The organism is Alkalidesulfovibrio alkalitolerans DSM 16529 (assembly GCF_000422245.1).
Classification (GTDB): Bacteria; Desulfobacterota; Desulfovibrionia; order Desulfovibrionales; family Desulfovibrionaceae; genus Alkalidesulfovibrio; species Alkalidesulfovibrio alkalitolerans.
In genome coordinates this window covers 1-55,362 of sequence record NZ_ATHI01000002.1, presented here as the reverse complement: position 1 = coordinate 55,362, position 55,362 = coordinate 1, and the positions used below count along the sequence as shown (strand labels likewise).

The window sequence follows — 55,362 nt, the reverse complement described above, 5'->3', positions numbered from 1 at the left end:
GCTCTTGTGCGGACTTTTCCTGGGCGAGGGCGGCGCGGACGTGATCGTCACGGGGAGGCGGGACGCCGAGGACACGCGGCTGTTGCTCGATGTCGCGCGGCAGGTCTACGCGCCCGAGGCCACCTTTGTCTTCCGCGACGCGGACGATCCCAAGCCAGCCGAGGAACTGTGCCCCCTGGCGCGGGGCCGGGCCATGCAGGACGGCAGGGCCACGGCATACGTCTGCCGCGCCAAGCGGCATTGCGAGGAACCCGCGACCGATCCGGAAGTTTTCGCACGGCTTTTGGCCGCGACGTGATCCTGGCCGTCGCTCTCCCTTGACAAAGAAGCCAGGGCTGTATATCTGACTGTTCCTCTTTGTGGCGGACGTAGCTCAGTTGGCAGAGCACAAGGTTGTGGCCCTTGGGGTCGTGGGTTCAAGCCCCATCGTTCGCCCCACACGAAGATGTGCCCCGTTCGGAAGAACGGGGCTTTTTCGTTTTCGCGGGATGCCGCCCCGCTTACGGGGCGAGGCCGTGCTTGCGCAGGATGGATTCGTAGCGACCATCGGCCTTGATGATCCGAAGCCCCCGGTTGAAGGCGCGCATCGTTGCATCGGCATCCGGGTAGGTCTTGGAGACGAGCAGGCAGTTCTCGTTCACGCTGAAGGGTTGTCCGGCCACGGCGACCATGTCTTCCCGGCCGGGCAGGAGTTCGGCCACGATGGCCCGTCCCGCCATCTCTTCCTCCAGTACCACGTCCACCCGTCCCGCCAGCAGCTTCCTGAACGAGGCCAGGGAGGTGCTGGCGTATTCCACATGCAGGCCCGCCTCCGCGAGCCTGGCCTCGTAGTGGTAGCCGATGGCCCCGCCGATGAGCATGGGGCGCAGGTCGTCAAGGGTTTGGAATTCGAATCCGGGAAAGCGCTCTTCGAGAAAGAAGAACTTGTCCTGAAGAACCAGGAAGGTGTCTGAGAAATCGAAGACCTTGGCGCGTTCGCCGGTCCTGGCGTAGGGGAACGAGGCAAAGGCTTCGCCGTTTCGCACCGTCGCCTCACAGCGCTTCCAGGGCATGAACTCGATATGCGCCGAAATTCCGGCGGCCGCGAAGGCCTCGGTGACGATCTCGGCCGCGAAGCCGTGGCCGGGCAGGTCCTTCGAGACGAAGGGCGGCCATTCGTCCACCACGAGACGCACTTCGGCGCAATGGCCCCGTGCGGCGGGTAGGGCGAGGAAAAGCACGCTGCAGATAAGGAGCGTAATTCGTTTCATGGACGTCTCGATGCGGTTCGCCTTGCGTCGTTCGAGAATGAAGCCGTAGAACTTCAGCGCCTCACCGTTTGCGCAGAAGGCGCTTGTCGCCCACGCGGACGGTGATCTTCTCCTTGTCCAGCCACTCCAGAACCGGGATCGCGTACTTGCGCGAAAGGCCCGTCAGGTCGCGCAGCGAGGCTGGCGTGAGGTCGTCGTTCGTGGCGAACCACTCGGTGATGCGGGCCACGAGCGACTCGACGGCCCCGGCGGCGAAGAACATGTCCTCCTTGACCTTGACCAGTTCTCCCTGCTCCACGAGCATCTTGAACAGGGAGGCCGCGGCCTTGGCGTCCAGGCCCAGGGGGTCGAGCACGTCCTTCAGGTTGGGCGGCGTGATGCCTCCCTTTACGTAGGCCGCCATCACGGCCTCGCGCGCCTTGGCCTGGTCCGAGGCCAGCGAGACCTTGTGGCCAGGCAGGCGCAGGATTTCCTGCTCTTGGACGATCTCGTTTTTGCGCACGAGCCGTTCCACCAAGAAGTGTACGAGCTTTTGCGGCAGGGTCTTGGAGAATCCCGAGGCCAGTTCGCCCCGCGTGAGCCCCTGGCGCAGCGGCTCGCGGCGGTGAAATGCGGCCAGGTGGTCCAGGATGCCGCGCCGAAGTTCGTCCACGACGCTTCCGGCCACGTAGGCCCGCTCCTCGCGGTCGAACATCAGCGCCTGCTGTCGCCCTCCGAGGTCGGAGAGCACCTTTTCCAGCGTTTTACTCTCCAGATTCGTGGCCACGAGCAGCCGGGCGAAGGAGAGGCCCGCAGTACCCGCCATTTCGAGTTGGAAGAGGGTCAGTTCCTCGGGCGTGGCCTGGGGCAGGGAGGACAGCCGCGCAGCCTGCACCGAACGGCGCTTGAACTTGCGCTGGTAGGGGCCGAGCACCACGCCGCCGCCGATGGTCCGGAGCGGCGAGTGCGAGCGCATCACGAAATGGTCGCCGAAAACTCCGGTCAGGGGCTCCTCGAAGCGGATCTGGGCCGGGGCGCTCTCGCCCGGGGCCAGTTCGTCTCGGTCCAAAAGATAAACCCTGGCCATGACCTCGCGGCTGCCGTGGTGGAAATGAACCTGCTTTCGGTGCTTGAAGGGCTTTTGCATGGACGACAGGAGCGTGACGCGCGCGTCCCAGACCTGGGAAGGGAAGAGCGCGCCCTGCGGGGCCAAAACGTCGCCGCGCGAGATGTCCTCGACCTCCGCGCCGGAGACGTTCACGGCCGTGCGGCGGCCCGCCTCCACGCGCTGCACGCTCGCCCCGTGCGATTGCAGGGAGCGGACCTTCACCGGGATGCCAGTGGGATAGACGACCAGATCGTCGCCCACGTCCACTGCCCCGGACGTCAGGGTGCCGGTGATGACCGTGCCGTAGCCCTTCATGGTAAAGACGCGGTCCACGGGCAGCCGCGTGAGATCGGAGCGCCGCCGGGCCTTGTGGGCCTTGACGATGTCCATGATCTCCTGGCGCAGCCGGGCGACGCCCTCGCCGTTCACCGAGGAGACCGGGACCAGGGGCGCGCCTTCGAGGAAGGTGCCGCGTAGAAACTCGCGCACGTCCTCGCTGACCAGTTCGCGCCACTCCTCGTCCACGGCGTCGATCTTGGTCAGGGCCACGAGGCCGGTGGCGGTGCCGAGCAGGGAGCATATCTCCAGGTGCTCGCGGGTCTGTGGCATTACGCCCTCGTCCGCCGCGATGACCAGCATCACGAAATCTATCCCGGCCGCGCCCGCGACCATGTTCTTCACGAAGCGCTCGTGGCCCGGAACGTCCACCACGCCCACGCGCTGCCCATCGGGCAGGTCGAGATAGGCGAAGCCGAGTTCGATGGTGATGCCACGTCGCTTCTCCTCGGCCAGCCGGTCGCAGTCGATGCCCGTGAGCGCGCGCACGAGCGATGTCTTGCCGTGATCGATGTGTCCGGCCGTGCCCATGATGACCGCCATGGCTCCTCCTTGTCCCTTGCGAGCGTAATCGCTTTGTCTACTCCCATCGCCCGTTCGCGGCAAGCCGCGCGATCCGGGCACGGGGGCCTACGCGGCCAGACGTATGAGCGCCAGCGCCGCCATGGCGTAGATTCCGGCCAGAACGTCGTCGAGCATGATCCCGAAGCCGCCGGGCAGCCAGTTCTCGGAACGCCGGATGGGCCAGGGCTTGGCGATGTCGAAGACGCGGAACAAGACGAAGCCCGCGATCAATTGCCAGGTCGGCAACAGGAAGAAGGGCAGGAAGGTCAGCCATTGGCCGAGCACTTCGTCGATGACCACCACGGAAGGGTCTTTGCGGCCGAGGACCGCCTCGGCGCGGCTCGCCGCCAGTCCGCCCAGCACGAAGAGCGCGGCCAGCGCGAGCAGGCGGCCATAAAGGTCCAGATGCAGGAAGAGGACGGGTGCGAGCAGCACGGCGGCAAGCGATCCGGCCGTGCCGGGGGCTTTGCCCACGCGGCCGATGAAGCCAAGCGTGGAGAAGGAGAGGCACAGGGCGTCCAGCCCTGTCGGGCGGCGCGGCTCGCGGTCTTCGGTGGAATCGTCGTTCATGGTGGGCTTTGTTCCCGTTGTCGTGGCGCGGTGTCGTTATAGTAACAGGGTGCGCGGCCCCGGCGCAAGACACAACGTCTGCGCTGCCCGGCCCTGGGGATAAGGAGCGGCGCGCAGGGTGACGCTGCGGGGCAAAGCTGGTAGCTTTTCCCAGAGCGATCAACCGGGAGGAATACGCATGAAAGGCATGAAGATAGGCTGGATCGGCGTGGGCGTGATGGGGCGCTCCATGTGCGGGCATCTGATGGAAGCGGGCTGCGCCGCGCGGGTCTACAACCGCACGGCCGAAAAGTGCGCGCCGCTGGCCGGAAAGGGCGCGGTGGTCTGCAAGACCCCGGCCGAGGTCGCGGCCGAGAGCGACGTGATCTTTTCCATCGTGGGCTTTCCCTGCGACGTGGAGCAGGTGCTGCTCGGCGAGGACGGGGTTTTGGCCCACGCCAAGCCCGGCAGCGTGGTCGTGGACATGACCACCTCCGAGCCCTCGCTTGCGGTGCGCGTCTACGAGGCGGCCAAGGCGCGCGGCATCGCGGCCCTGGACGCGCCCGTTTCGGGCGGTGATCTGGGCGCGCGCGAGGCCACGCTCGCGATCATGGTCGGCGGCGAGGCCGAAGCCTTTGAGCGCGTCAGGCCGCTTCTCGAAACAATGGGCAGGAACGTGCGCCTCATGGGCGGGCCTGGTGCGGGCCAGCACACCAAGATGTGCAACCAGATCCTGATCGCGGGCACCATGATCGGCGTGGTGGAGTCGCTGCTCTACGCGCAGCGCGCGGGCATGGACCTGGACGCGGTCATCGACGTCATCGGCAGCGGCGCGGCCGGATCGTGGTCCATCAACAACCTGGGCCGCCGCATCGCCAAGGGCGACTTCAACCCCGGCTTCTTCATCAAGCACTTCGTCAAGGACATGGGTATCGCCCTGGCCGAGGCCAAGGCCATGAACCTGGCCCTGCCGGGTCTGGCCCTGGCCAACCAGTTCTACGTGGCCGCGCAGGCCATGGGGCTGGAGAACCTGGGCACACAGGGGCTTTACCAGGTGCTCGAACGGCTGAACGGGATTGCGCGGTAGCATCACGGCTTGAGAGCCGGGCGGCCAGAACCGTCCGGCTTTCCCGCATATGAAAAGATCGCCCCTCGTTTCCGTCCTCATGCCCTGCTTCAACGCGGCGGCGACGCTTGCGGCCGCGCTCGAAAGCATCCTGGCCCAGACCCTCGGCGACTTCGAGGTCGTGGCCGTGGACGACGGCTCCACGGACGCCACGGCCGAGGTGCTGCGGGCTTTCGCCGCGCGCGATACGCGCATCCGGCCCGTCTTCGCTCCGCACGGCGGCATCGTGGCCGCCTTGAACGCCGGGCTCGGAGTCTGCCGGGGCGAACTCGTCGCGCGCATGGACGCCGACGACCTCTGTCTGCCCGAGCGCCTTGCGCGGCAGGCGCGGATGTTTACGGACGACCCGTTGCTCGGCGTGGCCTCGTGCCGGGTGCGTTTTGGCGGCTGCGAGAACGCCTGCGCGGGTTACGCCGCCTATGTGGAGTGGATCAACGGGCTGCTCGGCCACGAGGAGATGGCGCTCTCGCGCTTCGTGGAATCGCCCCTGGCGCACCCTTCGGCCATGCTGCGCCGCGACGTCCTCGCGCGTTACGGTGGATATGCGGCGGGCCGCTTTCCCGAGGACTACGAATTGTGGCTGCGGCTCTTCGCGGCCGGGGTCCGCTTCGCCAAGCATCCGGACGAACTGCTCGTTTGGAACGACCCGCCAAACCGCCTTTCGCGCACCCACGAGAACTACGGGGTGGACGCCTTCTATGCGCTCAAGAGCGAACATCTCGCGGCCTGGCTGCGCGCAAACGCCGCCTCCTGGCCCGAGGTCGTTGTCTGGGGCGCTGGCCGCGTCTCGCGCAAGCGGGCGGAACTGCTGGCTGCCCTGGGCGCGCGGGTGAGCGCGTACGTGGACATCGACCCGAGGAAGATCGGGCAGCGGCCGGGCGGGGTGCGGGTGATCGCGCCCGACATGCTGCCCGCGCCCGGAGCCGGGCCGTTTCTGTTGACCTACGTGGCCAGCCGCGGCGCGCGCGGCGAGATCGCGGCGCACCTCGCGGCGCGCGGCTATCTCGAAGGCGCGCACTACCTGCACGCGGCCTGAGTTTGGTGACAAGCAAAGAGGCCGCCCCGTGAGAGGCGGCCTCTTTGTCTAACCCAAAGTGTGAACGGGGCGGGTTACTGGCCCAGCCACTGCTTCACCAACTCGGGGTTCTCGTCGATGAACCTCTTGGCGTTGGCGTAGCGGTCGGAGCCGGGCTCCTCGTTCCAGGCCATGACCATCTGCAACTGCTCCGGGTTTTCCCAGTGGAAGCGGTCGAGGAAGGCGTAGACCTCGGGCATGTCGTCCTTCAGGCCCTTGCGCACGATGGTCGCGATGTGCTCCTCGTCGCCGAGCACGCCCTTGGGGTCGTCGAGGTACTTCAGGTCCCACTTGCCGAACATCCAGTGGGGCGACCAGGCAGTGACCACCACCCAGCGGTTGTTGCGGATGGCGTCGCCCAGCGCGGCAGTCATGGTCGCGCCGCTGCCTTCCATGAGCTCCATCTTGTTCATGCCGTATTCCTTCACGGCGTCCTCGGAGAGGCGCATCAGGCCCGCGCCGGGGTCGATGCCGATGATCCGGCCGCCGAACTTGTCGGCGTTGGCGTTGACCTCGTCCAGGGAGGAGATGGTCACGTACTTGGGCACGGCCCAGCCGAGCTTGGCGCCGCCCACGATGGGGCCGAGGTTTTCGACCCGGTTCTCCACGGACTTGAGGTAGTCGGCGTGGGTCACGGGCAGCCAGGCTGTGACCATGCCGTCCACGTCGCCGGTGCCCACGGCCTGCCACATGGCGGCGGCTGCAACGGGCAGGATCTCGACCTCGTAGCCCATTTTTTCCTGGAGCACGGCTTGGGCCACGGCGGTGCTGGTGGCGGCGCAGTCCCATTCGACATAGGCTAGCCGGACCTTCTTAGCCATGGCGGGCATGGTCAGCCCAAGACAAAGGGCAAGTGTGAACATCACGGTAAGGAGTTTTTTCATACGCATGTGAACCTCCCGGTTAGGGTTACTGTTGTTTCTTTTCGCCGAAGCGCTGCAAAACGCGGTCGAGGATGATGGCCACGATGACGATGCCGATGCCCGCCTCGAAGCCTGCGCCCATCTGCAGGCGCTGGATGGCCCGCCAGACTTCGCCACCCAGGCCCTTGGCGCCGATCATGGCCGCGATGACCACCATGGACAGGGCCAGCATGACCGTCTGGTTCACGCCCGCCATGATCGTGGGCGTGGACAGGGGCAGTTCGAGCTTGACCAGCCGCTGCCAGCGGGTGGACCCGAAGGCATCGGCGCATTCCTTGAGTTCGCGCGGCACCTGCTGGATGCCCAGGCAGGTCAGGCGGATGGAAGGCGGCATGGAGAAGACCACGGTGGCAAAGACCGCCGCGACCTTGCCCAGGCCGAAGAAGGGGATGGCCGGGATCAGATAGACGAAGGCCGGCATGGTCTGCATCACGTCGAGCACGGGCATGACCACGCGCCTGATAGGCGTGCTGACCGCCGCCAGGATGCCCAGGGGAATGCCAAGGGCGATGGCCGTGAGCGTGGAAATGAGCACCAGGGCGATGGTTGAGACCGTGGCCGCCCAAAGGCCCATGTTCCAGATCAGACCAAGGCCCAAAAGAGTGAAGGCCGCGACGCCGGATTTCCGGGTCAGCCTGAAGGCCAGGGCAGTGGCCAGGATGATGAACAGCCACGGCGGCAGATACAGAAGACCGCCTTCCAGGGCGGAAAGCCCCGTATCCATGATCGCGGAGAAGCCCTTGGTCAGCCAGGAGAAGTTGTCCACCAGAAAATTGATGAAGCCTTCGATGGTGCTTCCAATGGGAATTCTAGGAATCATCCGCATTCCTCCCCCGCTCGGCGATGGCTCCGAGCAGTGCGCCGCGAACGATGACGCCCACGATGCGGCCTTTCTGGTTGGTCACTGCAAGGGGATAGGGCAGATCGTGCATGATCTGGATCAGTTCCTGGGCGGGCGTGTCCGGGCTCGCGGTGGTCAGGTCCGTGCGCATGATGGCGGAAAGATCGCGCTCTCCCGCCTCGATCTGGCGTACGCAATCCTCGGCTGAAACGATGCCTGTGAGGCGGTGGTCCGCGTCGAGCACGAAGAGGCTGGAGATGCTCTCCTTCTTCATCTTGCGAAGAGCCGCCCGAGGCCCGTCGTGCTCCAGGTAGGCTACCGCGGCCGGTTTGCGCATCACGCTCTCCGCCACGAGCACCTTGGTGATGTCCACCTCGGCCACGAAGCGCGAGACGTAGTCGTCGGCCGGGTTGGTCAGGATGTCTTCGGGAGTGCCTATCTGCACGATGGCCCCGTCTTTCATGAGCACGATGCGGTCGCCGAGCTTGAGTGCCTCGTCGAGGTCGTGACTGATGAAGACGATGGTCTTTCTCATCTCCTCCTGCAGCGAGAGCAGTTCGTCCTGCATGTCGCGGCGGATGAGCGGATCGAGCGCGGAAAATGCCTCGTCCATGAGCAGGATCTCCGGATCCAGGGCCAGGGCGCGGGCCAAGCCCACGCGCTGCTGCATGCCTCCGGAAAGTTGCGAGGGGTAGGAGTCCTCCCAGCCCGCGAGACCGACCTTTGCCAGGGCTTCGATCGCCTTTTCACGACGCGAGGCCGGGTCCTCGCCCTTGACTTCGAGGCCGTAGGCGGCGTTCTCGGCCACGGTGCGGTGCGGGAAGAGGGCGAAGTTCTGGAAGACCATGCCGAGCTTTTCGAGCCTGAGGTTGCGCAGTTCGTCGGGAGAAAGCGCGGTCACGTCGCGGCCGTCGATGAGCACGCGGCCGCGGGTGGGCTCGATGAGGCGGTTCAGGCAGCGGACGAGCGTGGACTTGCCGGAGCCCGAAAGCCCCATGACGACCACGATCTCGCCCTTCTTGACCTCGAAGGAGGCGTTGTTGACACCCACGCCCAGGCCAGTCTTTTCGAGGATTTCCTGTTTGTCCACTCCTTGTTCCAGGAGCGGAAAGGCTCGTTCCGGATTCGAGCCGAAGATCTTGAATAGGTTTTCGACGACAATGCTGCTCATTCGTCTCCCTGTGTTTCGCGATTTGATTCGTTGTCTATGGAGGCGTGTTATCATACATGCTGAAGATCATCTGTCAACCCCACATGTCTTTCATGGTATTTGAATGCATGATTATGCATTAATGCAGCTGGCCATTGAATAGTATATGGTGTTATGGATGGAATTTAATGGTAAATGTAGAGTCATTTCTTTAGCCAGCAATGGCTACGGTGGCTGTGCGACGTATCTTTCATTCATGTCCGAGAAGTGGAATGCAGTTTTCCTTGGATTATGTAAATTTTGCCTTTCCCAGGGCAGTGGGAAAGGGGCAAGGGCATGTAAAGCGGGGCGGCTGGGAAAAAGGGCTGCAAACGGGGAGGGAAGGCAAAAAAAGATACGTCGGCGTTTGCGGCCAGAAGGGGATGGCTCGTGCGCCGGAGTGTTCGGTCTGGTGCGGGTCGGTTTCCGGCCCCGTGTTGCACCGCGCTGGACGATGCCAGGCGGAGGCGGCTAACGGCGGTTCAGGATGTATCGCCGCACGGCCCGGTTGTGTTCTTCCAGGTTGGTGCTGAAATGATGCGTGCCGTCCATGCGCGAGACGAAATAGAGGTAGCGGTGTTCCTCGGGGTCCACGGCCGCCGCGAGCGCCGCGAAGCCAGGCGAGCAGATCGGGCCGGGGGGGAGGCCGCCGCGCTGATAGGTGTTGTAGGGGTTGTTGCGGTCGTCGAGGTGCCTGCGCCTGAGCCTGCCCTCGAAGCCCGGCCCCAGGCCGTAGATGATCGTGGGATCGGCCTGCAGGAGCATGCCGATGCGCAGCCTGTTGGCGTAGACCCCGGCCACGCGCCGACGTTCGTGCGGCTGGCCCGTCTCGCGCTCCACGATGCTGGCCAGGATGACCAGCCGGGCAAGCTCGTCGGAGCCGGGTCGCCCTTCGGGCCAGATCAGGGAGGCGGCTCGGCCGAACTCGCGCAGCATGGCTTCGACCACGGGCCTTGCGTCGTCGTCGTGGGGGCGGGGGAGGAAGTACGTCTCGGGGAAGAGGAAGCCCTCGGCCGAATCGAAGGGGATGTTGTGCGCGTCGAGCAGGGCGCGATCGTGCACGGCCCGCTCGAAGCTCTCGAAGCTGCCGAGCCCCGCCTCTTCCACGAGGCGGCCGGTCTCCCACCAGGTCAGCCCCTCGCGAACTTGCAGGCGGTGCAGGATGGGCTGGCCGCGCGTGAGGCCCGCGAGCACGGTCAGCGGGCTTTTACCGCGCGGCAGGAGGAACTCCCCGGCCTTGAGGCTGCCGCCCGTCTCTGTGAGGCGCACGAGCAGGAGGAAGGCCCGGGCGTCGCGGATCAATCCCTGCCCTTCCAGGCGCTGCGCGATGCCGTGAAAGCTGCTGCCCGGGGGAACCAGGAAGACGACCTCGTCGGCATCGGGGGCGGGAGCCTTGGCGGCGTCGATTTCGGCGTGCTCCGGCCGAGCGGCTTCCCCGCTTAAGTCCTCGGTCTCGCCCGCCATGCCGTGCTGCGCTGCGCCGTGGTCCGCATTCGGGGCCGCGTCGTCGGCGATTTCGGAAGCAGGGGCTGGCGTGATCGGGGGCGTGGTTTCGAAACTCGCCTTCATCGCTGTGGGAGGCGGCGCGAGCAGGAAGACGCCCGCGCCAACGCTAGCCAAGCCGAGCGCGGCCATGAGCGCGAGCGACGTGCAAAGGAGCACGGGCAGGGAGAAGACGCGCCGCAAGAGCTTCACGAAGCCGGCTCCGTGGCGTCCGTCGGGGCTGCCGTTCGGCGCTCGGCCAGAAAGCTTTCCAGGATCACTGCGGCGGCCTCGGCGTCGAGCCTCGCCTTGGTCTTCTTGGCGCGTGCGCCCGATTCGCGCAGCCTCGCCTTGGCCTCGCTGCTGGTCAGCCGCTCGTCCACGAAGTGCACGGCCAGGCCCGTGCGGGCCGCAAGCTTGCGGCCGAAATCGAGCGCTCGGCGCGACGAGGGGGTTTCCTCGCCGCCAAGCGACAAGGGGAGGCCCACGACCAGGGCCGCGACACCCTCCTCGGCCACGAGCCGGGCAAGCTCGGCCAGGTCGCGTTCCTCGCTCGAGCGAGGCATGACGCCGCGCGGCAGGGCCATGCGTCCCAAAGGATCGGAGAGGGCGAGTCCGAGCTTCTTGGTCCCGAAATCGACCGCCAGCACGCGCACCGCTACAACTCCACCGCCAGCCCCTGAACGAGCCTCAGGCCGTCGTGGGCGATCGCTCCGCCGATCGCCGTCAGGAGTTCCTTGCGCCAGTTCTCGCCGCACTCCAGGCGGGCCAGAAGCTCGACCGTGTGCAGCACTTCGCGTCCGGCCAGAGCCTCTGGACCCATCTCGATCAGGCAGCGCATGAGCCCCACCTTGCACGAGGGGCAGCCCACGACCACGGGCGCTTCGCGGCCCGCGCGCATCAGGTCGATGGCCAGGCGCTCCTTCTTGCGCTCGCGCAGCCGGTTGTAGATGGCCGGCGAGGTCAGCGCGCCAAGCCCGGATTCGCCGCAGCAGCCGGGCGTGTGCAGCACCTGGGCTCCGGTCAGCCCGGCCAGGACCTTCTGATATATCCCGGCGGCCTTGTTCGGGTGCTGGCCGGTCCATTCGGCATGACAGGCCGCGTGGTAGATGATGCGTTCGGGACCGCCCTCGGCGCGCTCCATGCGTTCGGAGAGGAACTGCGCCGCGTCCAGGTGGCGGGCCTTGGGACCGAAGGTGGCCTCGATGCCGTGGCGCGAGAGCGACTCGCGGCAGGTGCCGCAGGAGGTCAGCACGCTCGTGACCTTGAAGCCCTTGCGCGCGGCCTTGTCCAGCACCATGCGGATGCGGGCCACGTTGGCCCCGTAGTTGTTCAGGTAGGCCTCCTCCAGGCCTTGGGCCAGGAGGGGATAGCCGCAGCACAGGTGGCGGTCGGGCAGAATCACGCTCACGCCCCGGCGCAGGAGCAGCGCCAGGACCGCGAGGCCGATGTCGCGGTAGAACAGCCCCGCGCCGCAGCCCGGGAAGTAGAAGACGGTCTCGGGCACGTCGCGGGCGTCCTCGATCTCGCGCGGAGCGATGAGGAAGGCGTCGTCCAGGCCGATGGCCTCGGCCAGGTTGGCGAATCCGGGCGCAGGGCCCTTTTCGCGGAAGACCGGACTCTCCAGGCGGCTGCGCCAGGCCTTGGGGATCAGCCCCAGGCCGACGTTCTGCATCTGCTGGGCCAGCGAAAGGGCCTTGGCCGCCGTGGGCACGCGCTTTTCCGGCGCCTGGGCCAGGAAGTGCAGAATGCGGCTCTTGAGCGGATGGCCGCCCGCCTTTTTCTCCTCCAGGAAGGCGCGCATGTGCAGGGCCACGTTGGAGGAGTCGATCTTCACGGGGCAAATGCCCGCGCATTTGCCGCAGGCCGTGCAGTGCTCCATGATGCGCCGCAGTTCGCCCATCAGCCGTTTGTCCGGGCGGCCGGTGTGCAGGAGCGAATAGTAGATGGCCTCGATGAGCGCGCCCAGGGCGATGTTCTTGTTGCGCGGATGATAGAGGAACCCTGCGCGCGGGTGATACATGGGGCAGACCTGCTTGCACTTGCCGCAGCGGGTGCAGGTCTGGATGCCCGAGAGCAGGGTGATGAGCCGCTCCTTGTCGGGCAGGGCGGTGGTGGAGAGATCCTGGATCAAGCGGTTGAAGGAGAAGGTGTAGGGCTCCACGGTCAGTTCGCGGCTCACGAGCTTGCCGGGGTTGATGATGCCCTTCGGGTCCACCTCCTGCTTGTAGGCGCGCAGCGCGTCGATCTTCTCCTGCTCCAGGTGGCCGATCTTGGTGATGCCGATGCCGTGTTCGCCCGAGACCGCGCCGCCCAGCGCCATGACCTTGCGGAAGAGCTTTTCCACGGCCTCATGCACCAGGCCGAGCATTTCCGGGTCGTTGGAGTTGACCGGGAAGTTGACGTGGCAGTTGCCGTCGCCCGCGTGCATGTGGTTGGCCACGATGACGCGGGTGGCCTGCATGTCGCTCAGGATGGCGTCCAGGGCCTCGCGTTCGGCCGGATAGCGGCTGCGCAGGTCGTGGAAAAAGTAGGAGGCCTGCACCTCCAATTCCTGATCCGAAAGGTCTTTGACCGTGACCACGCCCTTGAAAATGTCCTTCACGAAGGCGAATTCCTGGTCGATGAAGGGGTCGGCCGGGTCCACGCCCGCAAGGTCCGTGACCTTCTTCAGGGCCTTTCTGTAGGCCACGGCCATGTAGTGCAGATTCATGTTCTCCAGGAAGTCGGAGAACTCCGGGATGACCTCCAGGGGAATGACGATATCCTCGTTGACCTTGAAGCCCGAGGTGCGCTTGGCGATGGCCGAGAGTTTGTGGCGGTCTTCCCAGAAAATCTCGGCCTGACGGTCGTCCTCGGCGGAGAAGACGTCCACGTTGTCGAAACGTCCGGAAATGGTCACGATGTCGGAAACGGCCTGGGCCAGGGCCTCCTCGTTGTCGGAGTCGAGCTGCACGAGCAGGACCGAGATGGGCTCGCCCTCGTAGGCGCCGGATTTCTTGGCGTAGCCGATGGCCTGCACGTATTTGGGGCCGAACTCTTCCAGGGACGATATCTTGACCAAGTCGCCCGCGTCGCGGATGCGGTCGCGCAGCGCCACGATGTCCTTGATGACCAGCATGGCGTTGTGCATGCTGCGTCCGAAGAATTCCAGGCACAGTGTGCGCGAAAGGGCGGGCTTTTCGTGGAGCACGAAACAGCCCTCGACGATGACGCCGTCCACGCCTTCTTTTTGCACGCCGGGCAGGCCGCCCAGGAACTTGTTGGAGACGTCCTTGCCCAGGTTCTTGCCCCGGATGTCGTCGCCCGAAAGGGTGATGGTCCGCGTGGTCTCGCCCTGCTCGTTCCTGATCTCGAAGACGGCCGCCTCCCCCGGCATGATCTTGTGGCGGGGGTGGTTCATGCGCACGACCTCGATGAGCTCGCCCGAGGGCATGACCATGGAGTAGGAGAGGATGTTGTCCAGGGTCACGCCGTATTCGAAACAGAACGGCCCGCCCGAGTTCTCGGAGATGTTGCCGCCGATGCTCGATCCCGCCTTGGAGGCCGGGTCCACGGTGAAGAGCAGATTCTGCTCGGCTGCGGCCTTGATGGCGTCGGCCGTGATCACGCCCGCCTCGGCGCACAGGGTCATGGAGTCGGGGTCGATGTCGCGGATGGCCTTGAGCTTGGAGAGCGAGAGGACGACCGAGCGCGTGAGCGCGGGGATGGCCCCGCCCGTGAGCCCTGTGCCGCCGCCGCGCGGGATGAGGGCGAAGCCCATCTCGGCGGCCAGGCGCACGATGGCCTTGACCTCGTCCACCGTGCCCGGCGCGAGCATGAGCATGGGCAGTTCCATGCGCAGGTCCGTGGCGTCGGTGGCCGTCTCGATGAGGCTGCCGCGCGTGGTGACGACGGCCTCCCTGGAGACCAGCGGTTCCAGGCGGCGCAGGATCTCGGCCTTGAATTCCTGCTCGTCGTCGAAATCCTTCCAGAACCGCTCCATGCCCTGGCGCACGCGGCCGCAGCAATCTTCCCCAAGGGTGGGGCAGGCTTTTTCCAGGGCCTCGGTCACGCTTTTCCGCACGAGCCCCGGATCGATGAAAGGGTTGTAGCGCACGAGGAACATCTCGCCCGCCAGGGCGCAAACTGTCTCGCGCACGCCCGTGGGCCAGGCGGCGGTTTCCGCGGCGGGGATGCCGAGCACTCGCGGCACGAGCCGTTCAAGTGGTATGGAGATGTGGGGACCTTTGTTGGGCATGGGTTCGCTTCGTCTCGAACGGCCGGGAGGCCGGGGGATTTTCCTTCTCGGGAAGAGAAGAAGAGTAAGATGTATGATGAGGATTGGCAAGCATGTGAAGGCGACCTGGGCTTGCAAGAGTCAGGGGAACCGGATAGGAGCCCGCCCACGTATTTTCGGCTTACCGCCGGAAACCAAAAGGAGCATACGACAATGACCGCGACGACGGTTGCGCGCCGCGTGCGCGCCTTCGCAGCCGCTTGGCTGCTCGTGATCCTGGCTGCCGGTTCGGCCTTCGCCGCAGGCAAAGAGACGCCCTTCTCCTTCGAGATGGTCGTGGCCAAGGCCAGGGCCCTGGCTCAGGAGCCTTACGCCTCGGAATCCGACCCGCTTCCGGAGTTCTTCAGGAATCTCGACTACTCGGGCTTCGGCGAGATCAGGTTCAACGACGAGAACATGCTCTGGCGCAAGGAAAAGGGCCCTTTTGCCGTGGCCTTCTTCCATCGCGGCTACCTGTTCACGAAAAAAGTGACCATCAACACCGTGGAAAAGGGCGCGGCCAAGGAAGTGCCCTTCTCCGAGAACTACTTCAACTATCAGAAAAGCGCCTATCCCCACGGCAAGCTTCCGAAGGACCTGGGCTTCGGCGGTTTCGTGCTCTTCCATCCGTACGAGCAGGGCGGGGAGTACCGGGAGTGCATGGTCTTTCTGGGTGCGAGCTATTTCCGGGTCAAGGGGCGGGACATGGAATACGGCCTCTCGGCGCGCGGACTGGCTATCGACACCGTGCTGCCCTCGGGCGAGGAGTTCCCCTATTTTCGGGAGTTCTGGATCGTCAAGCCCGAGAAGGATGCCGAGTCCATCACGGTGTACGCGCTCATGAACAGCCCGAGCGTCTCCGGCGCGTACCGCTTCGATCTGACTCCCGGCGAGACGCCGGTGGTGGACGTGCAGTCACGCGTCTTCGCCCGCGCGGACATCAAAAAGGTCGGCGTGGCGCCTCTGACGAGCATGTACTGGTATGGAGAGAACACCGGCCGATTCCCCAAGGAGGTGCGGTTCATCGACGATTTCAGGCCCGAGGTGCATGACTCGGACACGCTGCTCATGCACACCGGCGCCGGCGAGTGGCTGCTTCGCCCCCTCATGAATCCCAAAAGCATTCTGGTGAACACCTTCACGGACGAGAACCCGCGCGGTTTCGGCCTCTTGCAGCGCGACACCAACGTCTGGAACTACCAGGACATCGAGGCGGTCTATCATCTGCGGCCCAGCGCCTGGGTGGAGCCCAAGGGCGACTGGGGGCCGGGCCGGGTGGAACTGGTGCAGATCCCCACCGACGCCGAGATATACGACAACATCGTCTCCTACTGGACGCCGCAGCAGGAAGTCCGCGCGGGCGACGCCTTGTCTTTCGACTACCGTCTGACTTATTTCCACGGTTCGCTGCAAGACGTTCCCCCGGCGGGGTACGTGCAGGCCACGCACCAGATGCGCGGCGGCATGTGCGGCTCCGAGCCTTGTCGCGACGCGGTGCCCGGCACGCGGCTGTTTGTGGTCGATTTCGCGGGCGGAGAGTTGCCCGATCTGCCCGCCAACGCGCCCGTGGAGGCGGTGATCAGCCTCTCCGAGGGCAGCATCGCCAAGCTCATCACGGTCAAGAACCGTTTCATGGACGGCTGGCGCGTTTATTTCGAGGTCGCGCCGCCCGAAGGCGAGCCCAGGCCCATCGAAATGCGCGCCTACCTCAAGCGCGGGGATGACATCCTTACCGAGACTTGGTCCTACGCCTGGATGCGCGACTAGCAGACTGTTGAAAAAGCCCCGTCTGCCGCGTTGCCACGAAAGCGCCGATCCCTCGTGTATATTTTTATACACGTCGGGCCCGGCGCTTTTTTGCGCCTTGCATCCGGCGCTTTTTGAACAGTCTGCGGGTTGAAAAAACCCCGTCTGCCGCGCTGCCGCGAAAGCGCCGATCCCTCGTGTATGTTTTTATACACGTCGGGCCCGGCGCTTTCTCGCGCCTTGCATCCAGCGCTTTTTGAACAGTCTGCGGGGTTGAAAAAGCACCGTCTGCCGCGTTGCCACGAAAGCGCCGATCCCTCGTGTATATTTTTATGCACGTCGGGCCCGGCGCTTTTGTGCGCCTTGCATCCGGCGCTTTTGGGACAGGCTGCGGGCGTTGCTCTTCGAGTGGCCTGGGCTTGTTGACAAACCCCTCTTTCAGCGGCCTGGGCGCACTGAAGCCAGCCTAGGCTTTACGTAACGGCGAATCCGCCCCTGTTGGACGCCCTGTCGGCCCGAACCGGACCGGCGGGGCGCTCCTGTTTCCGGAAATGCCGTATTATTCCCGCCGTCGCCTTGCGCGGGGCATGAACGTGGGGTAGATATAGCGCAAAGGAGGCCGCCGCATGCCCCTCATCGACTACGCCGAGACGCTGGACAAGCTGCAAAAGGCCCTGGCGGCCCGCTACGCCAAGGATTCCGGCGTGCTGAACGCCCCAGGCAGCGCGGTGGCCTGCAAGATCGACCAGAACTACTGGCTCGTGGTGGAGCCGCTCTTCTCCCAGAGCCTGGCCGCCTGGTCCGGCGTGGCGCCAGAGGCCGCGCTTGAGACGCTGGTACGCACCGGCAACATGATCTCGCGCGCCGAGGCCGACGGGAGCCGCTCCCACACCCTGCGACTGCGCGTTTCCTGGCCCACCAGGCCCGAGGGTCTGGAAGTGGAGGCCGGGTTCGTGCTCGCGGAGTTCATGGAGCGTGCCCTGGCCATCTATGCCCGGACGGACGCGGTCCATGCGCTCTCGGACCTGCGCGTCAAGGCCGCCGAACAGGAGCGGGTGCTTCACTTCTTCGAGGGAAAGACGCCCCCAGGTCGTTGGACGTACGACGACCGGCCCTGAATTTGCATAAATTTTCGTTGCGTCGTCGACATGCATTGCCGATTAGCGTCGAGCATGTCCGATGCGCTCGCTCCATGGGCGTGGGGCGTGGCGGTTCTTTTTTCTTTTGCGAGAGCGGAACGTAACGATCCTGCGCGGCCTTGGGCCGCGTCGGCGAGGGGCCATATGTCCAATACCGTGAAGAAATCCGAGCGGTGCGACGACGCGCCACACTTGAGGCGCATCCACATCGACGACCTCGAAGTCGGGATGTACGTCGAGAAATACGGCCAGGGAACCTTCAAGGACCCTTTCGCCTATCCGCGCCAGGAGATCGTGGCCGTGGAGCAGATAGAGTTCATGCGCAAGAGCGGGGCTGTGGACGTCTTCATCGACCCCGGGCGGGGTGTGGGCGGAACGATCGCGCCGGACAGCGGCCTGCCGCTCGAATTCCTCGCCCTGGAGCACAAGATTCCGTTCGTGGACGAACTGCCCGTCGCGGCCGCGATCCACGCCAAAACGCTTCGCCACGCGCGCGACCTGATGGACGCGGCCAGGCGGCACGGCCGCCTGGACCACGCGGCCTCGCGCGAAATCGTCTCGGACATCGCGGCAAGCGTTGACCGCAACGAGTCCGCCGCCGCCTGCCTGGCCAAGCTCGGGGCGCGAAACGGCTACCATGTGGCCCACCTTGTCAACGTCGGCATCCTGGCCGTGCTCTTCGCCCGGCATCTGGGAATGTCCGAGGCCGAGACGCACGAGTTCGGCTTGGCCGGGCTTTACCATGATATCGGTAAGGCCAGGTTGCCCGAAGCCATCCTGAACAAGCCCGGCCCCCTTTCCCCCTGGGAGCGGAAACTGGCCCGCAGCCACGCCGTGGAAGGCTACCGCCTGCTGCGCGAGACGGACGGCATTTCCGAAGCCGTGGCCGGGGCGGCCCTGGAACACCATGAGCGGCCGGGAGGCAAAGGCTATCCGCGCGGTCTGGGTGACGGCGAGACGCACCTTTACGGCCGTCTCCTGGCCGTGATCGATGTCTTCGACGCCATCACCTCGGACCGCCCCTACGCCAGGGCCAAACCCGCAGCCGAGGCCTTCCGCCTCATGTACTCCATGCGGGGCAAGGAATTCGAAACCAGGATTTTGGAATTATTCATCAAATCCATGGGGATATTCCCGGTCGGCAGTTTTGTGCGCCTGAACAACGGGCATTACGCCGTGGTCTGCGAGGCCAATTCGGACCAGCCGCTCAGGCCCTCGGTCAAGCTCGTCTTCGATCCCCGGCTGCGGCCCTGCCGCGCCGAATTCGTGGATCTCGCCGACGCGAGCGGCCCGGACGGTCGCAACCGCCTGGAGATTCACGAAAACCTGGACCCGAGGCTGTTCGGGGTCGATGTCCTGCGCCTGCTGACCTGAATTCGGCCGCGCTCCAGGTAACCTCTCTCGCCTTTCCAGGCGGGTTGCGGGACGACGCGTCATGCGGCACAGTGTCCGTGCGGCCGTCTTCCCCCCCATTCGCGCCCGCGCATTCCTTCGAATCACCGAAAAGGAGCGCCCCATGGAATTCGTTTATCGCGCCATCGGTCTTGTCCGCTCGCCCCATGTCCGGGCAGAGGGAGCGCCCATCCAGCCAGCAGGCGCACGGGGCGTCGCGGGTCGCATCGAGCTTCTGCCCGAGCTTGCCCCGGGTCTCGACGACCTCGAAGGCTTTTCGCACCTCTTCGTGCTTTATCACTTCCACCACAGCCGGGGTTTCGAACTGTCCGTGACGCCATTTCTGGATGGCGATCCACACGGCGTCTTCGCCACGCGCGCACCGCGCCGCCCCAACTCCATCGGTTTGTCTGTGCTGCGTCTGGACAAGATCGAAAGCAACGTCATCCATCTTCTTGATGTGGACCTTCTCGACGGCACGCCTGTGCTCGACGTGAAACCCTACGTTCCGGCCTTCGACACGCCCGAGGGCGAAGTGCGTGCGGGTTGGCTGGAAACCTCGGGTCAGGGCGCGCGCCACGCCCGCGCCGATGCCCGGTTCACGCGCGGCGGTTGACGCGGGGCAGGGAATTCCCTTCGGCATCGCCGAAAAATGTGGCAAATATTTTCCGTTTTGTGCTATGCGAATTCGCATGGCTTCTATGCGTACGCATGGAAAACGGAGGCGGTATGGGACGAGGGGCATTCGCGTTTGCGCGGGAGAATATAGGCAATGTGGCGAAGGCGACGGCTATCGTCTGCCTGATTCTTCTAGTGCGCGAGATCGTGGTGGGCACAGGCGGCATCAAGTACGCCTACTCCCATCTCCTCTATGTGCCCATCATTCTGGGTGGGTTCCTGTGGGGCATTGTCGGCGGCGTAACCCTGGCAGTGCTGGCCGGAATTGCCGCGGCGGGCATTCCCATCGATACGGCCACGGGAGAGGTGCAGGAAACGGCCAACTGGCTTTTGCGGGCGGTCATCTTCGTCCTGGTGGGTGGACTCAACGGCCTGCTCATGGGAGTCAAGGACGCTTACATCCGCAGGGTGAAACAGATGCTCGGCGAGGCCTGCTCCTTGCTGAGCAACGTTTTCGGCGGCTTCTCCACGGCGATATCCTCCAAAGACACCTATACTGGGAATCACTGCCAGCGTGTGGCCCACAACGCCTACTCGATCGGTCGCCAACTCGGCCTGCCCGAAAGGGAGAGCCAGCGACTGTACTGGGCCGGGTTGCTGCATGACGTGGGCAAGATCGGCGTGCCGGACAGCATCCTGAACAAGCCGGGCAAGCTCACCGACGCCGAGTTCAACGCCATTCGCAAGCACAGCAAGGAAGGCTGCGACCTGGTGAATTCCATCGCCGAATCCTTGGAAGGCATCGCCAAGGGAATCCGTCATCATCACGAGCGATGGGACGGCAAGGGCTATCCGGATCGCGCCAAGGGTGAGGATATACACATTTTCGGGCGCATCATCGCCGTGGCCGACGTCTTCGAGGCCCTGACGACCAAGCGCCCCTACCGCGACGCCATGCCGGTGGAGGCCGCTTTGCAGGAAATCCGCAAAGGCAGGGGCACGCACTTCGATCCACTGGTCGTGGACGCCTTTCTCTCCGCCTACAAGAGCGGTCAGATATGGGTCGGTGAGAACAAGGCGGCGTGGTGCGTCCTGCCCTCGAACGTGGACGAGGAAATGGTCAAGGGCTGTCTGCACTGCCGCTGGTGAGCCCTGTGCCGCCAAAGAGCATGGGAGGCGGCGCGGCTTGGGGCTCAGGCGAGTCCGAGCAGGCGCGCGCCGTTCTCCATGAGCATCTGCACCTCGCCACGGCTCAGACCCACGCGCCGCATGAGTTTTTCCACCTCGTCGCAAGGATCGAAGAGCGGATAGTCCGAGCCGAAGAGGATGCGTTCGCGCGGGTGACGTGCGAAGATGGCTTGCAACAGATCGTCGGGGATGAAATCGAGGCTGGACGAGGTGTCGAGGTAGACGTCGCGTCCGGCAAGTTCTTCGAGGGCCCAGCGCCAGTGCAGGTAGCCGCCCAGGTGCGCGGCGATGATCGGTGTCTCGGGAAAGCGGTCGATGAGCGCTCCAAGCTTGATGGGACAGGAGGGGTTCTTGTCCGGCGGCAGGCGATCGCCCACGTGGAACATGACCGCGAAGCGCCCGGCAGCGGCTTCGAGCACACGCAGGAAGGCGGGGTCGTCAAGGAAGAAGCCCTGGAAATCGGCGTGGAATTTGAGTCCCCGGATACCGTTTCGCTCCAGGCGGGCAAGTTCGCCATCCAGATCCACGAATCCTGGATGCAGGGTCCCGAAAGCCACGATGCGTGGATCGCTGCGCTGCAATTCGATGGCCCAGGTGTTGGCCGGAATCACCTGGGCGGGATCCGTGGCGGCCACCAAGGCCACGACCTTGTCGATTCCGGCCGCCTGGGCGCGGGGCAACAGGTCGTCCACCACGCCCGTGCCCACGGGCTCGATACCGTAGTGGGCCTTGAGGTGGGCCAGGGCCTTGACCGCGATCTTGGGATGGAAGGCGTGCGTGTGGATGTCGATGCGCATGGGGAAGGTTTTTCGTCCGTCAATCGATGAAGAGGGCTTTCAGCCAGTCGGGGATGCGCACGCTTTTCCAGTCCGGGCCGATGGACGCATGCACGGTCGTGCCGGTGGTCAGCAGCGTCTGCAGGTCGGGCGGCCCCCAGACTTGATATACGAAGGTGACGGAGGCGCGACCCCACTCGGACACGGCGCAGCGCACCGCGACCTGCTCGTCGTAGCGTGCGGGGCGGAGATAGCGGGCCTCGGCCTTGAGCACGGGCAGAAGGATGCCACGTTTCTCGATCTCGGCGTAACTCATGCCGCGATCTCGGATGAGTTGGCTGCGGGCGCGTTCGAACCAGTGCATGTATTCGCCGTAGTAGACCACTCCGGCGCTGTCGGTTTCGCCGTAGGAGACGTGAAGGTGAAACCAGGCGTCGGGCACGGGGAATTCGTCGTTTCGAGTTGTCATGGCGTGCTCCTTTCGTCGCGAGGCGCGAATGTAGGCGAAACGGCGTTCTTTGGCAGCAAAAAAATCGCCGCCGGGCGCCAGGCTACTGAATAGGCCCCATCTGCTACGTTGCCGCGAAAGCGCCGACCTGGCCGCGTCGGTCCCGGTGTTGTTTTGCGCCTTGCGTCTGACGTTTTTTGAGCAGCCTGGGAAATGAAGCTTGTCAACAAGCTCACCGCGAAGGGGTCAATCCATGTGGCCGCGAGCCTCGCGAAGGTCGTCCAGTGGGGGCAGGGGGACACCCAGTTCTCGCATGGCTTGTGCGTGGCGGTGCAACTCCTCGCGTGCGGATTCGATGGCCCGGCGGGTGCGAACGGCGCGCAGACAAAGCCAGGAGGCCGTGGCGAGCGCGCCGAGGAGGGCCACGCGGCCGAGAAGGTCATAGTCGTAGCCGACGAGAATGGCGAACAGGAGAAGCGCGGCGATGACGCACAGCGAGCGCAGGATGAAGGCGTGCTCGCTTCTGTGCGTTGCGAGCAGGAAAGAGGTCACGAGCAAGAGCGCGTTCAGTTTCTCGATGCGGCGCTCGCGGCCGGAAACATGCGACGGGTTCTCGGTATTCATGGGCCACCTGAAGGCACCCTAGGCGCGCGGGATGCGAGGGAAAATTATTTTTTGTTGTTAATCTCGTTGACATTGGTTAACATCGCGGGTATCGAAAATGCGTGGCACGTGATACGTGTCACCTGTCCATAAGGGGCCACAAGGCGCAGGCAGGAGGAAGCGGTGAGCGCGACGGCATTCGAGAGATTCTTCGCCAGGGTGTGCAAGGCCGCGGGCATAGAGTCGCAGCAGGAACTTGCCCGGCTTCTGGGCGTGAACCGCTCGGCAGTGACCCAGGCCAAGCGGCGCGGAGTCGTTCCCGCGGCCTGGCCCGATCGGCTCGCCCGGCACTACGGCTACGACGCGCAATGGCTCGAGACGGGCGAGGCGTCATTCCGAAACCGGACCGCTTGCCAGGAGGCGGAGGTCTCCCGGGCATTTTCCGAGGACGAATTCAGTGCCGTGCCCAAAGTGCGCGCGCGGCTGTGCGCGGGCGGCGGGTCGTTCGAGAGCGGCGCGGAGGTCGAGGAGTACTACGCCTTCAGGCGGCAGTGGTTGTCGCGCAAAGGCCGGGCCGACAGCATGGTGCTCATGGACATCTTCGGCAACTCCATGGAGCCGGAAATCCGCGAGGGCGACACCGCGCTCATCGACCAGTCGCAGCAAAACGTGATAGCGGGCGGCATCTATGCGGTCGGCCTGGAGGACACGGTCATGGTCAAGCGGGTGGAGAAGCGGCCCGGTGCGCTGGTGCTGCTCAGCGACAATCGGGATTATTCGCCGATCGTCCTGCAGGGTGAAGAGATTTCGCAGGCGCGGGTCATCGGCAAGGTGGTCTGGATAGGCCGCGAATACCGCTGAACCTTGTCTGTGCGGAACCGATCTGCGCGTTGTCGCTGGCGGTGGCTGTCAGCGGGCGGTGCTTGGGCGCGCAGCCGGTACGTTGCTATCCGCGTGGCTGTGGCGAGTCGGACAAGGCCGTGCGAGGGTTGACGGAGGTTGCTTCTGGCAGTGGGCTAGTGGTTGGAATCGGATAACCGCGATCCGGGGAGATCGCGCGAAACGCGAGGTGCGTTATGCATGGCAACAGGGCCGTACGGCCTGTTTTTTCGGGCCCTGGTGTTAATTTTTGTGAACAAATGTCGTTTGCGACGAAGCAGGAGGTTGAGACGATGCAGCGCAGGATGTGCGAATGCGGCAGGGACATCTGGGTACAGTACAGGATCAGCGGCACGGTCTGCCGACCGGTCTTCTGGAGCGTCAGCCTCAGGGCCGGCCGCACGGTGCACGTCTGCCCCTCGTGCGGCGCGTTTTTACACATCGACGCACTCCAGTAGCCGGTCACGTCTCAATGGTGTTGTCCAAGAGGCCGGTTATGGGCTAGGGTGTGCGGGAATCAGCAGATTTCCGCATGGAGGACAATCATGAGCCGACTTCTGTATCTCAAGACCTCGCCACGCTCCCGGTCCCATTCCGTGACCGTGGCGGACGCGTTCGTGGCCGCCTTTGCGGCCGCTCGGCCAGATGTGGAGATCGTCACGCGCGATCTGTTCGCAGAGGATCTGCCGCCTTTTGACGGACCGACCTTGCAGGGCAAATACAACGTCATGCACGGGCTCGATTACTCGCCCGAGGAGCGGAAAGCCTGGGACGAGGTCGTGCGCATCATCGAGGATTTCGCCTCGTTCGAGCGCTACGTGCTGGCGGTGCCCATGTGGAACTTCTCGATCCCCTACCGTCTCAAGCAGTACATCGATATCATCTGTCAGCCGACCCTGACCTTCATGCCCAAAACTGACGGGAGCTACGAGGGACTCCTGAAAAACAAGCGCTGCTACGTGAGCTACGCGCGAGGCGGTGTTTATACGCCCGGCACGCCCGCTGCCGACATCAACTTTCAGTCGACCTATCTGGAATTCATCCTCGGCTTCATGGGCATCACGGACGTGGTTACGACGGCCGTGGAGGGCACCCTTATGGGGCCGGAGGTGACCGAGAAGTCAAAGGCCGAGGCGTTGTCGCGGGCCAAGGAACTGGCAGCGTCTTTCTGAACCGGGCCTACTGGAGCTTCTCGCCCAGGTTCTGGCGGAATCTGGCCACGCGGGCGCGGATGTAGTCGGCCACGAGCGAGCCGCCGTCGTCCTCACTCGAGCGCTCCAGGCCGTAGGCCGCGAGATCTTCGGCCATACGGCGTTCCATGGTTTCCGATTCCAAGTACATCAGGAAGGCCAGAAGCAGGGAGGTTTCGTTCTCGCGCGATCCGTCGCACAGGTGCTGGATCTGTTCGATAGGCACGGTCTCAAGGAGCCGGTCCGCGAACATGGCCGCCCACCCGGCGTAGAGCTTTGGCAGCACGGGCGGCACGAGCGCGGCGAGCTGTTTGGCGGACTCGGCACCAACGCCTGGGCAGGAGACGGCCAGATAGTCGCTCAGCGCTTCCGCGCGGCTGGCTTCATCGCGGCAAAACCGCGCCAGGACCACGGCCCGGATGTGGGCGTGCAGCCGTAATGCTTCGTCACTCATGAGGCTCTGACCTGGCTCTTGGGGCACGTGTCGCGCATGAAGCAGATGCGGCAACCGCCGGAGTAAGGCATGGGCGTGAAGACCGCGTATTGGCGGTTGACCGTGCCTTCTTCGTTCCATTCCAGGCCAAGGCGCTCGAAGGCCTTGCGGATGTCCCGGGTAGGCTTGGTCAGCGGCGCGCAGCCGCCGGCCGCAACTTCGGGGATCAGGCTCGCCGTGGCCTGCATCACCAGGGCGATGGCCAGGTTGTGCGTGGCCAGCCCGTCGGCGGGCGAGGTTTGCCAGGTTTCCTCCACGTCCTCTTCCACTTCGGGTTCGAGATAGACGATGAGGTGCCCGGCCGCGCGGCTGTCGCCCGATGCGGCGAGCTTGAACGCCCTGAGCCTCTCGCTCCAGCGCGCCCACAACGGTTCGAGGCGGTCCAGAAGGCCCTGGTCGATGCGGCTGTCGCCGCACAAATCGAGATAGTACATGAGGTCGAATTCGGGCTCTGGCTTGAGCGCCGTGGCTTTGATCTTGCTCACGGATTGTCCTTGTGGTTCTGGGGTTACAACGGCGGCCAGGCTTCCCCCTGGACCGGAGGGCTGGCCGCGTGCCGGATGTGGCATGCGCCCGGTCTAAAAGGGGATTCCCTTGAGGATGTTGATGTCTTTCGGAATGCCCTTCCATTCTTCGTGCGAGATGCGCCCGTCTCCGTCCTTGTCCACGGCCGCGAAAGCTCGGGCCGGGATGCGGGCCGACGAGGCCTCGCCAAGCGAGACGGATCCGTCTCCGTCGAGGTCAATGGCCGAGAAGTCGGGCAGATGATCGGAAGGATCGGCGGGTGCACAACGGATGTGGCGGCCGTCGAGGTCGTAGGCCACGCCCATGGTCTGGCCGGGCTTGAGGTATATCTTGCGGCAAGTATCGCCTGACCATTCGTCCGGGGTCTTGGGATCGATGCGCACGAATTTTATCTTGGTCGTGCCGTCGCTGCGGTCGAAGCACAGCTTGTCATCGGCGGGGCAGCAGAAGGAGTCCATAGTCCTGGGCGCGATTTCGAGATAGGTCAGGCTGCCGGTTTTGCTGAAGACGCGCACGGTGTCGCGAGTCTTGTTGATGACGCCGAAACAGGCGTCGCCCGCCTTCGCAGCGGTCATTCCCGGGGCGGCGACGAGCAGTGCGGCGGCGAAAATGGCTTTGGCGACAATGGATAAACGGATCGCGTGGGGCATCGTGGTCTCCGTTGCATGACGTGTCTGTGGTGATAGCGGTGGGAAAGCCGGGCGTCAACCGGCCCGACGCCTTTACAGGGAATCGCGAACCACGTATTCAGTCAACGGGACACAAAAAGGATATGATCGGCAACCTGACCTACTTTCTGCTCTTCGTCGTTACGACGTTTCTGCTGTTCATCTTCCTCTACGCGCGGTATTCGCGCTTCCAATCCGACATCAGCGCCAAGCAGGGGGATGTGCGGGATCTGGAAGAGAAGAATCAGCGGCGTATCGAGGCCCTCAAGGAGCAAATCCGCCTCAAGCGAATGGAGGCACAAAGCCTCGGTCAGAAGCTCGACGCGCTCAGACGCGACGTGGGGCTCTAGCCGCCATGCTCTGGCTCGTGCTTCTTGTGGCGGCGCTGGTGGCGAGCATCGCGGTCAACAGATCTATGACCCGGTGGTATCGTCGCACCATGCGTGACCTCAAACGACGCGAGGCCATTCAGGAGATACTGCTGCGCAAGCAGCGCAAGCAGCTTGAAAAGCTGGAAGCCTCGGTCAAGGAGATGCGCGAGACCTGTGAGACCTTCGAGCGACTCGCGGCACGGAACGAGTTGGAGGGAAACACCGATCCGGCGGAATGGCTGCTGCACAACCGCAAGATCACCCTCTCCCAATACCTCAAGGCCAAGAAGCTGGCCGAGAAACGCGGCATTCGCGTCATCGACGCCTGTCTCGAGATCGGCTCCATCGACAACGCCACGTTGCGCGAGGCCCTTGCGGCCACGGATCCAAACGGCGATCCCCTCGCCTCGGCCCGGCGAGCCACCGCGCGCCAGGGCGATATGGCCGATCGTCTGAGCCTGCCCGGCAAGATCAAGATGCCCTAGCAGGCCGGAGAAAAGGTGCCATCTGCGGCGTTGCCGTGAAAGCGCCGACCCCTCGTGTATACTTTGATACGCGCCAGGCCGGCGCTTTCGTGCGCCTTGCAGCTGACGCCCTTTGACCGGCCTGTCGGTGCGTGGCGTGAAAACTCCGCGCTGGCAGATTGGTCAAAAGCCTCGCTTGCGGGATTGCCGTAAATCCTCAGCGGCCGCAGCACTTCTTGTGTTTGGTGCCGCTGCCGCACGGACAGGGATCATTGCGGCCCACCTTGGCTGTCTTCGGCTGGTCCGCCGTGCGCTGCATGCCCTGCACGTAGAACCACTCTGCACCTTCGCGGCTGAAGAGCCCGCGCTCGTGCATTTCGTGAGGCTGGCCGTCGTGTTCGAAGCGGGCGATGAATTCCACCTCGCCGCGCGTGTCCTTCGGGCCTCCGTCTGCGGTGTCGAGCACCGAAAGGCCCGTCCAAATGCAGTCGGCCGACCACTGCGCGGCCTTATTCTCGTCGAAGCGTTTGCGTTTGGAGGGGTGCAGAGAGCGGCGCAGATGGGCCATGTCGCCGGTGGCGTAGGCGCTGTAGCGCGAACGCATCAAGGCCTCGGCCGTGGGCGCGGGTGCGCCGTTCAGGATAGGGCCGCAGCACTCGGTGAAATCCTTGCCGGACGAGCAGGGGCAGTCGTTCATGAATTTCTCCTCGGGCAGCGCCGTGCGCGTGCCGGTGTGATAGATTGGCGCTGACGCGCAAAGGGTTTTTGCTTTGCGCTTCCGGTGATATGTTGTCCAGAACGAAAGACGTGGGACGCTTCGTGCCCCGGGTAGTATATGACCGATTCGGGAGTCAATCGATGAGTTTGAGGACAGGTGCGGTGGTCCCGACCGGAGAAGGCGACATGGACCTGACGCGCGATCCCATCTGGCGGCTGGTGCGCGCCATCGCCGCACCCGCGAGCGTGGGCTTCTTTTTTCACACCATGTTCAACGTGGTGGACACCTGGTTCGCCGGACAGATTTCGACTCTGGCCCAGGCCGCCCTGTCGCTCTCCTTTCCTGTCTTTTTCCTCGTCATCGCCCTGGGCAACGGCCTGGCCACGGGCACGACCGCGCTCATCGGCCAGGAACTCGGCGCTGGCCGCCGCCAGGATGGAGCGCGCCTCGCGGCCCAAGGGCTGACGTTCGGGCTTTTGGCGGGAGCGCTGCTCTCCATCGGCGGAGTGCTGGCCGCGCCCATGCTCTTCGCCTCCCTGGGCGCTGCGGACGAATACCTGGGCATCTGTCTCGCCTACATGCTGCCCATCTTCGCGGGCGGCTGGATGTTCATCGTCATCTATCAGTTCAACGCCGCACTTCAGGCCCAGGGAGACACGCGCTCCAACCGGAACTTCCTGATCTTGGGCTGCCTGTTGAACGTGGGTCTCGACCCGCTTTTCATCTACGGGGTGAGCATCGGTCCGCTGCACGTGCCCGCAATGGGCGTTGCGGGAATTGCCTGGGCCACGCTCACGGTCCAGGCGATGGGCGTGGTCTATTTGGCCCGGCGGCTCAGGCGTTCGGGGCTGCTTGGCGGCCTCGTCCCGGCCGATTTCGTTCCCCGCCGCACGGCCATGGCGGCCATCCTGGGGCAGGGATTGCCCGCGACCCTGAACTATTTGTCCATTGGCATCGGCATCTACATAATCACCTGGTTCATCGCCCCGTACGGGCACGTTTCGGTTGCGGCCTACGGCATTGCCACGCGCGTGGAGCAGATCGTGCTTCTGCCGTCCATCGGCCTTGGCGTGGCCGCCTTGGCCTTGACCGCCCAGAACATGGGAGCTGGGCGTTTCGAGCGCGTGCGGGAGTCACTCCGGGCCACGCTCGCGGCAGGGCTCTCGATCATGACGGCGGGAGCGGTGGTCATCTATGTGTTCGCCCACGAGCTCATGGGACTGTTCACGGCCGACGCCGAGGTCATCGCGGCCGGGGCGCGGTATTTGCGTATCGAGGCCTTCGCGCTCGCGGGCTACGTGGTGCTTTACGTCCACATCTCTTCGCTGCAGGGAGCCAAACGGCCGATGTTCGCCATCTGGATAGGCCTGTTCAGGCAGATCATCGCGCCGCTCATCGTCTTCAGCCTCGTCACCCGCGTCTTCGACGCGAGCCTTGTCGGCGTGTGGTGGAGCATTTTGGGCATCGTCTGGTTCTCGGCGCTTGTGGCAACGATTGTTGGCCGCCGCATTCTTGAGAGGGCCATGGCGCAAGCTGAGGCGGCCGTGTCCTGTTCCGTGACAGTGGATGTGAAGGCCTGTGAGGGCTCGCCGTGATCGTCGTCGCGCCGGATCTTTCCATCCCCGAGAGCGAGTTGGAGTTCTCCTTCGTCCGTGCTGGCGGGCCGGGAGGGCAGCACGTCAACACCACGAGCACGGCCGCGGCCCTGGTCTTCGACGTGGCCGCCTCGCCGTCGCTTTCGCCCGACCAGCGCGAACGGCTTTTGGACCGGCTGGCCTCACGTCTGGATTCGCGGGGCAGGCTGCGCATCGTGGCCCGGGGAACTCGCAGCCAGGCGGACAACCGCGCGGAAGCGGTAGCGCGGCTGGCGCGCATTCTGGCGCAGGCCCTGGCGGTCGATGCGCCGCGGCGTGCGACCAAGCCGGGCCGCGCGGCCAAGGCGCGCCGGGTGGCGACCAAGAAGTTGCGTGGAAGGGCCAAGAATCTGCGCAAGCCGCCCGATCCCGACGGCTAGGGCACAGGCTGCGCTGCCTTCGTAGTGTGCTAAAATGATGAGAAAAGAAGAGTAGCCAACGCACTCGCTCCCCATTCTTTTTTCCAGCAGCTTGTGCCATTCTTCTTTACAAATGCATTGCGGAGAGGTAAGTAGAAAGCAATGGCGAAGGTGGTCTTCGTCAGATCCGTTATAATGCGAACGGAGGGTGCTGGCCGTTAACTTCAACTCCCATACCCGGCAAATGAGTGCCGCAATGGATTCGCCCGTTCGCGCGTCAGTTCCCTGAGCCGATCTCGGGAAACAACCGGACAATCCGGTATAGCGCGACTACGGCGAATCCTTTTGTGCAAGCTATCCGATATCGAATCCCCTCCTGTAGCAGTTTTTGAATATCGCATCACATGCTCGATGCGGCGAATCCTATCTTCTCCACGTCTTTTTTCGATTCCGCAAAGCTGTTCGCGTGCGCAATACGCGGCAAGACTCCCGCAATGCAAGAGTCTGAGCGAGACTTTGAGCGGGCAAGGGGTCAGGCGAGCTTGATCCAGGTCAGTTCGTGCTTGTTGTGGGAGAGGTGCATAAGTCGAGAGCCGGGAATAGCCTTGAAGGCGTCGAGCGTTTCGAAGGTTCCTTTCTCGCACGGCCCCTGTAGTTTCACCGTGCACACGAAACGGCGGCATTCTCCCTCCAAAAGCCAAGTCCTCACCATCTGCAGCAATCTTTCAGGATAGCAGATCACGTCCGAGAACAACCAATCCACCGCCCCGGCAATGCGTGGCTCCAGCGCAAAGGCACTGCCCAGGCACGTTTCCACAAGGGGTAAGTGGGCTATCCTCGGGTCGAGCGGGGCCTTGTCGATGCACAGGACTCGCGCGCCGAGGGATTGCAGCACATATGCCCAGCCGCCGGGGCTGCCGCCGAGATCGAGGCAAAGCTGACCCGGCACGGGCCGTTCGGGCAAGAGTGTCAGGGCTTCCCATAGCTTGAGGTAGGCCCGGTTGGGGGGATTGACGGTGTCCTCCTCGAAATGTGGCGCGCCATTGGCGAAGGGGCTTTTGCAGCGCGGCGAGGCGATCAGCGTGTGCTCGTCCCACAGTGTGAAAGCTCCAAGCGGCGCGCTTGGTGCGGGCGCGCCGAAGACGAGGTGCCGGGCGGAGACGGGCGGGAGTTTTTCGACGACCAGTGCGGTGCGGCGGTAGTGTCCTACGGGCACGGCACTCCAGTTGCGCTGCATGGCCCGGAGCGTGCGGGCAGTCTCGCCGATGGAGGCGACGCGCGCAACCATTGCCTCCAACCATACGTTTTGCGCCCAGGCTGCGTCCACGGGCGAGCCCTCGGCCACGAAGAGCGGATCGCGCCGCGCGAGGACCACGACACCCATGTGGGCAAGCTCGCGTGCGAGGTCGTCGGCGTAGTCAGGGGCGGCTTGGTAGACCGTCAGATTTTGGTTGAGTGGCAGGGGGGAATCGTGGGTCATGGCCGGGCGGAGTATACGTCGCGCCGCCCGGCCGCGCAAGACTCAGGCCGCGTGCCCGAAGAATGTTTCCATGGTCGCGGCGAGCCATTCGTCGAGTTCGGCGCTTGCGGTCATCACATCGTCGGGGGTGATGCCGAGCCGAGTCAGGGCCGCGATGTCGAGGCGAGGAATGACGAATTCACCGTTTGCGGCGGGATACAAGGTCGTGACCATGATGTCGGCCACATGGGTCAGGGCGGCTCCCACCCCAGCGTCTTCGCGGGTAGGCGTGTGGTGGCGCAGGACCGCCAAGGCCAAGGGGAAGGGCAGGTTCCACTTGCGCAGGAGCATGCCGCCGAAAACGGCGTGGTCCAGACCGCAAGCTGCCTCGGCGTCGCCGATGGCCATGCCCTTGGCGCACAGTTCGTGTACACGGCGGGCCCGGTCCGGCGCGGCCACGCACAGGGCCAGTCGGCCGATGTCGTGCAAGAGTCCGGCCGTGAAATGCCGCTCGGGCTCGGAAAGTCCCAGACGCAGGGCCAGTGCCCTGGCGGCGAGTCCGACGCCCACACTGTGCCGCCAGAAGTCCACGAGATCGATAGTTTCATCCGGCATTTCGCCGAAAAGACGCGCTACACAGGCACCCGTGGCAAGCATGTTCAACTGGCGCATGCCCAAGACGGCCACGGCTCGTGAAATCGTTTCGATGCGCTGCGGGCAGCCGTAGAAGGCGCTGTTCACCAGGCGCAGGATGAGCGCCGCAAGACTCGGGTCGCGCGCGACCACGGAGGCCAGATCCTCCACCGAACTCGTGGGGCGCGCGGCTGTGTCCTGAAGTTCCGTCAGGACGCCTGGCAGGCTGGGCAGGCGAATGTCGCGTTGCAAAAGGTCCACGGGGTCGATGCGCGGGTTCGGCTCGGTGATCGGGGGGCGCTCGCCTCGTGGCATAGACCATGCGGACGCGCCGCCACTGTCCAGAATTCGGGCGAGGCGGGCGACGGCGAGAGAATGTAGCGCCTCTCCAACCGGGTGGTCGATGTCATTGGCGACAAATCGCGCCGCGCAGATCGGGACTGCCTTGGCAATACTTTCCGTCGTGGCCGTCATGCAGTCATCCTCGCGTTCGCGCTGGTCGCCTGGGAGCGGCAGTCTCGCCCGTATCGCAGCCGGACGGCTAAGGTCCGGGCGCGTTGGGCGAAAATTCCCCTTTGCGAAAGCATACCGCAAAGACGGAATACGAAAAAGTGGGGAAACACGTTATTTTTCGGTGTGCCGAAGAAAAATGTGACATTCGTCGCGCACGTCCTCTACCCGCAGGCAAGCGTATCCGGCCGTTGGGGCGGGAAACGGAAGGCCGCGATGGAACGCGCCGTCCAGAGGGACGCCTGTGTCGGACATGCGTCGCGCCGTTCTCTCCCCCCTGAGAGCCGACTCGGTTCGCCTGGCTTTCCGACCGCGCCTGCGTTTAGAACTTGCCCGCAAGGCCTCGTCTGCCCATTTCGCGCTTCTTATAGAGGTCGAAATTGAGCCGCTGCACGGGGTCGTTGTTCCGACGGCGTCGCAGTCCCCGAAGGGCCGCAACCGCCACCGCCGCGAAAATGGAGGCCGTAAGGATCGTGATCAGGTCCATGGTCTTCCTCCCATCCGTGAAAGACCTTCCCGCCGCCGTTGGAGATGGCGGGAGGTTACTTTCACTCTTACACGAATCGGGAGTCCATGTCTGCCTTCACGGCGCGAATATGGCCTTCTCTGGATGGAATTCCGGCTCGAAATCCTTATGGGGCAGGGATTTTAGGGAAATAATTTTTTATTCCATGTAAAAATAATTGCTTAGGAAAAGTTGAATTTTTCCTGCGCATTGCGGGGTGTCCGTGAACGACGTTCGCGGTCCTGCTAGTCGTCGATCTGGGCCAGCCAGCCGTTCAGGGCGTCCACGATCATCCTGGCCTGCTTGGGGCTTGAAATGATGAACTTGGACTGCTGCTTGTAGCTGCCGCCGATCTTTCTGTAGCGGCGAATGGCGTAGCGATCCGGTCCGAAGTCGTCGAGCTTCGGGTCGTACTGGCGGAAACGGAAGAGGATCGTGGTCCACTGGCCCTTGCTGAGCACGACCTTGTCGAGTTCCTCGACGGTCTGGCGGCCGTCTTCCTCGTAATTGACCGTGATGTCGTCGATGGTCTCGAACATGGCTCCTCCCGGGTGTTGTCGATGTGTTGCGGCCTTGACGGTCTTTAATCTGCGCGGCCTGCGCAGGATGCTCTCTACAGGCCCTTGGCGCGGCAGGCAAGGTGTTCGCACTCAAAGCCGCCTCGTTGCCCGGGCTTGCCAAGCGCGGGAAGAAAAGACATGTTGCAGGCGATCGAAGGGAAAAAAACCCTTGACCTGACAAGTCGATACGAGTGCAATCCAGGCATGAACCAGACAACTGCTGAACGCTTTATCGGTGTCTTTTCCGTGCTCAACGTGAGCAAGATCGGCGCTGGAACAACCAAGCAGAAAAACGTGCAGACCATGTTCGTCTATGCCGAGGAACAGGCCAACGGCACGTATTCCCTCCGTTATCTGAACGACAATTTCGTGCCCGTAGGCAAAGCCTGGAGCGTCGAGCACGAGGCGCTGCTCGCGGATTTCACGCCCGAGCCCGACCTGTACATGAACAAGGTGCGGCCGGCGGTGCGCGAGTTGACCAAGACCATCGCCAGGGCGGAGCGGCTGCGCGAGAAGGGGCAGACCTACAGCGCCGAATACGAGTTCAAGCAGGCCCTGCGCATCGACGAAACCAACATCCGGGCGACGTTCGGCTTCGGTCTGACCTACCTCGACCGGGGCGAGACGCACAAGGCGGACCTTGTTTTCCGTCGCCTCATTGAGCTTCAGGCCGGTTTTGACGTCGAACACAAACATCTCTTCAACGAATTCGGCATCAGGCTGCGGAAGGCGGGATTGCACGATCAGGCGCTTCAATTTTACTCCCGCGCCGAGGAGTATTGCACCAGGGACGAGAACCTGTTGTACAATTTCGCTCGCGCGTTGGTGGGCAAGGGGCGTGCCGAGGAGGCCACCGAACGCCTTGAGCAAGCTCTTGCGCTACGGCCTGATTTCTACGAGGCTAGAAAACTTCTGGCCTGGGTCAGAAAAAACTCCGCCACGATCTCGTCGAGCGGAGGGAGCGCCGCAGACATTCCCGGAGAGTTCGCGGCCATCGATGAGCACGAGTGAGGCCAGGTTTCATGGACGCCAATTTCATCGGACTGCACCTTCTGCACAAGGGCGTCATCGACGCGCGGCAACTAACCGAGGCGCTCAAGCGCCAGCGCGAGGGCAATCGCCGCATCGGCGACATGGCCGTGAGCCGGGGATTGCTCTCTCGCGCGCAGGTGACCGAGATATTCGAGGCCCAACGGAAACGTGACAGGCCCTTCGGCGAGATCGCCCTGGAGATGGGCATGCTCGGTCAAAAGGATCTCGATGATCTCTTGTTCTCCCAAAACATCCACAACAGCCATCTGGGAGAGGTGCTGCTGGAAATGGGAGTGCTCACGGCGGATCGCCTCAGTCCGTTGCTTGAGGAATTTCACGCTGAAGAAGACCGGCGCGGGGAAGCCCGCCGGGTGTTTGGTGAAGGGGTTGCCGCCGTTGCCAGGCAGGTGCTGGCCGAGGCCCTCGCCCGGGCATTTCTGCGTTTCATGCACCAAGAGGTCAAGCCTCTCGCTGCGGCCGATTGCGCAGACGATGCGGCCGAGGATTTCTGCCGCCGCTTGGTCGTGACGCTCGGCGACGGCGAGAAGCTCATCTTCGCGCTTCTCCTGCCATGCGAAGCCGCGTCGGGCCTGGACGGACCGGGGCGCTTGGAGGAAGACGTCCCGTCTGGACCCATGGCGGACGGGATATGGGATATCGTGGCGGGCTACATGCGCGCCGCGCTCGGGGCGCGGGGAGTGCCTGTCAAGGAGTGCCGCGCCGAAGAATGTCCCGGCTCTCTCCTGGAGGCGGCGGCCGAAATTCCGCCGTCCTTTTGTCTGACCACACCTTCGGGAATTCTGGTGCGCGTATATTGCCTCGTGCACGACGCGTAGGATTGAGAAGCAAGCTCTTTTTTCAACAGGAAATTCGCTGGATAATTCCAGGCCTTGGAAGTGTCACATTGACGCTCGCAAGGGAAAAGGGCAGATTTCGATCAGAAATCCCCGTTCGTGACCGCAGGCCTTAGGTGTTTTGCCGGGCGGGCCCGGGGCGAGGAGAGTGGAATGTCGGCCAAACCTTATTGTGTGCTGAAGCGGCATGTGGTCGCCGAGGCTCCGCGGCTTCGCGTTCTCGAAATGCACCTGGGGCAGGGAGAGCAGGTGCCTCGACATTTCCATTCCGCAGCGGACGACATATTCTATTGTCTCGAAGGCGATCTGCACATTGAGGCCGAATCCCCGCCGGCAATTTTTCGCCTCTTTCCGGGACAGTCGGCCGAGATTGTCTCCGGTAGACCGCACATGGTGAGCAACAAAGGCGATGGGCTGTGCCGTTTTCTTCTCGTGCAGCGCGGCGAGGTTTTCGACTTCATACCCGTGGAGGTGAGCTGATATGGCGAATGGAAAAGACAACGTTGTCGGCGGCGCAATCTGGATGGTGGTCATTTCCGTGCTGCTTTTCTGGCTGCCGGTGATCGGCCCCTTGCTCGCAGGGCTCGTGGGTGGCAAGAAGGCGGGCGGCGTGGGCAACGGCATCCTCGCGGCGCTCTTGCCGGGTGTGATCCTGGCCGTGGTGCTTCTTCTCGCCTCCACGCTCATGACCGGATTGCCTGTGGTGGGAGCGCTTATGGCGGCCACGGGCTTTCTCTTCTATGTCCTCAACATAGGCATGCTCCTGCTTGGCGCCATCGTGGGCGGGTTGCTGGCCTGAGGCGGCAGGTCTCGCGGGGCTTTACAAGAGAGGCCGGGCCTTCTAGAACCCGGTCTCGAAACCCACGCGAGGAAAGGCATGCCCCCCATAGACGACGAATTCACCGACCTGACTCTGTTCATCACCGGCCCGACCTGGCTCTCTCCCCGCGTGCGCGCGACCGGGAGCCTGCCCGAGTTCGGCCATCGCGACAGCGAGAACGAGAAGCGGCTGGGCCCGGCCATGCGTCATCTGCGGGCCCTGGCCCAGGCGGGCGACGACCACGTTCCCATCCTGTTCAACGGATCGGGTTCGACGGCCATGGAAGCTGCGATCCGAAGCCTCGTGGCCGCCGACGAGACCATCTTGCACGTCGTGGTTGGAGCCTTCGGGGACCTGTGGCGCACCATGTCCGAGTCCAATGGCAAGCGCGTGGCCACGCTTCGTTTCGCTCCAGGCGAGGCCATCGACCTGAACCGGCTCGACGATACCCTGAAGACTCAACGCCCCGCCGTTGTAGCCGTGACTCACAACGAGACTTCGACCGGGGTGATCAACGACTATAAGGCCGCCTGCCGCCTGATCCGCGAGCGCGGGGCGCTGCCCCTGACGGACGGAGTGAGCGTCTTCGGCGGCGCGCCGCTCGATCTTGCCGACTCGGGCTGCGCCTTCTACGCCACGGCGACGCAAAAAGCCCTGGGACTGCCCGCGGGCTTTGGCATCGCCTTCGTGGCGCCCGAGGCCCTGGAGAAGGCGGCGAGGGTGCAGCACCGGGGCTTCTCCTCGGACATCCTGCGCCAGGTGGAGCGGGCCAGGAAGCATCAGACCCTGACCACGCCGAGCACCACGCTGTGCAACCAGTTGGCCGTGCAACTCGAACACATCGTGACCGTCGAGGGAATAAGCGCCCGCTTTGACCGCCACGAGCGGCTGCGCGACATGGCCCACGGCTTCGTGGCCGGACTTTCCGGGTTCGACCTCATGGCCGCCGAGGGCAGCCGCTCGCCGACGCTCACGGCGGTTCGCGCCCCCAAAGGCTTCGACACGGCCCGGCTGAAGAAAGTCAAGGAGACCATGCGCGGCCGGGGCTATCTCTTCGATCCCGGTTACGGCAAGCTGAACCAGGAACTGGAGGCGGCCGGGGAGCGGGTGTGCTTTCGCATCGGCCACATGGGCGATGTGAGCGAGGAGATGCTCGCCGTCTATCTGAACCATCTGGGCGAAGTTTTGGTTTCATAATTATGTATCACGAGTCAAGGAGTTGGTTTCATGCGTTATTTGTCTATCCTGATTGTCCTGGGGCTGTTGGTTTCCCTGACGTGGGGGACGGCTGGCGCGGCGGAGTCGAATGACAGGCCCCTCGTGCTCATGACCACGACCCACGGCGAGATTGAAATCGAACTGTGGCCGGAGGCCGCGCCTGAGACGGTGAGGAACTTCCTGCAGTATGTCGAATCCGGGCACTACAATGGGCTCATCTTCCATCGTGTGATCCGCGACTTCGTCATTCAGGGAGGAGGTTTCGACGTGAATCTGGCCGAACGCGCCACGCGGCTGCCCATAGCCAATGAAGCCGACCCGGCCATCAGGAATCTGCGCGGCACCCTTTCCATGGCCCGCGCGGACGATCCCGACAGCGCGGCGAGCCAGTTCTTCATCAACATCCTGAACAACTTCGACCTCGACGCCACGGATACACGGCCCGGCTACTGCGTTTTCGGCAAGGTGTCGAAGGGCATGCGGACAGTGGAGACCATCAATCGCCTGCCCGTGGGATCGAGAATGGGACATGAGGACGTTCCCCTGGAAGACGTCGTCATCTTGTCGGCCACGCGCCTGAAATAGGGGATTTCAAACGTCCAGCGCGCCACAAACGTCATTTTCCCTTCACATTCCGGGAAAAATGGCGGATTACCATGGTGAAAGCGCGATTTTCGTCGTCGCCGCGTCAGTTTGAGCCATGGAGACAGCATGCGCCTGTTCGAATTCGGAACCAACATCTTCGACCACCTGCACTCCTTCGTGGAGCGCGACTCGACCCATCGCAGGGTCACGGCCGGACTGGTGGTGGTCTTTCTCGTGGGGCTCCTGGGGATTGAACTGCAACGACGGGGGATCATGCCGGAACCCCTGGCCTCCATCACCCCGGACAATCATTTCCACGCCGTCAACCTGGCCTTCACCCTGCTTTTGGCACTTGAGGTCATCAGCCTGATCTTTGTCCTGCCCTGTTCGGTCTCCAAAGCCCTGGGCAAGCAGTTCGAGATCCTGGCCCTCATCCTTCTGCGCGACGCCTTCAAGGAACTCATCCACTTTCCCGAGCCGGTGCAGCTCGAAGGCCGCTTCGACTCGCTTTTCAATATCGCTGCGGACGGCGTGGGCGCGCTTCTGATCTTCACCATCCTGGGATTTTACTACCGCATGCAGCGCCACCGGGGCGAGATCATGACCCCGCACGACCGCTACGCCTTCGTGGCCGCCAAAAAACTGGTGTCCCTGGCGCTGCTCGTGCTCTTCGCCGGGCTGGCCGTGTGGGACGTCACGCTTTACTTCACGGGCGAGCCGCACTTCGACTTTTTCGCCAGCTTCTACACGGTGCTCATTTTCAGCGACATCCTGCTGGTGCTCATCTCCCAGCAGTATCTGCCCGCCTTCCACGCCGTGCTGCGCAACTCGGGCTACGCCGTGGCCACGCTGCTCCTGCGTCTCTCGCTCACCGCGCCGCCGATCGTCAACGCGGCCATCGGCGTGGGCGCCTGTCTCTTCGCCTTGTGCCTGACCTACGCCTACGACAACCTCTACATGCGCAACCGCTTCGAGAAGAGCTGACGCCCGCGCGGGGGCCTTCGGCCCCTACTTGACGATGTGCACGGGAACCGGCGAGCGGCTGGCCACCTCGTGCACCACGTGCGACATCCGGGCCTCTCCCGTCGGGCTCGTGCGGTAGTCGCTCGCGGTCATGACGATCATGTCGGCCCCGTAGGTCTCCACGGCCTTCAGGATCTCATCGGCGGCGCTGCCGGTCACGAGCCTGACCTCGATGTTCGGGCAGGCCTTCAGGTCCTCCTGGCAGAGGGATTCGAGCTTCTTCTTGGCCTGCTCGATCTCCCAGCTCTGGAAGCGCTGCACCTCCTCGCCGCTCGGATAGTTGCCGTAGGCCGGAAAGTAGGAGCACAGGTCCACGGCCACGTAGAGCAGATAGACGGTCGCGCCGTACTTCTCCGCCAGGGAGACGACGGAGGGGGCCGCCTTGCGCGAGGCGGCGGAAAGGTCGGTTGGCCACAGGATCGTCTTCACGTTCATCACGGTTCCTCCAACTTTTTGAATCGTCACGCGAAACAGGCCTTCCCATTTCTCTAGCACGGATTTCGGCGCATGGGAACGTGAAGCCCGGATCAGGACCGCCGGTCGATGGCGTGGTGCGGGTGGCAATTATGGGAACATGGCATTACAATTTTGTATCCATCTGCATTGATCTTGATATTTCCAGGTGATGGAAGATTTCAGCTGCACAACGTTCATTATTCTCCCGCAGCAGGGGCGTGGTCCAATCTATTGATTCAGCTCATTTTTTCCCCAAAAAAACGGCTGGTCGCGGCATGCGGGGCCGTGTGCCCGTATGTTGAATTGATTTGCCAAAAATGTATTAACTGCCTGTAAAATAAAAAAAATTTATGTCGAGTGTTGCAAAATTGTGGACAATACAAATATGAAGTGCTAGTTAGAAACCAGGTTGTCACAATTTTGCCAAGGGAGGCATCGGAATGAGTGCGGCTGATACCTGTTTCATCCTGATCTGCGCGGCCCTGGTCATGTTCATGACCCCGGGTCTCGCCTTGTTTTACGGCGGCATGGTGCGCAGCAAGAACGTGCTGGGCACCATCATGCAAAGTTTCATCATGCTCGGGCTGGCGACCGTCGTCTGGGTCGTGGCGGGATATTCCCTGGCCTTCGGCACCGACATCGGCGGGCTCATCGGCGGCCTGGACTATCTCTTCCTGACCGGCGTGGGCATGGAGGCCAACGGCCCTGCGGACAACATCCCTCACCTGCTGTTCATGATCTTCCAGTGCATGTTCGCCATCATCACCGTGGCCCTGATCACGGGCGCGTTCGCCGAGCGCATGAAGTTCGGCCCGTTCCTGATCTTCGCCACGCTCTGGCTCCTGTTCATCTACAGCCCCATGGCCCACTGGGTGTGGGGCGGCGGCTGGATGGGCGAGATGGGCGCGCTCGACTTCGCGGGCGGCGCGGTGGTGCACATGAGCTCGGCCGCGGCGGCCCTGGCCGCTTGCCTCATCGTCGGCAAGCGCAGGGGGTACGGCAAGGAGCCGCACATCCCCCACAACCTGCCCATGACCATTCTGGGCGCGGGCATGCTCTGGTTCGGCTGGTTCGGTTTCAACGCCGGCTCGGCCCTGGCCGCGGACGGCTTGGCCGCCAACGCCTTCGTGGTCACCCATATCGCCGCCGGCACGGCCGCCCTGTCCTGGATCGGCGTGGAGTGGATGCATCGCGGCAAGCCCACCACGCTCGGCGCGGCCTCTGGCGCCATCGCGGGCCTTGTGGCCATCACCCCGGCCGCGGGCTTCGTGACACCGATGCCCGCGCTCATCATCGGCCTGGTGGCGGGCGGCGTGTGCTATGGCGCCATCCTTCTGAAGAACAAGCTCGGCTACGACGACTCCCTCGACGTGGTCGGCATCCATGGCGTGGGCGGCACCTGGGGCGCACTGGCCACCGGCCTCTTCGCGAACATGGACGGCACGACCGGCCTGTTCTACGGCAACGCCGAACAGCTCTGGATCCAAATTATCTCCGTCGTCGCCACCTGGGTTTTCTGCTTCGCGGGCAGCTTCATCTTGCTCAAGCTCGTGGACGCCTTCTTCGGGCTGCGCGTCAGCGAGGAAGCCGAGGTCAAGGGGCTGGACGTTGCCGAGCACAGCGAAGCCGGGTACCAGTGGTAGCCTGAACGCGGGAGAACGAGACAATGAAGAAGATAGAAATCATCATCCGGCCGTTCAAGCTGGAGGAAGTCAAGGACGCCCTGGCCGCCGTGGGCGTGAAGGGCATGACCGTCACCGAGGTCAAGGGTTTCGGCCGTCAGCGCGGCCACAAGGAAGTCTATCGCGGCGCGGAGTACCAAGTGGACTTCGTGGTCAAGGTCAAGATCGAGGTGGTTTGCGACGACGATCAGGCCGCGCAGATCGTGGAAGCCGCACGCAAGGCGGCGGCCACGGGCCAGGTGGGAGACGGCAAGATATTCGTCTCCCCGGTCGACGAGACCGTGCGCATCCGCACCGGCGAATCCGGTTCCGGGGCCATCTAGCCGCCGGACGGACCCATCCATGACCGGCTCCTCCCTTTCCCCGGCCATGCAGGAACTCGCCGAGCGCCGCTCGGCCCTGCTGGCCGGGGATGGGTGCGGCCGAGAGTTCGAGACCAGTCACGCCCGCCTCTTCGACGATTATTTCCAGGCGCGCCTGCGCGAGGAGGCCTCCGGCCTGCCTCCGGCCCCCTTTCTCCTCCTGGCCCTGGGCGGCTACGGCCGGGGCAGGCTTTCGCCCGGCTCCGATCTCGACCTGACCTTCGTCTTTCCCGGCGAGCCGCCAGAGCAAGCCGAAAACCTGCCGCGCCTGCTGCTCTACCCGCTGTGGGACGCCGGGCTGAGCCTCGACTACAGCATCCGGCCCCTGGCCGAAACCATGGCCCTGGCCCGCGAGGAGCCAAAGGTCATGGCGGGCCTTTTGGACGCCAGGCCCGTGGCGGGGCCAGGCCATGAGCCGCTGTGGAGGGATTATTGCGCCGCCCTGGCCGATCTCTCGCGCGGCCCCGTCCGTCCGGCCTTTCTCGACTGGCTCAGACGGCTGGACGAGCCCAAGGCCCAGGAGCGGGGGGAGGGCGCTTCGCTGCTCGAACCGAACCTCAAGGAAGGCCCGGGCGGGCTGCGCGATTGGCAGCAGATCGGCTGGCTGGCACGACTTTTCCCCGGCCGCGAGGGGGCCACGCTGTTCGAACTCGGCCTGCTCGAATCAGCCGAGCTGTTCGCCCTGCGCGAGGCGCACGAGCAGTTGGCCAGGACGCGTTGCGCCCTGCACCGGGTGGCGGGCAGGCGTCTGGACGTCTTTCATTTCGAGTTGCAGCCTCAGGTGTCGGGAGTGCTCGGCCTGGGCACAGAGCCTGAGGACGCGGCGCGTCTGCTGGCAAGTCTTCAGCCCGCCATGGCCAGGGTGCGGCTGGCGCGCGAGGCCATGGACCGCGAAGTGAACGGCAGGCTCGGCCGAACGCCGCGCCTTGCCGGCTTGCCCGACGGGCTTTCCGACACGCCGGGCGGGCTTGGCTTCACGCGCGATCCCGCACACGAACCCATGATCGTCCTGGCCCTTTTCGAGACCGCGGCCAGCACGGGCCGCATGCCCTCGTTCTCCGCCATGAGCGCCCTTCGCCGCGCGGCTCCGGCCGTGGGCGAGGCATTTTCGGCCAGCCCCGGTTTCTTTCATTGGCTGCCTCGGTTCCTGGCCCAGCCGCACGCCAGAGAGGCCGCTCGGATTTTTCTCGAACTCGGGCTGCTCGGCGCCATCGTGCCCGAGATCGGACGGGTGCAGCACATGGTCCAGCGGGACGGCTTCCACCGCTTTCCCGTGGGCCGCCACAGCCTGCGTACGGCGCGGCATCTGGCCTGGGTCGACGAGAAGGCGCCAGCGCTTTTGTGCCGCTGCCTCGAAGCGGCCGAGGACCGGGAGGTGCTTGTCTGGGCGGGGCTTCTCCACGACGCGGGCAAGGGCGGGGCGAGGCACGAGGAGGTGGGCGAGGGGCTTTCGCGCGCCGTTCTCTCGCGTCTGGGCGTGTCGTCGCGGCGCGTCGAGGAGGCGGCCTTTCTCGCGCGCCGACATCTCGTGCTCATGGACGCCGCCACCCGGCGCGATCTCGCCGACGTGGCCACGGCCGCGCACGTGGCCTCCCTGGTTGAGACGCCCGCGCGCCTCACGCATCTCACGGCGCTCTCCCTGGCCGACGCCCTGTCCACCGGCCCCATGGCGTACAACGGCTGGAAAGCGACGCTTCTTTCCGAACTGTACGCCAAGACGGCAAAATACCTCCAAAAGGGCTCCCTGGGCGAGCCGTTGGCCGGGCGTTTGATCATGGAGCGCCGCGCGCGGGTGCGCGCTTTGGCCGCTCAGGAGCACTCCCCCGATCTCGTGGAGACGTTTCTCGAAGCGTTGCCGCCGGACTGTCTGGCGCGGCTCGAACCCGAGATCGTGACGGACCATCTGAACCTTTTCGCGCGCTACAAGCTGGCCCTGGCCGAGGATCTGCGCCAGCGGCCGAGCGCCACGGCGGGCAAGGGACTCACCGTGCACGAGGCCAAGCCTCTCGCCGGGCAGGATGTCTGGAGCTTCGCGGTCATGGCCCCGGATCAGCCGCGCCTGTTCGCCACCCTGGCAGGATGCCTGAGCCTTTACGGCGGCGACATCTACGCGGCCGACATCTTCACGCTCACCGACGGCACCGCCCTGGACGTCTTCGTCGTCCGCCCACCCGAGGGCCGCGAGGACGATCCCGAGTTCTTCGAGGACGTGGCCAAGGCCGTGCGCTGGGCCGGGACAGGCAAGCTCGGTCTGCAAGAGCGGCTGGCCGAGCGCCGCGCCTCGCCGCTGTACCGCCCGCCGCGCGGCTCGGGCAGGGAGCCCTCGGTGCGGCTTGCCAACGATCTTTCGGAGTTTTTCACGGTCGTGGAGGTGGCTGCGGACGACCGCCTCGGCCGCCTCTACGACATCGCCGACGTCCTGGCCGAGGCCGGGCTTTCCGTGCACGCGGCCAAGATCACCACCCTGGGCGGGCAGATCCTGGACGTCTTCTGGGTGCGCGGTCCCGGCGGCCAGAAGGTCGAGGCGGAGGCGCGCAGGGAAGATCTGCGCGTGCGTCTTACGGAGCGGTTGTCGGCGTCTTCGTAGCCGTGTTCACGTCCGCCTTGGCGCTTCTGGCCCTGTGCCAGTCGTCGAGCTTGCGCACGGTCTCCATGAGTTGGTAGCGGCCGTTCTCGAAGACGGCGTAGTCGCCGCCTCCGGCCATGGCCGAGGCGAAGCGGGTGGTTGTGGCGTAAAACAACCAGGACCGGGCCCAGACCCTCTCGATGTACTCGTCGAAGGGATTGCCGTCGTCGGCCAGCCCCTCGGCCCAGATGCGTTGCATGATTCGCGTGGCCGCCAGGGTGGCGGCATTGGTCTCCTCGATGGTCGTCTCCAGGCGGGCGAAATAGCCGTCCACCCAGGACGCGTCATGGCAAGGGAGGCACACTGACTGCATGGCCGCGAGCCGCTTGTTCTGTTCTGCCTTGTCGACCAGAAACTCCGTGGCGGGCCGGTTGTCCAGGGTCGCGGGCAGCGGCTGGCCGTCGGCGTTGCGGATGATGCTCGTGTCGGCCGACTTGGGATGCGCCGTGGCGTAAGGGACGCCGAAAATGCGCCAGGGCAGGCGGTCGCTCATGGCGTGGGTGCGTTCGGCTACCACGACTCCGTCGCCCCCGGCGACCCGGCTGACGTGACAGACCGCGCAGGTGGGAGCGCCGAAATCCTGGCCCGCGGTCCAGGGGATGGCGGAGTAGTTCCAGTCCTTGCCGAGCGCGGAGTGGAGATTGCCGTGCCTGCTGGCCTTGTAGACCTTGTAGGCGGGCACGTCCGGACCGCTGTGGCAGACCATGCAGGTCTCGGGCTTTCTGGCCATCTCCATGCTGAACTGGTGTCGGGCGTGGCAGGCCGTGCATGAGCCCTTGGACCCGTCGAGGTTGACGCGCCCCACGCCGCTGTTGGGCCAGCCTTCGATCAGGGGGAACTCCATCTCGCCCATGATCGTGTCGCGTGTCTCGATGCCCGTCATGCGCAGTTTGGTGCCATGGCAGGAGAAGCAGGTCTCCTCGTCGGTGGAAGTGGACGCCGCACGCGAGGAGAGCAGGCCGCCGTCATAGACGGGGACGTCGTTTATGGCCCGCACCATCTGCATGAACAGGGGATTTTCGGCCAGGTTGCCCCATGCCTCGGCCATGATGTTGCGTGTATATTGCTCGCGCTCCTTGGCGTGACACTGGGCGCAGTCGTCCGGGCTCACGGCCACGTGCACGGAATAGCCGCTGTGCGGAAACGAGTCGGCATGCTTCTCGGCCCTGGTGGTGTGACACTCCGCGCAGCCCACGGCCGTGTCGGCGTATTTTTCGGGCACGGACTCGGCGGATATCCTGCGCTTGCTGCCGGCGAGGGAGAAAGCTTCGGCCGGGGTCACAGCCGCGTGGCGGCTCTTTTTCCAGGCCTCGACGATGCCCGGATGCAACGACTCGTGGCACATCAGACATTCGGAGGTCGCGGCGCTGACCGGTGCTTGCGGAGCACGATCCTGGGCCATGGCCAGGGCTGCGGAAAGCGTGAGGCAGACGAGCAGGGCGATGGTTCGAAACATGATGGCGGCTCCAGTCCTTTTCGCGGATTTTTCCTCTCCGGTTACACCAATGGTCGCGCCCGCGCAACGCATCCCGATGGAAAAGAGACTTTGCGCGCGTACCCCTTGCGGCGGCCCTCGTCTATCGTATAGTGGGCAGGCTGGGGATTTCCAGCGAAAGAGGCGTGCAGGTGAAGGAAGCGAATCTCAAGAAGTCCATAGGGCTCTTCGGCGTCTTCTCCATAGCCGCCGGAGCCATGATCAGCTCCGGGGTCTTCGTGTTGCCGGGGCTCGCGCACGCCGACGCCGGACCGGGCGTGGTCGTGTCCTACCTCGTGGCTGGACTCTTCGCGGCCACGGGCATGCTCAGCGTGGCCGAGATCGTCACGGCCATGCCCAAGGCGGGCGGCGACTACTTCTTCATCACCAGGACCATGGGCCCGGCCGTGGGTACGGTGGCCGGGCTTTTGACCTGGTTCGCCCTGGCGCTCAAGACCTCCTTCGCCCTGGTGGGCCTTACCGCCTTCGCCATGCCGCTCTTCGGGCCCTCGTGGGTTGTGGACCCCCGGCTGGTGGGCATGGCCGCCTGCCTAGTCTTCCTCGGCCTGAATCTCATCGGCACGCGCGAGGCGGGCGGCGTGCAGAACCTGTTGGTGATCGGTCTCCTCGCGGCCATGTGCTGGTACGTGTTCGCCGGAATGCCGCACGTGCAGGCGCAGCGTCTCGTGCCGCTCGCCCCGCACGGCTGGCACGCGGTCTTTTCCGTGGCAGGGCTGGTCTTCGTCTCCTACGGCGGCCTTCTGGCCATCGCCTCGGTGGCCGAGGAGGTGCGCGATCCCGGCCGCGACATTCCGCTGGGCATGTTTCTGGCGCTCATCGTCGTCGCCATCGCCTACACCCTGGTGGTTCTCGTCACCTCGGGCGTGCTCGACGACGAAGTCCTGGACATGTCGCTCACGCCCATCAGCGACGGTGCGGCCGTCTTCATGGGACGGCCCGGCGTCATGGTCATGAGCGCGGCCGCCATCCTGGCCTTCGTCTCCACGGCCAACGCCGGACTCATGGCCGCCTCGCGCTACCTCTTCGCGCTCTCGCGCGACGACTACCTGCCGCACGGCCTGAGCAGCCTCAACACGCGCTTCGGCACGCCGCACAACGCGCTTTTTCTGACCACCCTGCTCATCGCCAGTTCGCTCTTTCTCGAACTCACGGTCCTGGTGCAGGCGGCCTCAACGGTCTTCATCCTGACCTACATCCTCTCCAACCTCTGCCTCATCGTGCTGCGCGAGAGCAGGCTGCCCACCTACAGGCCGCTGTTCGTCGCGCCGTTTTATCCCTGGGTTCAGATTGCGGGCATCGGCGGGGCGCTGATCCTGCTCACGGAGATGGGGGCCGGGGCGCTTCTCACGAGCGCCGCGCTCACCGGCGCGGGTCTTTTCTTCTACTGGTTCTACGGGCGCATCCGAAGCCACAGGGAATTCGCGTTGCTGCATCTGGTGGAGCGCGTCTCGCGCCGCGAGATATCGGCCGGACATCTGGAGAACGAACTTGGCGAGATCCTGCGCGAGCGCGACGTCACTGCCATGGACCGCTTCGACCACCTCGTCGAGCGTGCCCTCGTCCTGGACGTTACCGGCGGGATGGACACGAACGAAATGTTTTCATTCGTTGCCGAACGGGTCGAAGATGTTCACGGCATTTCGCGTCACGAAGTGCTCAGGCAGCTCACGGTCTGTTGCGAGGATGGCATCGACGTCATCGTGCCCGAGGTGGCCGTGGCCCACGTGGACGTGTCCGAACGGGAAGGTTTTCTGGAAATGGTCGCGGTGCGTAACGTGGACGGCGTGCATTTTCCGGACGGACGTGTCATGGCCTTCTTTCTCGTGCTCTCAAGCGAGGACGAGCGGCGTTTCTATATCCAGGCCGTGGCCGCGCTGGCTCAGATCATCGCGGACGTGGAGTTCGAGGGGAAGTGGAGGCGGGCCAAGAACGAGACCAGCCTGCGCCATCTGCTGCTCATTGGCGAGCGACGCAGGCTTTTGGAGTGATTAGCTCCACTCCCCATGGTCACAAGGCGTCGGGCGGGACTTTCGGGCTGCCTGTCAGGCCAGCAGGCTGCCGCTGCCCGGCATGGAGAACTCGCTGTCGAGCGAGGCCAGGGCCAGGGCCTTCTCCCGCGTGAAGCGCGAGAGCACCGCATCGCGCACGCGCTCGGTGGAACCGCCGAAGTGGTTGCCGCGCTCGTCGTAGACGCTGTCGATCAACTGACGGAAAAAGGCCGCTCCCCCCGTTTCCTGAAGACGTTCCGCGACCCTGGCGAAGATGGACTGCGCTCCGCTAGGGCCGTGCTGCACGGCCGTGGAGAAGATCACCTCGCGCAGGGCCTTGGGCAGTTGCGCCTCGCTCAGATCGAGGCGCTCCAGGATGCCCGAGAGGGCCGGGCGGTAGTGACTCAGCTCCACGAATTCGCGCTGCAGCGCGGCGAATTCCTCCGGCATTTCCCCGGCCACGGCCCGCCACACGTCGGGCAGACGGCCGTTGGTGGAGCCGGTGTCGGCCGGACCGGCGGCGCGTAGCCGTTCGGCGAGCTCAGGGGATTTTTCGTCGAGGAAGCGCAGGAAGGCGTCGAATGTTCCTTGGGCAGAGGATATCTGATAGGTGCCGTAGGAGGTGCCGCCCATGCGGTCGTAGCCCACGGCGGCCGGTCCTTGCAACCCGGATTCGAAGCGGCTGGAAAGCGCACCGGGATCGTCGAGGTCGGCGATCGGAACGGGATTCTCGGCGGGGGCCTGGGCCGGGGGCTGCACGGGCAGGGCCTCGCGGCCACCCATGTGCATGGCGGCCATGGTCAGAAGCGAGTTCATCTGCATACGGCTGTCCAAAAGGCCGCCCATGCCGCCCATGGGGCCGCCAAATCCCGCCATGGGTGAGCCGAAGCCTCCCTGGCCGCCGCCGTCGGCGTTGTCCGCCATCAGGCTTTGTTCCAGAAAGCGGTTGGCCATGGCCAACTCCATGCCCGTGCGCATGGCCTCCATGGTTTTCCGGAAATCCTGGGACGGCGCGTCGCGTCGAATTTCCGACACGGGCGACACGGGCTCGGCAGACCGGCCTGTCAGGTTGAAATCATAGGGAAAATTCGACATCTGGTTGCCTCCGGGCCCTCTCTGGCAGGCCTAGTTGCAACCAGCGTGCCGAAAGGAATCAGGGGGCCGGGGCGTCCTCCTGGGAATCCAGGTTCCCCGGTCCTGCCGGTCCCAGAACTTCCACCAGGGACAGGGCCTGCTCGGGCATCGGATACAGTTTATCGTAGAGCACGGCCGTCATGGTCGCCTCGGAACCGTAGAAGCGGCGCAGGGCGTTTTGCTCGGGCGAGACGTAGGCGGCCTGCATGGACAGCCCGGCCCAGAAGCCCTTGCCGCCCAGGAAGGGCACGACGTCGTCCAAAGCCTCGTTCAGCGAGGCGTCGTGCTGCTTGAGGGAACCGTCCGGGCTCACCTGTCGGACCGCGCCGGAGATGTCCAGGGTCATGCCTGCCATGCGCCTGGCCGTCTGGTCGTTCGGAACGACGAGCACAAGGCTGTTTTCCGTTGCTCCGACCACCAAGCCGGCATTGACCGCCGTGAAGCGCATGAAGCCGGGCGCTGACCAGGCGTCGGCCTCGTCCCTGACCATGACCACGCCGTCGCCTGAGGCTCCGCCGAAAACCAGCGCCGCGTCCGCGATGCGCGGGAACACGACTACTCCGCGCGCCTTGGGCAGCAGTTCGGCAAGGCGCGGATAGCGGGCGCTCAACTCCGTCACCGTGTTGGCCGAGCGGGCGAGAAGGCCATAAAGGTCCGCGGGCGGCGGCGGAGGCGGCGGGGCTTTCGGCGCGCAGGCGGCGGAAAGCAGCATGGCCGCTCCCAGGCCAAGGACGAGAATGAGGTCGCGCAGGGTCTTCATGCTTGCCGTGTACATCAGATGGGGCCGCATGGGAACGCCCGGCCGCGCTGCCGGTGCAATCGATAGCATGCGTTTTGCCAGGGTGCGACCATTTCCTTCATCTCGCCATTGCGTTCATGGTTCCGAAATACCAAGGTTTATTTGTTGTAAATGCACGCCGCGGGTTTTGCGTTAGACAAGTCGCATCCGCTCCTGTAGGCTGGACGACACACCAGCCGACAATCCATTTCATCAATCGAAAACAACGCCAAGGAGGAGCCACATGGCCCAAGCCAAAACCGGCGACACTGTCAAGGTTCATTACACGGGAAAACTGCCGGACGGCACGGTCTTCGACAGCTCCGAGGGGCGTGATCCCCTTGAGTTCACCCTGGGCGAGGGCATGGTCATTCAGGGCTTCGAGGAAGCCGTGACCGGCCTTGAGCCGGGCGAGAAGCGCGAAATCAGCTTCGGTCCGGACAAGGGGTACGGCGACTACGACGAGTCGCTTTCCTGCGCCGTGCCGCGCGACCAGATTCCCCCCCACATCACGCCCGAGCCGGGCATGATGCTGGCCTTCACCACCGAGGACGGCCAGCCCGCCCACGTGGTGGTCACGGCCGTGGAGGAAGACAGCGTGACCCTGGACGCCAACCACCCCCTGGCCGGGCAGGAGCTGACCTTCGCCGTGGAATTGGTCTCCATCGGTTAGCCGTCCGTCTTCTCCGCCGCAACGCAAGCCGACCGGAATCTCTCCGGACACCCAAAGCGGCGGCCCGTCCTTCCAGCGAACAGGCCCGGACTTTTGCATGGTCATGCCGTGCGAAGGCCCGGGCCTTCGCAGGTTGTTCAAAAAGCCCCATCTGCTGCGTTGCCGCGAAAGCGCATAAATACGCGTCAGGTCCGGCGCTTTCTTGCGCTTTGCATCTGGGCCTTTTTGGGGCAGCCTGAAAAGGGGGGTAACAATCTCGGCCTTCGTTTTCCGCGTGTGAGGCCTTTGGACGCTCGGCAAGCGCCTGTGCCGTCAAGACAGGTTCCCTTCGCGCCCCAAAGCGGGTATATATAGTCGCACAGGCCACCTCACTCAGCAACGGGACACGACATGCTGCTCGACGAAGACAAGTCCAAGGCCCTGTTCGCCGAGGCGGGAATCCCCGTGCCGCCCGGAATCCTCATCGACCTCGCCGATATCCCGCCCGATCTCGCGCCGCCGTTTCCGCCGCCCTATGTGGTCAAGGCCCAGGTGCTCTCGGGAGGCCGGGGCAAGGCGGGTGGCATCTTGCGCGCCGACTCGCTGGACGAATTGCCGCGCGTCCTGTCGAAGCTCGCCGGGGTGTCCATCGACGGGCAGGCCGTCAGGCTCGCGCGTGTAGAGGCGGCGGTCGCGCACGCGTCCGAATTCTACCTTTCCCTCTCAGTCTCACGCGACAGAAAGTCCCTGGTCCTCGCTGCCAGCGCGGCGGGAGGAATGGACGTGGAGTCGGCCGAGGCGGGGAGCGTCTGCCTACAGAACATTGACCTGCCCGCCGGGCCGTCACCGCATCAGGTGCGCGCGGCCTTTTTCACCCTCGGCCTTCGAAAGGAGGCCTTCAAGCCCTTTGCCGGTCTCGTGCAGCAGTTGTGGCGCGCGGTGCGCGACAACGGCCTGCTCCTGGCCGAGATCAATCCCCTGGTCCATCTGCCCGGCGACGACGGCGAGGGGAGCGAGGGAGGGCGGTTCCTGGCCCTGGACGCCAAATGCGAGATCGACGGCAGCTTCGCGGACATCCGCCCCGCACTGGGCCGATTTTACGAGCCCGTGCATCTGGGTGAGGAGGAGAGGTTCGCCCGCGAGTCCGGATTTGCTTACGTACGCCTGAAAGGCAGCGTGGGGCTTTTGGCCAACGGCGCGGGGCTGGCCATGGCCAGCATGGACAGCCTGAACCTTGCCGGGCTTCGGGCCGCGAACTTCCTGGACCTCGGCGGCGCGGCCGACGAAAAGCGCATGCGCGCGGCTTTGTCCATGCTCTTCGGCGACGAGCGGGTGCGTGCCGTGCTCATCAACCTGTATGGCGGCATCCTCTCCTGCGGCGACGTGGCCCGCGCGCTCGCGGCCGTGCTTGGCGGGCGGCCGCCGCAAAAGCCCTTGGTGGTGCGCATGGCGGGCAACGGCGCGGCCGACGGCCTGGCCGTGATGGCCGGGCTCGGGCTTTCGGGCGTCCACGTGGCCCCGGACATGGCCAAGGCCCTGGACATCCTGCGCGGCCTGACGCCGTCGGACGACCCCATGCGCGTGAGCCTGCCCGAGGGCGGCGGCGCGCTCTCCAAGGCGGCGCTGGACAACGACCCGGAATTTTCGCCGTTGCACGGCTTTTCGCTCGGCCTGGGTTCGCCGGTGCTGGTGCAGGGGGCCACGGGCCGCGTGGCCGGAACACACATGGCCCTGATGCAGGCCTACGGCACGAACATCGTGGCCGGAGTCACGCCGTTCAAGGGCGGAACTTCGGTTCTGGGCGTCCCGGTCTACGACAGCGTGGTCACGGCCTGCGCCGCGCATGACATCGAGGCCAGCATCATTTTCGTGCCCGGAGCGCACGCGGCGGACGCGGCGCTCGAAGCCGCCCGCGCCGGCATTCCCTGGATCGTGTGCATCACCGAGGGTATCCCGCAGCAGGATATGCTGGCCGCGCTGCCCGTCATCGAGCGGCACGGATCGCGGCTGGTGGGGCCCAACACGCCGGGCGTCATCGTGCCCGGCCAGACCAAGATCGGCATCATGCCTGCCGAGCCTTTCACGCCCGGCCCGGTGGCCGTGTTTTCGCGCAGCGGCACACTCACCTACGAGGCGGCAGCCCGTCTTTCCGCAGCCGGGATAGGCCAGAGTTTTTGCATGGGCGTCGGCGGCGATCCTTTCACGGGCCTCGATTTCATCGACTGCCTAGCCATGGCCGAGGCCGACCCCGGAACCCAGGCCATTTTGCTCATCGGCGAGATCGGCGGCCGGGCCGAGGAAGAGGCGGCCATATGGCTCAAAGCGCGCGGCCGCACAAAGCCCGTGGCGGCTTTCGTGGCCGGGATCACCGCCCCCGTGGGCAAGCGTCTCGGCCACGCCGGGGCTATCCTGGAGGAAAGTTCGGGTGGCGCGGGCGGCAAGCTTTCCGCTCTCAAGGGCGCGGGGATCGCCTTGTGCGCGGGACTCGACGACATTCCCGGCGTCATGGCCAAATTGTTGTGATTGACGAAAAGGCTATCGGACGCGATATCGAGGTGAACCGGCCACCAGACGGCCGCCAACCGGTCGCCGCAACGCGGCCGAACACGGGGGAGACGCATGACGCGTCCAGCACGCAGTAGAATCGGCTATCTCGTCGCCTTGATGATTGCCGTGGCCCTGGCCTTTTATCTGTCCGGAAAGTTTTTTCAACCAGACGAGGAAGAGCCGACTCCAAAAGAGCCCGCCTCCGAGGCCGTACCCCAAGCCCCGCCTGCGGTTACGCTCCCCGAACCGACGGAGCCCGCGACTTCGGTGGAAGAGACGCCCGCCGTGGCCGAAAAGGAGCCCGAGCCCTGGGTCGAGGACAACATGATCCCGGCGCGCTTCATGCGTGATCTGGCGCGCTACGGCGTGTCTCGCTTCCACCCTGCGGGCACGCGCGAGAACCCTGGGGAAATGCCCATGAACACACTGACCTATGGGCTGCTCAATGCCCGCTTCGGCCTGGATCGAAATGCCTTCGGCCAGGTCCAGACCGGCGGGGCGGACGCCATGCGCCGGCGCATCCTGGGGTACGTCTTCCAACCCGGCTTCGTGGCCTATCTCTACGGCCATTATGCTGATAGATTCATCGAAGAGGTGCGCGCGGCAGTGAACGAGGCCGAGCGCGAATACCGCTCGGGCCAAGGCTTCGCCAAGCAAGCGTTGCGGCCTGCCGACGCGGCCGTCATGCTCTCGGGCAACGCCGTGCTGGCGCGGGACGGGGCCAAGGTCTTCGCGGCCGTGGCCGCGAACAGGAGCATCGTGACCCGGGTTCACGACGCCCAGGTTGCGGCCCGCGCGGTTGCCGGAGCCTACGAGAGCATGTGGGCCAGGACGCGCGATGGAGCGGCCCCGCCGTCCGAGGCCGAGGCCGAAGTACGCAGGGCCATCGAGGCGCGCGAGGCCGCGCGCATGGCCGTGGTGCGGGCCGTGCGCCAGGAGACCGGCCATCTTTCCATCGACGATGGCGAGGTTTTCTTCCTGGCCGCCTGGGCGGGGCGGCGGGCCACCACGCCTGGGCAGGCGCAGGGCGTGGGAGAACTCGGCGAGGTTCTGTCCAATCTGGCCGACCGGCTCGATGTTTTGGCCGCAGAGTATTAGTCGAAAGATTGCCCGAAAAACGCCATCAGTTTTCTTGACGCAAAAAAAATCCGGTTCCTCGACATCGACATGCCCGAGGGACCGGAGTTCTTGTCGCCCTGCACCGTGCGTCCAAGCGACGGTCCTGATCACTCTTCGTCCGCAAAGTCCTCGCTGGTGAAGGTCACTCCCTCGATCCAGGCGCGTTTGCCAGGTTCGTAATCCTGCGCGTCGGCGTCGGCGTGATGGTAGGCGCAGAAGAAGAAACCGGGCGCGGTTTCACACCACCCTGAATACCCCATGTCGCCGAACCAGACACCTGGAGCGTCGCGAAGCGTCAGCACCCGCGCCCGCTCCCAGGCGTTGGGCAGGCCCATGCCCGGCTCCCAGGCCCAGGAATAGACTCGCGCGTAGCGCGGCTCCTCGATGCACAGTTGCATGGCGTGCAGGCCGAACGCGGCGGCGTTGTCTTTTTCGAGATCGCGGTTGCCCACGGCCACGGCGCGGGCGGTCACATCGGCTGTCACGGGGAGGCGTTTTCGCGTGCGCCCGTTCACCGCCAAAGAGACCGTGCCCGGCTCGTAGCGCAGGCGCAGCTTCGCCACGCCCTCGGGCAACCGGATATTGCGCCCGCCCGCGACCATGGGACGGATGGAGCCGGGCAAAATCCGCCACCAGACGCCGCCGAAGCGCACTCCCACGCCGTTCTCCCCGGCCTGCTCCACGGAAACGGACAGGCTGAACTCGGCCCGGGCCGACAGCGGCCAGGAAATGGGACGCAGCGCGAGGCGGAACGCGCCCGCGCGGCCCCCCGTCCCGGCGACGAAAAGTCCCTCGTCCGTCAAACGCCAGCCATCCTCGGGCAGGCGGCCGTGGACCTCGAAATCTGTCAATTCGTCGAGGTCGCCGAGCCACGCGGCCGTGCGTTGGCGCGGCCCCACGTCGCGATACGTGACCAGCAGCTTGCCGCCCAGGGTCACGCCCACGGTGGGCCTGTGGCCGATGAGCGGCGTGGGCGCGGGTTCGGACCAGGTAAGTCCGCCGTCTTCAGAGATGCGGCTATACATGGGCTCGTAGACCCCACTGTTCTCGCGCATCAGGGCCAGCAGCCTGCCATCGGGCAGCAGGCACATGGAAGCCTCGCACAGCGAAAGCGCCGGATCGTGAGAGAGGAGCGAGAGGGCTGCAAAATTCTTGCCCCGATTATGGGAGCGAAATACCATCTGTTCCGCGGGCGGCTGGCCGCAGGCGGGAGCCGGGGCCTGCCCGCGATGCATGTGCGCCGTGGTCAGGCAGGCTCCGTCAGGCATCTCGATCAACCTGTCCGGCATGGAGTGCTCCAGGCCGCCTACGGTCTGCACGTCGAACCGTTCGCCGCGGTCATATGACCAGCCGATCATGCCTGGGCCGTCGGAGATCACGGCCATGCGTCCATCGGAATGCACGGAGAGGCGGGGGGAATGCCCGCCGTAGGC

54 protein-coding genes and 1 tRNA gene (1 of these 55 only partly in view) are annotated in these 55,362 nt (G+C 64.7%); 30 read left to right on the top strand and 25 right to left on the bottom strand.

Annotation, left to right across the window (positions count from 1 at the left end):
* Positions 1–298, top strand: partial view of a thioredoxin domain-containing protein gene (locus DSAT_RS01235; protein ID WP_020885757.1) — the final stretch only. The gene continues 1,781 nt to the left of window position 1, outside the view; the window shows 298 of its 2,079 coding nt (coding positions 1,782–2,079); its start codon lies off the left edge, out of view; it ends in the stop codon at positions 296–298.
* A gap of 64 nt (positions 299–362) precedes the next feature.
* Positions 363–438 (top strand) — tRNA-His (locus DSAT_RS01230).
* A gap of 62 nt (positions 439–500) precedes the next feature.
* Here the strand turns inward: DSAT_RS01230 and DSAT_RS01225 are convergent.
* The 3 genes from DSAT_RS01225 to DSAT_RS01215 all read right to left on the bottom strand — a co-directional run bounded on the left by DSAT_RS01225 (position 501) and on the right by DSAT_RS01215 (position 3,807).
* A complete protein-coding gene (locus tag DSAT_RS01225) occupies positions 501–1,250 on the bottom strand; it encodes a substrate-binding periplasmic protein (RefSeq protein ID WP_020885756.1) in 750 nt (249 codons plus the stop codon).
* A gap of 61 nt (positions 1,251–1,311) precedes the next feature.
* Positions 1,312–3,216, bottom strand: a complete 1,905-nt coding sequence (gene selB / locus DSAT_RS01220) for a selenocysteine-specific translation elongation factor (protein WP_020885755.1) — start codon at positions 3,214–3,216, stop codon at positions 1,312–1,314.
* An 87-nt stretch (positions 3,217–3,303) separates the two neighbouring features.
* Entirely contained in the window at positions 3,304–3,807 is a 504-nt protein-coding gene (locus tag DSAT_RS01215; protein ID WP_020885754.1) for a phosphatidylglycerophosphatase A family protein, read from the bottom strand.
* A 124-nt stretch (positions 3,808–3,931) separates the two neighbouring features.
* Between DSAT_RS01215 and DSAT_RS01210 the strand changes: the two genes are divergently transcribed.
* Positions 3,932–4,873, top strand: a complete 942-nt coding sequence (locus DSAT_RS01210) for an NAD(P)-dependent oxidoreductase (protein ID WP_268870145.1) — start codon at positions 3,932–3,934, stop codon at positions 4,871–4,873.
* Between the two features lie 49 nt (positions 4,874–4,922).
* Positions 4,923–5,948: a glycosyltransferase family 2 protein gene (locus DSAT_RS01205; protein WP_040370510.1), complete on the top strand. Its 1,026-nt coding sequence runs from the start codon at positions 4,923–4,925 to the stop codon at positions 5,946–5,948.
* Between the two features lie 74 nt (positions 5,949–6,022).
* On the opposite strand, the gene DSAT_RS01200 is transcribed toward DSAT_RS01205, so the two are convergent.
* The 6 genes from DSAT_RS01200 to DSAT_RS01175 form a co-directional block, all read right to left on the bottom strand.
* Positions 6,023–6,877 carry a glycine betaine ABC transporter substrate-binding protein gene (locus DSAT_RS01200; RefSeq protein ID WP_020885751.1) on the bottom strand — a complete coding sequence of 285 codons (855 nt, stop codon included), beginning with the start codon at positions 6,875–6,877 and terminating at the stop codon, positions 6,023–6,025.
* A gap of 19 nt (positions 6,878–6,896) precedes the next feature.
* Positions 6,897–7,730 (bottom strand): ABC transporter permease, encoded by an 834-nt coding sequence (locus tag DSAT_RS01195; RefSeq protein ID WP_020885750.1) that lies wholly within the window; start codon positions 7,728–7,730, stop codon positions 6,897–6,899.
* Positions 7,720–8,922, bottom strand: a complete 1,203-nt coding sequence (locus DSAT_RS01190) for a quaternary amine ABC transporter ATP-binding protein (RefSeq protein ID WP_020885749.1) — start codon at positions 8,920–8,922, stop codon at positions 7,720–7,722. The genes DSAT_RS01195 and DSAT_RS01190 overlap by 11 nt, the downstream gene beginning before the upstream one ends.
* A gap of 489 nt (positions 8,923–9,411) precedes the next feature.
* Entirely contained in the window at positions 9,412–10,635 is a 1,224-nt protein-coding gene (gene mltG / locus DSAT_RS01185; protein WP_020885748.1) for an endolytic transglycosylase MltG, read from the bottom strand.
* Entirely contained in the window at positions 10,632–11,078 is a 447-nt protein-coding gene (ruvX, locus tag DSAT_RS01180; protein ID WP_020885747.1) for a Holliday junction resolvase RuvX, read from the bottom strand. Before ruvX ends, mltG begins: the two co-directional genes overlap by 4 nt.
* A 2-nt stretch (positions 11,079–11,080) precedes the next feature.
* Positions 11,081–14,662: an FAD-binding and (Fe-S)-binding domain-containing protein gene (locus tag DSAT_RS01175; protein WP_020885746.1), complete on the bottom strand. Its 3,582-nt coding sequence runs from the start codon at positions 14,660–14,662 to the stop codon at positions 11,081–11,083.
* A gap of 192 nt (positions 14,663–14,854) precedes the next feature.
* On the opposite strand from DSAT_RS01175, the gene DSAT_RS01170 reads away from it, so the two are divergent.
* The 5 genes from DSAT_RS01170 to DSAT_RS14680 all read left to right on the top strand — a co-directional run bounded on the left by DSAT_RS01170 (position 14,855) and on the right by DSAT_RS14680 (position 20,724).
* The gene (locus tag DSAT_RS01170) at positions 14,855–16,447 is read left to right on the top strand and encodes an OpgD/OpgG family glucan biosynthesis protein (RefSeq protein ID WP_020885745.1); all 1,593 of its coding nucleotides are present in this window, start codon (positions 14,855–14,857) and stop codon (positions 16,445–16,447) included.
* A gap of 605 nt (positions 16,448–17,052) precedes the next feature.
* A complete protein-coding gene (locus DSAT_RS01165) occupies positions 17,053–17,544 on the top strand; it encodes a hypothetical protein (RefSeq protein WP_020885744.1) in 492 nt (163 codons plus the stop codon).
* A 165-nt stretch (positions 17,545–17,709) separates the two neighbouring features.
* Complete coding sequence (locus DSAT_RS01160; protein WP_020885743.1) at positions 17,710–18,939, top strand: cyclic di-GMP phosphodiesterase; 1,230 nt, start codon at positions 17,710–17,712, stop codon at positions 18,937–18,939.
* 142 nt (positions 18,940–19,081) lie between these two features.
* The gene (tsaA, locus tag DSAT_RS01155) at positions 19,082–19,573 is read left to right on the top strand and encodes a tRNA (N6-threonylcarbamoyladenosine(37)-N6)-methyltransferase TrmO (protein WP_020885742.1); all 492 of its coding nucleotides are present in this window, start codon (positions 19,082–19,084) and stop codon (positions 19,571–19,573) included.
* Positions 19,574–19,731: 158 nt separating this feature from the next.
* A complete protein-coding gene (locus DSAT_RS14680; protein WP_161656077.1) occupies positions 19,732–20,724 on the top strand; it encodes an HD-GYP domain-containing protein in 993 nt (330 codons plus the stop codon).
* A 44-nt stretch (positions 20,725–20,768) separates the two neighbouring features.
* On the opposite strand, the gene DSAT_RS01145 is transcribed toward DSAT_RS14680, so the two are convergent.
* The 3 genes from DSAT_RS01145 to DSAT_RS01135 all read right to left on the bottom strand — a co-directional run bounded on the left by DSAT_RS01145 (position 20,769) and on the right by DSAT_RS01135 (position 22,611).
* Positions 20,769–21,560 (bottom strand): amidohydrolase family protein, encoded by a 792-nt coding sequence (locus tag DSAT_RS01145; protein ID WP_020885740.1) that lies wholly within the window; start codon positions 21,558–21,560, stop codon positions 20,769–20,771.
* A 19-nt stretch (positions 21,561–21,579) separates the two neighbouring features.
* Positions 21,580–22,008, bottom strand: a complete 429-nt coding sequence (locus DSAT_RS01140) for an acyl-CoA thioesterase (RefSeq protein ID WP_020885739.1) — start codon at positions 22,006–22,008, stop codon at positions 21,580–21,582.
* Between the two features lie 225 nt (positions 22,009–22,233).
* The gene (locus tag DSAT_RS01135) at positions 22,234–22,611 is read right to left on the bottom strand and encodes a hypothetical protein (RefSeq protein ID WP_020885738.1); all 378 of its coding nucleotides are present in this window, start codon (positions 22,609–22,611) and stop codon (positions 22,234–22,236) included.
* 162 nt (positions 22,612–22,773) lie between these two features.
* Here DSAT_RS01135 and DSAT_RS01130 point away from each other — a divergent pair, with 162 nt between their 5' ends.
* The 3 genes from DSAT_RS01130 (at position 22,774) to DSAT_RS01125 (ending at position 24,641) form a co-directional block, all read left to right on the top strand.
* Positions 22,774–23,451 carry a LexA family transcriptional regulator gene (locus DSAT_RS01130; RefSeq protein WP_020885737.1) on the top strand — a complete coding sequence of 226 codons (678 nt, stop codon included), beginning with the start codon at positions 22,774–22,776 and terminating at the stop codon, positions 23,449–23,451.
* 311 nt (positions 23,452–23,762) lie between these two features.
* Positions 23,763–23,927 carry a hypothetical protein gene (locus tag DSAT_RS15595; RefSeq protein WP_020885736.1) on the top strand — a complete coding sequence of 55 codons (165 nt, stop codon included), beginning with the start codon at positions 23,763–23,765 and terminating at the stop codon, positions 23,925–23,927.
* 87 nt (positions 23,928–24,014) lie between these two features.
* Positions 24,015–24,641: an FMN-dependent NADH-azoreductase gene (locus tag DSAT_RS01125; protein WP_020885735.1), complete on the top strand. Its 627-nt coding sequence runs from the start codon at positions 24,015–24,017 to the stop codon at positions 24,639–24,641.
* Between the two features lie 7 nt (positions 24,642–24,648).
* Here the strand turns inward: DSAT_RS01125 and DSAT_RS01120 are convergent, their stop codons facing one another.
* From DSAT_RS01120 to DSAT_RS01110, 3 genes are all read right to left on the bottom strand, one after another.
* Positions 24,649–25,113, bottom strand: coding sequence for a hypothetical protein (locus DSAT_RS01120; protein WP_020885734.1), 465 nt, complete (start codon positions 25,111–25,113; stop codon positions 24,649–24,651).
* Positions 25,110–25,637, bottom strand: a complete 528-nt coding sequence (locus tag DSAT_RS01115; RefSeq protein ID WP_020885733.1) for a hypothetical protein — start codon at positions 25,635–25,637, stop codon at positions 25,110–25,112. Before DSAT_RS01115 ends, DSAT_RS01120 begins: the two co-directional genes overlap by 4 nt.
* A gap of 93 nt (positions 25,638–25,730) precedes the next feature.
* Positions 25,731–26,327, bottom strand: coding sequence for an EF-hand domain-containing protein (locus DSAT_RS01110; RefSeq protein ID WP_020885732.1), 597 nt, complete (start codon positions 26,325–26,327; stop codon positions 25,731–25,733).
* Between the two features lie 122 nt (positions 26,328–26,449).
* Between DSAT_RS01110 and DSAT_RS01105 the strand changes: the two genes are divergently transcribed.
* Entirely contained in the window at positions 26,450–26,695 is a 246-nt protein-coding gene (locus DSAT_RS01105) for a hypothetical protein (RefSeq protein WP_020885731.1), read from the top strand.
* Between the two features lie 5 nt (positions 26,696–26,700).
* A complete protein-coding gene (locus DSAT_RS01100) occupies positions 26,701–27,201 on the top strand; it encodes a hypothetical protein (protein WP_020885730.1) in 501 nt (166 codons plus the stop codon).
* A 196-nt stretch (positions 27,202–27,397) separates the two neighbouring features.
* Here the strand turns inward: DSAT_RS01100 and DSAT_RS01095 are convergent, their stop codons facing one another.
* On the bottom strand, positions 27,398–27,877 hold the full coding sequence (locus tag DSAT_RS01095; RefSeq protein ID WP_020885729.1) for a YchJ family protein: 480 nt from the start codon (positions 27,875–27,877) through the stop codon (positions 27,398–27,400).
* A 206-nt stretch (positions 27,878–28,083) separates the two neighbouring features.
* Between DSAT_RS01095 and DSAT_RS01090 the strand changes: the two genes are divergently transcribed.
* Complete coding sequence (locus tag DSAT_RS01090) at positions 28,084–29,493, top strand: MATE family efflux transporter (RefSeq protein WP_152490187.1); 1,410 nt, start codon at positions 28,084–28,086, stop codon at positions 29,491–29,493.
* Entirely contained in the window at positions 29,490–29,912 is a 423-nt protein-coding gene (gene arfB / locus DSAT_RS01085) for an alternative ribosome rescue aminoacyl-tRNA hydrolase ArfB (RefSeq protein WP_020885727.1), read from the top strand. Before DSAT_RS01090 ends, arfB begins: the two co-directional genes overlap by 4 nt.
* A 511-nt stretch (positions 29,913–30,423) precedes the next feature.
* Here the strand turns inward: arfB and DSAT_RS01080 are convergent.
* The 4 genes from DSAT_RS01080 to DSAT_RS01070 all read right to left on the bottom strand — a co-directional run bounded on the left by DSAT_RS01080 (position 30,424) and on the right by DSAT_RS01070 (position 33,537).
* Complete coding sequence (locus DSAT_RS01080) at positions 30,424–31,371, bottom strand: SAM-dependent methyltransferase (RefSeq protein ID WP_020885726.1); 948 nt, start codon at positions 31,369–31,371, stop codon at positions 30,424–30,426.
* A gap of 42 nt (positions 31,372–31,413) precedes the next feature.
* Positions 31,414–32,298, bottom strand: a complete 885-nt coding sequence (locus DSAT_RS01075) for an HDOD domain-containing protein (protein WP_152490185.1) — start codon at positions 32,296–32,298, stop codon at positions 31,414–31,416.
* 517 nt (positions 32,299–32,815) lie between these two features.
* Positions 32,816–32,980: a hypothetical protein gene (locus DSAT_RS15480; protein ID WP_020885724.1), complete on the bottom strand. Its 165-nt coding sequence runs from the start codon at positions 32,978–32,980 to the stop codon at positions 32,816–32,818.
* A 263-nt stretch (positions 32,981–33,243) separates the two neighbouring features.
* A complete protein-coding gene (locus DSAT_RS01070) occupies positions 33,244–33,537 on the bottom strand; it encodes a hypothetical protein (RefSeq protein ID WP_020885723.1) in 294 nt (97 codons plus the stop codon).
* A 225-nt stretch (positions 33,538–33,762) separates the two neighbouring features.
* Between DSAT_RS01070 and DSAT_RS01065 the strand changes: the two genes are divergently transcribed.
* From DSAT_RS01065 to DSAT_RS01035, 7 genes are all read left to right on the top strand, one after another.
* Positions 33,763–34,569, top strand: coding sequence for a tetratricopeptide repeat protein (locus tag DSAT_RS01065; RefSeq protein ID WP_152490184.1), 807 nt, complete (start codon positions 33,763–33,765; stop codon positions 34,567–34,569).
* 11 nt (positions 34,570–34,580) lie between these two features.
* The gene (locus tag DSAT_RS14675; RefSeq protein ID WP_020885721.1) at positions 34,581–35,426 is read left to right on the top strand and encodes a cyclic di-GMP-binding domain-containing protein, MshE-related; all 846 of its coding nucleotides are present in this window, start codon (positions 34,581–34,583) and stop codon (positions 35,424–35,426) included.
* A gap of 171 nt (positions 35,427–35,597) precedes the next feature.
* The gene (locus DSAT_RS01055; RefSeq protein ID WP_020885720.1) at positions 35,598–35,924 is read left to right on the top strand and encodes a cupin domain-containing protein; all 327 of its coding nucleotides are present in this window, start codon (positions 35,598–35,600) and stop codon (positions 35,922–35,924) included.
* 1 nt (position 35,925) lies between these two features.
* Positions 35,926–36,243 (top strand): hypothetical protein, encoded by a 318-nt coding sequence (locus tag DSAT_RS01050; RefSeq protein ID WP_020885719.1) that lies wholly within the window; start codon positions 35,926–35,928, stop codon positions 36,241–36,243.
* Positions 36,244–36,321: 78 nt separating this feature from the next.
* On the top strand, positions 36,322–37,461 hold the full coding sequence (locus tag DSAT_RS01045; protein WP_020885718.1) for a pyridoxal-phosphate-dependent aminotransferase family protein: 1,140 nt from the start codon (positions 36,322–36,324) through the stop codon (positions 37,459–37,461).
* 30 nt (positions 37,462–37,491) lie between these two features.
* Positions 37,492–38,067, top strand: a complete 576-nt coding sequence (locus DSAT_RS01040) for a peptidylprolyl isomerase (protein ID WP_020885717.1) — start codon at positions 37,492–37,494, stop codon at positions 38,065–38,067.
* Positions 38,068–38,193: 126 nt separating this feature from the next.
* On the top strand, positions 38,194–39,051 hold the full coding sequence (locus tag DSAT_RS01035; RefSeq protein ID WP_020885716.1) for a hypothetical protein: 858 nt from the start codon (positions 38,194–38,196) through the stop codon (positions 39,049–39,051).
* Positions 39,052–39,075: 24 nt separating this feature from the next.
* Here the strand turns inward: DSAT_RS01035 and DSAT_RS01030 are convergent, their stop codons facing one another.
* Positions 39,076–39,525 carry a universal stress protein gene (locus DSAT_RS01030; RefSeq protein WP_020885715.1) on the bottom strand — a complete coding sequence of 150 codons (450 nt, stop codon included), beginning with the start codon at positions 39,523–39,525 and terminating at the stop codon, positions 39,076–39,078.
* Positions 39,526–39,986: 461 nt separating this feature from the next.
* Between DSAT_RS01030 and DSAT_RS01025 the strand changes: the two genes are divergently transcribed.
* From DSAT_RS01025 to DSAT_RS01015, 3 genes are read left to right on the top strand one after another with little or no spacing between them, the layout of a single operon-like run.
* Complete coding sequence (locus DSAT_RS01025) at positions 39,987–41,189, top strand: ammonium transporter (protein WP_020885714.1); 1,203 nt, start codon at positions 39,987–39,989, stop codon at positions 41,187–41,189.
* A 23-nt stretch (positions 41,190–41,212) separates the two neighbouring features.
* Positions 41,213–41,551 carry a P-II family nitrogen regulator gene (locus DSAT_RS01020; protein ID WP_020885713.1) on the top strand — a complete coding sequence of 113 codons (339 nt, stop codon included), beginning with the start codon at positions 41,213–41,215 and terminating at the stop codon, positions 41,549–41,551.
* A 19-nt stretch (positions 41,552–41,570) separates the two neighbouring features.
* Positions 41,571–44,177 (top strand): [protein-PII] uridylyltransferase family protein, encoded by a 2,607-nt coding sequence (locus DSAT_RS01015; RefSeq protein WP_020885712.1) that lies wholly within the window; start codon positions 41,571–41,573, stop codon positions 44,175–44,177.
* Here the strand turns inward: DSAT_RS01015 and DSAT_RS01010 are convergent.
* The gene (locus DSAT_RS01010) at positions 44,149–45,672 is read right to left on the bottom strand and encodes a multiheme c-type cytochrome (RefSeq protein WP_020885711.1); all 1,524 of its coding nucleotides are present in this window, start codon (positions 45,670–45,672) and stop codon (positions 44,149–44,151) included. The genes DSAT_RS01015 and DSAT_RS01010 overlap by 29 nt on opposite strands.
* Before the next feature lie 170 nt (positions 45,673–45,842).
* Between DSAT_RS01010 and DSAT_RS01005 the strand changes: the two genes are divergently transcribed.
* Positions 45,843–47,699, top strand: a complete 1,857-nt coding sequence (locus tag DSAT_RS01005) for an amino acid permease (RefSeq protein WP_020885710.1) — start codon at positions 45,843–45,845, stop codon at positions 47,697–47,699.
* Between the two features lie 54 nt (positions 47,700–47,753).
* On the opposite strand, the gene DSAT_RS01000 is transcribed toward DSAT_RS01005, so the two are convergent.
* Both DSAT_RS01000 and DSAT_RS00995 read right to left on the bottom strand, forming a co-directional pair.
* The gene (locus tag DSAT_RS01000) at positions 47,754–48,794 is read right to left on the bottom strand and encodes a VgrG-related protein (protein WP_020885709.1); all 1,041 of its coding nucleotides are present in this window, start codon (positions 48,792–48,794) and stop codon (positions 47,754–47,756) included.
* A gap of 58 nt (positions 48,795–48,852) precedes the next feature.
* Entirely contained in the window at positions 48,853–49,623 is a 771-nt protein-coding gene (locus DSAT_RS00995; protein WP_020885708.1) for a lipid-binding SYLF domain-containing protein, read from the bottom strand.
* Positions 49,624–49,855: 232 nt separating this feature from the next.
* Here DSAT_RS00995 and DSAT_RS00990 point away from each other — a divergent pair, with 232 nt between their 5' ends.
* The 3 genes from DSAT_RS00990 (at position 49,856) to DSAT_RS00980 (ending at position 53,908) form a co-directional block, all read left to right on the top strand.
* Positions 49,856–50,284: an FKBP-type peptidyl-prolyl cis-trans isomerase gene (locus tag DSAT_RS00990; RefSeq protein WP_020885707.1), complete on the top strand. Its 429-nt coding sequence runs from the start codon at positions 49,856–49,858 to the stop codon at positions 50,282–50,284.
* A gap of 390 nt (positions 50,285–50,674) precedes the next feature.
* Positions 50,675–52,786 carry a succinate--CoA ligase subunit alpha gene (gene sucD, locus DSAT_RS00985; protein ID WP_020885706.1) on the top strand — a complete coding sequence of 704 codons (2,112 nt, stop codon included), beginning with the start codon at positions 50,675–50,677 and terminating at the stop codon, positions 52,784–52,786.
* A 96-nt stretch (positions 52,787–52,882) separates the two neighbouring features.
* Positions 52,883–53,908 (top strand): SPOR domain-containing protein, encoded by a 1,026-nt coding sequence (locus tag DSAT_RS00980; protein ID WP_020885705.1) that lies wholly within the window; start codon positions 52,883–52,885, stop codon positions 53,906–53,908.
* A 128-nt stretch (positions 53,909–54,036) separates the two neighbouring features.
* Here the strand turns inward: DSAT_RS00980 and DSAT_RS00975 are convergent.
* Positions 54,037–55,362, bottom strand: a 1,326-nt coding sequence (locus DSAT_RS00975) for a sialidase family protein (RefSeq protein ID WP_020885704.1), incomplete at its 5' end; no start/stop codon positions are given.

Excerpts from the sequence above, each read along its gene's own strand:
- DSAT_RS01225 (WP_020885756.1), bottom strand. The coding sequence starts at position 1,250 with ATGAAACGAATTACGCTCCTTATCTGCAGCGTGCTTTTCCTCGCCCTA.
- selB (WP_020885755.1), bottom strand. The coding sequence starts at position 3,216 with ATGGCGGTCATCATGGGCACGGCCGGACACATCGATCACGGCAAGACA.
- DSAT_RS01215 (WP_020885754.1), bottom strand. The coding sequence starts at position 3,807 with ATGAACGACGATTCCACCGAAGACCGCGAGCCGCGCCGCCCGACAGGG.
- DSAT_RS01205 (WP_040370510.1), top strand. The coding sequence starts at position 4,923 with ATGAAAAGATCGCCCCTCGTTTCCGTCCTCATGCCCTGCTTCAACGCG.
- DSAT_RS01200 (WP_020885751.1), bottom strand. The coding sequence starts at position 6,877 with ATGCGTATGAAAAAACTCCTTACCGTGATGTTCACACTTGCCCTTTGT.
- DSAT_RS01195 (WP_020885750.1), bottom strand. The coding sequence starts at position 7,730 with ATGATTCCTAGAATTCCCATTGGAAGCACCATCGAAGGCTTCATCAAT.
- DSAT_RS01190 (WP_020885749.1), bottom strand. The coding sequence starts at position 8,922 with ATGAGCAGCATTGTCGTCGAAAACCTATTCAAGATCTTCGGCTCGAAT.
- DSAT_RS01175 (WP_020885746.1), bottom strand. The coding sequence starts at position 14,662 with ATGCCCAACAAAGGTCCCCACATCTCCATACCACTTGAACGGCTCGTG.
- DSAT_RS01170 (WP_020885745.1), top strand. The coding sequence starts at position 14,855 with ATGACCGCGACGACGGTTGCGCGCCGCGTGCGCGCCTTCGCAGCCGCT.
- DSAT_RS01165 (WP_020885744.1), top strand. The coding sequence starts at position 17,053 with ATGCCCCTCATCGACTACGCCGAGACGCTGGACAAGCTGCAAAAGGCC.
- DSAT_RS01160 (WP_020885743.1), top strand. The coding sequence starts at position 17,710 with ATGTCCAATACCGTGAAGAAATCCGAGCGGTGCGACGACGCGCCACAC.
- tsaA (WP_020885742.1), top strand. The coding sequence starts at position 19,082 with ATGGAATTCGTTTATCGCGCCATCGGTCTTGTCCGCTCGCCCCATGTC.
- DSAT_RS01145 (WP_020885740.1), bottom strand. The coding sequence starts at position 21,560 with ATGCGCATCGACATCCACACGCACGCCTTCCATCCCAAGATCGCGGTC.
- DSAT_RS01140 (WP_020885739.1), bottom strand. The coding sequence starts at position 22,008 with ATGACAACTCGAAACGACGAATTCCCCGTGCCCGACGCCTGGTTTCAC.
- DSAT_RS01135 (WP_020885738.1), bottom strand. The coding sequence starts at position 22,611 with ATGAATACCGAGAACCCGTCGCATGTTTCCGGCCGCGAGCGCCGCATC.
- DSAT_RS15595 (WP_020885736.1), top strand. The coding sequence starts at position 23,763 with ATGCAGCGCAGGATGTGCGAATGCGGCAGGGACATCTGGGTACAGTAC.
- DSAT_RS01125 (WP_020885735.1), top strand. The coding sequence starts at position 24,015 with ATGAGCCGACTTCTGTATCTCAAGACCTCGCCACGCTCCCGGTCCCAT.
- DSAT_RS01120 (WP_020885734.1), bottom strand. The coding sequence starts at position 25,113 with ATGAGTGACGAAGCATTACGGCTGCACGCCCACATCCGGGCCGTGGTC.
- DSAT_RS01110 (WP_020885732.1), bottom strand. The coding sequence starts at position 26,327 with ATGCCCCACGCGATCCGTTTATCCATTGTCGCCAAAGCCATTTTCGCC.
- DSAT_RS01105 (WP_020885731.1), top strand. The coding sequence starts at position 26,450 with ATGATCGGCAACCTGACCTACTTTCTGCTCTTCGTCGTTACGACGTTT.
- DSAT_RS01100 (WP_020885730.1), top strand. The coding sequence starts at position 26,701 with ATGCTCTGGCTCGTGCTTCTTGTGGCGGCGCTGGTGGCGAGCATCGCG.
- DSAT_RS01095 (WP_020885729.1), bottom strand. The coding sequence starts at position 27,877 with ATGAACGACTGCCCCTGCTCGTCCGGCAAGGATTTCACCGAGTGCTGC.
- DSAT_RS01090 (WP_152490187.1), top strand. The coding sequence starts at position 28,084 with ATGGACCTGACGCGCGATCCCATCTGGCGGCTGGTGCGCGCCATCGCC.
- DSAT_RS01080 (WP_020885726.1), bottom strand. The coding sequence starts at position 31,371 with ATGACCCACGATTCCCCCCTGCCACTCAACCAAAATCTGACGGTCTAC.
- DSAT_RS01075 (WP_152490185.1), bottom strand. The coding sequence starts at position 32,298 with ATGCCACGAGGCGAGCGCCCCCCGATCACCGAGCCGAACCCGCGCATC.
- DSAT_RS15480 (WP_020885724.1), bottom strand. The coding sequence starts at position 32,980 with ATGGACCTGATCACGATCCTTACGGCCTCCATTTTCGCGGCGGTGGCG.
- DSAT_RS01070 (WP_020885723.1), bottom strand. The coding sequence starts at position 33,537 with ATGTTCGAGACCATCGACGACATCACGGTCAATTACGAGGAAGACGGC.
- DSAT_RS01065 (WP_152490184.1), top strand. The coding sequence starts at position 33,763 with ATGAACCAGACAACTGCTGAACGCTTTATCGGTGTCTTTTCCGTGCTC.
- DSAT_RS14675 (WP_020885721.1), top strand. The coding sequence starts at position 34,581 with ATGGACGCCAATTTCATCGGACTGCACCTTCTGCACAAGGGCGTCATC.
- DSAT_RS01055 (WP_020885720.1), top strand. The coding sequence starts at position 35,598 with ATGTCGGCCAAACCTTATTGTGTGCTGAAGCGGCATGTGGTCGCCGAG.
- DSAT_RS01050 (WP_020885719.1), top strand. The coding sequence starts at position 35,926 with ATGGCGAATGGAAAAGACAACGTTGTCGGCGGCGCAATCTGGATGGTG.
- DSAT_RS01045 (WP_020885718.1), top strand. The coding sequence starts at position 36,322 with ATGCCCCCCATAGACGACGAATTCACCGACCTGACTCTGTTCATCACC.
- DSAT_RS01040 (WP_020885717.1), top strand. The coding sequence starts at position 37,492 with ATGCGTTATTTGTCTATCCTGATTGTCCTGGGGCTGTTGGTTTCCCTG.
- DSAT_RS01035 (WP_020885716.1), top strand. The coding sequence starts at position 38,194 with ATGCGCCTGTTCGAATTCGGAACCAACATCTTCGACCACCTGCACTCC.
- DSAT_RS01030 (WP_020885715.1), bottom strand. The coding sequence starts at position 39,525 with ATGAACGTGAAGACGATCCTGTGGCCAACCGACCTTTCCGCCGCCTCG.
- DSAT_RS01025 (WP_020885714.1), top strand. The coding sequence starts at position 39,987 with ATGAGTGCGGCTGATACCTGTTTCATCCTGATCTGCGCGGCCCTGGTC.
- DSAT_RS01020 (WP_020885713.1), top strand. The coding sequence starts at position 41,213 with ATGAAGAAGATAGAAATCATCATCCGGCCGTTCAAGCTGGAGGAAGTC.
- DSAT_RS01015 (WP_020885712.1), top strand. The coding sequence starts at position 41,571 with ATGACCGGCTCCTCCCTTTCCCCGGCCATGCAGGAACTCGCCGAGCGC.
- DSAT_RS01010 (WP_020885711.1), bottom strand. The coding sequence starts at position 45,672 with ATGTTTCGAACCATCGCCCTGCTCGTCTGCCTCACGCTTTCCGCAGCC.
- DSAT_RS01000 (WP_020885709.1), bottom strand. The coding sequence starts at position 48,794 with ATGTCGAATTTTCCCTATGATTTCAACCTGACAGGCCGGTCTGCCGAG.
- DSAT_RS00995 (WP_020885708.1), bottom strand. The coding sequence starts at position 49,623 with ATGCGGCCCCATCTGATGTACACGGCAAGCATGAAGACCCTGCGCGAC.
- DSAT_RS00990 (WP_020885707.1), top strand. The coding sequence starts at position 49,856 with ATGGCCCAAGCCAAAACCGGCGACACTGTCAAGGTTCATTACACGGGA.
- sucD (WP_020885706.1), top strand. The coding sequence starts at position 50,675 with ATGCTGCTCGACGAAGACAAGTCCAAGGCCCTGTTCGCCGAGGCGGGA.
- DSAT_RS00980 (WP_020885705.1), top strand. The coding sequence starts at position 52,883 with ATGACGCGTCCAGCACGCAGTAGAATCGGCTATCTCGTCGCCTTGATG.